The sequence below is a fragment of the Ideonella flava genome (genome assembly GCF_051857595.1).
In the GTDB taxonomy this organism is placed as follows: domain Bacteria; phylum Pseudomonadota; class Gammaproteobacteria; order Burkholderiales; family Burkholderiaceae_C; genus Ideonella.
This window is the reverse complement of sequence record NZ_JBPZHD010000010.1, coordinates 57,672-115,142: the sequence shown is the minus strand read 5'-3', so window position 1 is coordinate 115,142 and position 57,471 is coordinate 57,672. Positions and strand designations below refer to the sequence as shown.

At 68.9% G+C, this 57,471-nt stretch carries 46 protein-coding genes (2 of these 46 running past the window's edge); 18 read left to right on the top strand and 28 right to left on the bottom strand.

Annotated features, from left to right (window positions below; all coding sequences use genetic code 11):
* Positions 1-322: the 3' end of a DUF1800 domain-containing protein gene (locus ACS5PM_RS21980; RefSeq protein WP_439389839.1), read on the top strand. 1,451 nt of this gene lie to the left of the window's left edge; only the last 322 of its 1,773 coding nucleotides appear in the window; the start codon falls outside the window, past its left edge; it ends in the stop codon at positions 320-322.
* Between the two features lie 25 nt (positions 323-347).
* Positions 348-1,790 carry a DUF1501 domain-containing protein gene (locus ACS5PM_RS21975; protein WP_439389838.1) on the top strand — a complete coding sequence of 481 codons (1,443 nt, stop codon included), beginning with the start codon at positions 348-350 and terminating at the stop codon, positions 1,788-1,790.
* Between the two features lie 9 nt (positions 1,791-1,799).
* On the opposite strand, the gene ppx is transcribed toward ACS5PM_RS21975, so the two are convergent.
* Entirely contained in the window at positions 1,800-3,308 is a 1,509-nt protein-coding gene (gene ppx, locus ACS5PM_RS21970; RefSeq protein ID WP_439389837.1) for an exopolyphosphatase, read from the bottom strand.
* Between the two features lie 165 nt (positions 3,309-3,473).
* Between ppx and ACS5PM_RS21965 the strand changes: the two genes are divergently transcribed.
* Positions 3,474-5,195 (top strand): galactose oxidase early set domain-containing protein, encoded by a 1,722-nt coding sequence (locus ACS5PM_RS21965; RefSeq protein WP_439389836.1) that lies wholly within the window; start codon positions 3,474-3,476, stop codon positions 5,193-5,195.
* Positions 5,196-5,293: 98 nt separating this feature from the next.
* Entirely contained in the window at positions 5,294-6,070 is a 777-nt protein-coding gene (locus ACS5PM_RS21960; protein WP_439389835.1) for a ZIP family metal transporter, read from the top strand.
* Between the two features lie 27 nt (positions 6,071-6,097).
* Here the strand turns inward: ACS5PM_RS21960 and ACS5PM_RS21955 are convergent, their stop codons facing one another.
* From ACS5PM_RS21955 to trpS, 4 genes are all read right to left on the bottom strand, one after another.
* Positions 6,098-6,532 carry a universal stress protein gene (locus ACS5PM_RS21955; RefSeq protein ID WP_439389834.1) on the bottom strand — a complete coding sequence of 145 codons (435 nt, stop codon included), beginning with the start codon at positions 6,530-6,532 and terminating at the stop codon, positions 6,098-6,100.
* Between the two features lie 130 nt (positions 6,533-6,662).
* Positions 6,663-7,526: a sulfurtransferase gene (locus tag ACS5PM_RS21950; RefSeq protein WP_439389833.1), complete on the bottom strand. Its 864-nt coding sequence runs from the start codon at positions 7,524-7,526 to the stop codon at positions 6,663-6,665.
* A gap of 7 nt (positions 7,527-7,533) precedes the next feature.
* Positions 7,534-8,427 (bottom strand): DMT family transporter, encoded by an 894-nt coding sequence (locus ACS5PM_RS21945; protein ID WP_439389832.1) that lies wholly within the window; start codon positions 8,425-8,427, stop codon positions 7,534-7,536.
* Positions 8,428-8,429: 2 nt separating this feature from the next.
* Positions 8,430-9,431, bottom strand: coding sequence for a tryptophan--tRNA ligase (gene trpS / locus ACS5PM_RS21940; protein ID WP_439389831.1), 1,002 nt, complete (start codon positions 9,429-9,431; stop codon positions 8,430-8,432).
* Between the two features lie 39 nt (positions 9,432-9,470).
* On the opposite strand from trpS, the gene purN reads away from it, so the two are divergent.
* The gene (gene purN / locus ACS5PM_RS21935) at positions 9,471-10,100 is read left to right on the top strand and encodes a phosphoribosylglycinamide formyltransferase (RefSeq protein WP_439389830.1); all 630 of its coding nucleotides are present in this window, start codon (positions 9,471-9,473) and stop codon (positions 10,098-10,100) included.
* 6 nt (positions 10,101-10,106) lie between these two features.
* Here purN and ACS5PM_RS21930 read toward each other — a convergent pair whose 3' ends face one another.
* Positions 10,107-10,775 carry a DUF1345 domain-containing protein gene (locus ACS5PM_RS21930; RefSeq protein WP_439389829.1) on the bottom strand — a complete coding sequence of 223 codons (669 nt, stop codon included), beginning with the start codon at positions 10,773-10,775 and terminating at the stop codon, positions 10,107-10,109.
* Positions 10,776-10,797: 22 nt separating this feature from the next.
* On the opposite strand from ACS5PM_RS21930, the gene ACS5PM_RS21925 reads away from it, so the two are divergent.
* The gene (locus tag ACS5PM_RS21925) at positions 10,798-12,057 is read left to right on the top strand and encodes an RsmB/NOP family class I SAM-dependent RNA methyltransferase (RefSeq protein ID WP_439389827.1); all 1,260 of its coding nucleotides are present in this window, start codon (positions 10,798-10,800) and stop codon (positions 12,055-12,057) included.
* 177 nt (positions 12,058-12,234) lie between these two features.
* On the top strand, positions 12,235-13,458 hold the full coding sequence (locus tag ACS5PM_RS21920; protein WP_439389826.1) for a DesA family fatty acid desaturase: 1,224 nt from the start codon (positions 12,235-12,237) through the stop codon (positions 13,456-13,458).
* 243 nt (positions 13,459-13,701) lie between these two features.
* Here ACS5PM_RS21920 and rpmG read toward each other — a convergent pair whose 3' ends face one another.
* The 3 genes from rpmG to trxB form a co-directional block, all read right to left on the bottom strand.
* Positions 13,702-13,872 (bottom strand): 50S ribosomal protein L33, encoded by a 171-nt coding sequence (rpmG, locus tag ACS5PM_RS21915; protein WP_025564431.1) that lies wholly within the window; start codon positions 13,870-13,872, stop codon positions 13,702-13,704.
* Positions 13,873-13,914: 42 nt separating this feature from the next.
* The gene (rpmB, locus tag ACS5PM_RS21910) at positions 13,915-14,148 is read right to left on the bottom strand and encodes a 50S ribosomal protein L28 (protein ID WP_329716519.1); all 234 of its coding nucleotides are present in this window, start codon (positions 14,146-14,148) and stop codon (positions 13,915-13,917) included.
* A gap of 225 nt (positions 14,149-14,373) precedes the next feature.
* The gene (gene trxB / locus ACS5PM_RS21905; protein ID WP_439389825.1) at positions 14,374-15,330 is read right to left on the bottom strand and encodes a thioredoxin-disulfide reductase; all 957 of its coding nucleotides are present in this window, start codon (positions 15,328-15,330) and stop codon (positions 14,374-14,376) included.
* Between the two features lie 224 nt (positions 15,331-15,554).
* Here trxB and ACS5PM_RS21900 point away from each other — a divergent pair, with 224 nt between their 5' ends.
* Genes ACS5PM_RS21900 through lolA form a run of 3 tightly spaced genes read left to right on the top strand, consistent with a single transcriptional unit; the run spans position 15,555 to position 19,175 of the window.
* Entirely contained in the window at positions 15,555-16,220 is a 666-nt protein-coding gene (locus tag ACS5PM_RS21900) for a Crp/Fnr family transcriptional regulator (RefSeq protein ID WP_439389824.1), read from the top strand.
* A gap of 38 nt (positions 16,221-16,258) precedes the next feature.
* Entirely contained in the window at positions 16,259-18,565 is a 2,307-nt protein-coding gene (locus ACS5PM_RS21895) for a DNA translocase FtsK (RefSeq protein WP_439389823.1), read from the top strand.
* On the top strand, positions 18,558-19,175 hold the full coding sequence (gene lolA / locus ACS5PM_RS21890) for an outer membrane lipoprotein periplasmic chaperone LolA (RefSeq protein ID WP_439389822.1): 618 nt from the start codon (positions 18,558-18,560) through the stop codon (positions 19,173-19,175). The genes ACS5PM_RS21895 and lolA overlap by 8 nt, the downstream gene beginning before the upstream one ends.
* Positions 19,176-19,243: 68 nt before the next feature.
* Here the strand turns inward: lolA and ACS5PM_RS21885 are convergent, their stop codons facing one another.
* Complete coding sequence (locus ACS5PM_RS21885) at positions 19,244-19,795, bottom strand: chemotaxis protein CheW (protein WP_439389821.1); 552 nt, start codon at positions 19,793-19,795, stop codon at positions 19,244-19,246.
* A gap of 122 nt (positions 19,796-19,917) precedes the next feature.
* Here ACS5PM_RS21885 and ACS5PM_RS21880 point away from each other — a divergent pair, with 122 nt between their 5' ends.
* The 5 genes from ACS5PM_RS21880 to ACS5PM_RS21860 all read left to right on the top strand — a co-directional run bounded on the left by ACS5PM_RS21880 (position 19,918) and on the right by ACS5PM_RS21860 (position 25,041).
* Positions 19,918-21,294, top strand: a complete 1,377-nt coding sequence (locus ACS5PM_RS21880) for a replication-associated recombination protein A (protein WP_439389820.1) — start codon at positions 19,918-19,920, stop codon at positions 21,292-21,294.
* Positions 21,295-21,410: 116 nt separating this feature from the next.
* Entirely contained in the window at positions 21,411-22,340 is a 930-nt protein-coding gene (locus ACS5PM_RS21875) for a branched-chain amino acid ABC transporter permease (protein ID WP_439389819.1), read from the top strand.
* A 23-nt stretch (positions 22,341-22,363) separates the two neighbouring features.
* Complete coding sequence (locus tag ACS5PM_RS21870) at positions 22,364-23,470, top strand: ABC transporter permease subunit (protein ID WP_439389818.1); 1,107 nt, start codon at positions 22,364-22,366, stop codon at positions 23,468-23,470.
* Positions 23,471-23,486: 16 nt separating this feature from the next.
* The gene (locus tag ACS5PM_RS21865) at positions 23,487-24,263 is read left to right on the top strand and encodes an ABC transporter ATP-binding protein (RefSeq protein ID WP_439389817.1); all 777 of its coding nucleotides are present in this window, start codon (positions 23,487-23,489) and stop codon (positions 24,261-24,263) included.
* Between the two features lie 58 nt (positions 24,264-24,321).
* Positions 24,322-25,041, top strand: coding sequence for an ABC transporter ATP-binding protein (locus ACS5PM_RS21860; RefSeq protein ID WP_439389816.1), 720 nt, complete (start codon positions 24,322-24,324; stop codon positions 25,039-25,041).
* A gap of 90 nt (positions 25,042-25,131) precedes the next feature.
* Here the strand turns inward: ACS5PM_RS21860 and ACS5PM_RS21855 are convergent, their stop codons facing one another.
* Positions 25,132-26,715, bottom strand: a complete 1,584-nt coding sequence (locus tag ACS5PM_RS21855; RefSeq protein ID WP_439389815.1) for a M4 family metallopeptidase — start codon at positions 26,713-26,715, stop codon at positions 25,132-25,134.
* Positions 26,716-26,944: 229 nt separating this feature from the next.
* Here ACS5PM_RS21855 and ACS5PM_RS21850 point away from each other — a divergent pair, with 229 nt between their 5' ends.
* The 3 genes from ACS5PM_RS21850 (at position 26,945) to sixA (ending at position 30,535) form a co-directional block, all read left to right on the top strand.
* A complete protein-coding gene (locus ACS5PM_RS21850) occupies positions 26,945-27,835 on the top strand; it encodes a UDP-2,3-diacylglucosamine diphosphatase (protein ID WP_439389814.1) in 891 nt (296 codons plus the stop codon).
* 83 nt (positions 27,836-27,918) lie between these two features.
* Positions 27,919-30,042 carry a polyphosphate kinase 1 gene (gene ppk1 / locus ACS5PM_RS21845; RefSeq protein WP_439389813.1) on the top strand — a complete coding sequence of 708 codons (2,124 nt, stop codon included), beginning with the start codon at positions 27,919-27,921 and terminating at the stop codon, positions 30,040-30,042.
* A 4-nt stretch (positions 30,043-30,046) separates the two neighbouring features.
* Positions 30,047-30,535, top strand: a complete 489-nt coding sequence (gene sixA, locus ACS5PM_RS21840; protein ID WP_439389812.1) for a phosphohistidine phosphatase SixA — start codon at positions 30,047-30,049, stop codon at positions 30,533-30,535.
* Between the two features lie 126 nt (positions 30,536-30,661).
* On the opposite strand, the gene mmsB is transcribed toward sixA, so the two are convergent.
* From mmsB to ACS5PM_RS21755, 17 genes are all read right to left on the bottom strand, one after another.
* Positions 30,662-31,849 carry a multiple monosaccharide ABC transporter permease gene (mmsB, locus tag ACS5PM_RS21835; RefSeq protein ID WP_439389811.1) on the bottom strand — a complete coding sequence of 396 codons (1,188 nt, stop codon included), beginning with the start codon at positions 31,847-31,849 and terminating at the stop codon, positions 30,662-30,664.
* Between the two features lie 14 nt (positions 31,850-31,863).
* Entirely contained in the window at positions 31,864-33,396 is a 1,533-nt protein-coding gene (gene mmsA, locus ACS5PM_RS21830; RefSeq protein WP_439389810.1) for a multiple monosaccharide ABC transporter ATP-binding protein, read from the bottom strand.
* Positions 33,397-33,433: 37 nt separating this feature from the next.
* Entirely contained in the window at positions 33,434-34,501 is a 1,068-nt protein-coding gene (chvE, locus tag ACS5PM_RS21825) for a multiple monosaccharide ABC transporter substrate-binding protein (RefSeq protein WP_439389809.1), read from the bottom strand.
* A gap of 109 nt (positions 34,502-34,610) precedes the next feature.
* Positions 34,611-35,315 (bottom strand): polysaccharide deacetylase family protein, encoded by a 705-nt coding sequence (locus ACS5PM_RS21820; protein ID WP_439389808.1) that lies wholly within the window; start codon positions 35,313-35,315, stop codon positions 34,611-34,613.
* Between the two features lie 29 nt (positions 35,316-35,344).
* Positions 35,345-36,886 carry a GH39 family glycosyl hydrolase gene (locus ACS5PM_RS21815; RefSeq protein WP_439389807.1) on the bottom strand — a complete coding sequence of 514 codons (1,542 nt, stop codon included), beginning with the start codon at positions 36,884-36,886 and terminating at the stop codon, positions 35,345-35,347.
* 178 nt (positions 36,887-37,064) lie between these two features.
* Positions 37,065-38,396, bottom strand: coding sequence for an MFS transporter (locus ACS5PM_RS21810; RefSeq protein ID WP_439389806.1), 1,332 nt, complete (start codon positions 38,394-38,396; stop codon positions 37,065-37,067).
* 7 nt (positions 38,397-38,403) lie between these two features.
* Complete coding sequence (locus ACS5PM_RS21805; RefSeq protein WP_439389805.1) at positions 38,404-39,933, bottom strand: hypothetical protein; 1,530 nt, start codon at positions 39,931-39,933, stop codon at positions 38,404-38,406.
* A 19-nt stretch (positions 39,934-39,952) separates the two neighbouring features.
* The gene (locus ACS5PM_RS21800) at positions 39,953-41,638 is read right to left on the bottom strand and encodes a glycoside hydrolase family 9 protein (RefSeq protein ID WP_439389804.1); all 1,686 of its coding nucleotides are present in this window, start codon (positions 41,636-41,638) and stop codon (positions 39,953-39,955) included.
* A gap of 38 nt (positions 41,639-41,676) precedes the next feature.
* Positions 41,677-43,731, bottom strand: coding sequence for a glycoside hydrolase family 2 protein (locus tag ACS5PM_RS21795; protein WP_439389803.1), 2,055 nt, complete (start codon positions 43,729-43,731; stop codon positions 41,677-41,679).
* Positions 43,732-43,756: 25 nt separating this feature from the next.
* On the bottom strand, positions 43,757-46,036 hold the full coding sequence (yicI, locus tag ACS5PM_RS21790; protein ID WP_439389802.1) for an alpha-xylosidase: 2,280 nt from the start codon (positions 46,034-46,036) through the stop codon (positions 43,757-43,759).
* A 55-nt stretch (positions 46,037-46,091) separates the two neighbouring features.
* Positions 46,092-47,975, bottom strand: a complete 1,884-nt coding sequence (locus tag ACS5PM_RS21785; protein WP_439389801.1) for a glycoside hydrolase family 127 protein — start codon at positions 47,973-47,975, stop codon at positions 46,092-46,094.
* A 107-nt stretch (positions 47,976-48,082) separates the two neighbouring features.
* Complete coding sequence (locus ACS5PM_RS21780; RefSeq protein WP_439389800.1) at positions 48,083-49,717, bottom strand: family 43 glycosylhydrolase; 1,635 nt, start codon at positions 49,715-49,717, stop codon at positions 48,083-48,085.
* 7 nt (positions 49,718-49,724) lie between these two features.
* Complete coding sequence (locus ACS5PM_RS21775; RefSeq protein ID WP_439389799.1) at positions 49,725-51,116, bottom strand: glycoside hydrolase family 5 protein; 1,392 nt, start codon at positions 51,114-51,116, stop codon at positions 49,725-49,727.
* A gap of 98 nt (positions 51,117-51,214) precedes the next feature.
* Positions 51,215-51,496, bottom strand: a complete 282-nt coding sequence (locus ACS5PM_RS21770) for a hypothetical protein (protein WP_439389798.1) — start codon at positions 51,494-51,496, stop codon at positions 51,215-51,217.
* Between the two features lie 156 nt (positions 51,497-51,652).
* Entirely contained in the window at positions 51,653-54,109 is a 2,457-nt protein-coding gene (locus ACS5PM_RS21765; RefSeq protein WP_439389797.1) for a glycosyl hydrolase family 95 catalytic domain-containing protein, read from the bottom strand.
* Positions 54,106-56,358, bottom strand: coding sequence for a beta propeller repeat protein (locus tag ACS5PM_RS21760; RefSeq protein WP_439389796.1), 2,253 nt, complete (start codon positions 56,356-56,358; stop codon positions 54,106-54,108). The genes ACS5PM_RS21765 and ACS5PM_RS21760 overlap by 4 nt, the downstream gene beginning before the upstream one ends.
* An 89-nt stretch (positions 56,359-56,447) precedes the next feature.
* Positions 56,448-57,471: the 3' portion of an MFS transporter gene (locus tag ACS5PM_RS21755; RefSeq protein WP_439389795.1), read on the bottom strand. It continues 443 nt past the right edge of the window; 1,024 of the gene's 1,467 nt are visible here — the last part of the coding sequence; the start codon falls outside the window, past its right edge; its stop codon occupies positions 56,448-56,450.

The window sequence follows — 57,471 nt, the reverse complement described above, 5'->3', positions numbered from 1 at the left end:
CACCACGCTGAACCGCATGAACTACCTGAGCATGCTGTTCGACTGGGGCGGCTCCAAGCCGGAAGCCGACATCCCCGGCGCCATCGGCACCTTCGTCAAGTACGACGCCTGGGTGGCCGACGCCACCGACGCCGGCGTGCTCGTCGACCGCATGAGCCGCCTGGTGCTGGGCACCACGCTGCCCGAGCCGGCGCGAGGCAAGGTGATCGACGCCGTGGCGCAGTTCAACGACAAGTCCTGGCCCGACACCTGGCGCCAATGGCGTGTGCGCCGCGCCGCCTGGCTGGTGCTGGCGTCGCCGCAATACCAGATCGTCCGCTGACACCCGAAACACCGCGAGCCTCACCATGACCCGCCCTCATCCTGCTCAAATTCGTCGGCGCGACTGGCTGCGCCTGTTCGGTGGCGCGGCCGGCCTGGCCGCCCTCGGCGGCATCGGCACTCTCGCCGCGCCTCGCACCGTCCAGGCTGCGGACTACCGTGCCCTGGTCTGCATCCACCTGTTCGGCGGCAACGACAGCTTCAACATGCTGGTGCCCACCGATGGCACCCGCCATGGTCAGTACTTCGCCGCCCGTGGCGAGCTGGCCCTGCCGCAGGCGGCGCTGCTGCCGCTGGCGGGCAGCCAGTACGGTTTCCACCCGGCGATGCAGTCGCTGCTGCCGGCCTGGTCCGCCAAGCGCCTGGCGCCCGTGCTCAACGTCGGCCCGCTGGCCGCGCCGCTGACTAAGGACCAGTACCTGGCCGCGGGCGCCAATTCGCCGCTGGTGCCCGACAACCTGTTCTCCCACTCCGACCAGCAGCGCGCCTGGGAGGGTGCCAGCTCCAGCAGCCTGGCGCGCACCGGCTGGGGCGCCCGCACGGCCGAGGCGCTGGCCACGACCTATCCCGTGATCTCGCTCGGCGGCAACAGCCGCTTCAGCACGGGCGACACCGGCTTCGGCCTGGTGCTCCCGGGCCCGGGCGGCCAGTTCGCCGCCAGCGGGCTGCGCCCCGAAGACATGTCCTGGGTGGCCAACCAGAAGCGCAAGGCGGCGGTGGATGCCCTTTACGCGCCGGGTCAGGCCAGTCAGCTGGGCGAAGTGTTCGCGGCCATGCAACGCGACGCGTTCACCATGTCCGACCGCCTGGCCGGGCTCGTCGCCAGCAAACCGGGTGATCCCTCGGTCCCCGCGGCGATCGATGCCGCCTTCGCCCCGCTCATCGAAGGCACCGGCCTCGCCACCGATCTGGCAGGCCAGCTCTACCAGATCGCCAAGCTGATCGCCGGCCGCCAGCAGGTGCAGGGCGATCGCCACATCTATTTCGCCGGCATCGGCGGCTTCGACACGCACGCCGGACAGATCGACAACGGCGACAGCACGCAAGGCCTGCATGCCGGCCTGCTGGCGGAAGTGGCCGATGCCATGGCTGCCTTCGACAACGCCATGCAGGGCCTGGGCCTGGGCCAGCAGGTCACCGCTTTCACGCAGAGCGACTTCGGTCGCACCTTCGTGCCCAACAACAGCCATGGGTCCGACCACGGCTGGGGCGGCATCCAGCTCATCTGCGGCGGCGCTGTGCAGGGGGGGACGACCTACGGCACCTACCCGACGCCCGTGCTGGGCGGCCCCGACGACGTGGGCGTGCAGGCCTGGGAGATGCAGGGCCGCTGGATCCCGACGGCCAGCGTCGACCAGTACGCCTCGACGTTGCTGAGCTGGTTCGGCGCCACCGGCGCGCAGATCGACACCATCCTGCCGGGCCTCGCTGCCTTCGGCACCAAACGCTCTCTCGGCTTCATGGCCTGACGCCCGGCGTCAGCCGGCAGGCAGTTCCAGCTGCAAGGTGCCGCTGCGCGACCAGGCCTCGGCCTCCTCGCGCAGCAGATGGACCGTGCGCGGCTGGGTCGCTGCCCAGTCGGGCCGCCAGCGCAAACGGGCGTTCTGGCCGCGCCTTTCGAGATCGATGGCGTCGCTGTCGACCGGCGCGCGGGCGTGGCACTTGATGACGGCCAGCCGCAGGCACAGCAACTGCCAGGCAACGCCATGCCGCGTCAAAGCCTCGTCGATCTTGCGCAGGCCGCCGCGCTGGCCCAGCACGAGATCGGCCACGCGCCGCTGCTGGCTCTGCGAGAAGCCGGCTGCATCCACATTGGCGACGAGATACGAGCTGTGGCGGTGGTGGTCGTGGTGCGACACCATCAGCCCGACCTCGTGCAGGTCGGCGGCCCAGCGCAACTCGTTGCGCCGCTCGGTGTCAGCCTGGGGTTCGAGCTGGCGATGCCAGCGCAGCGCCTGCTCGCGGACCCGGCGGGCCTGCTCCAGGTCGACGGCGAAGCGGTGCTGCAGACGCTGGACGGAGTCGTCACGAAGGTCGTGGCCGCGTTCCTGGTGGCGGGCGAGCAGGCGGTCATGCAGGTCGATGATCACGCCTTGCCGCAGGGCTCCCTTGGCCGGCAGGAGGGTGTCGATGCGGAAGTGGGTCGCCAGCGTGTACAGGATGGCCACTCCGCCCGCCAGCACCGCCTTGCGTTCAGGCTTGAGGCCGGGCAGCGAGATCCTGTCCGCCGAGCCGGCCGCGAGGCATTCGCCGATCAGCCAGCGAAGACCTTCGGGCGTGATGCGGCCGTCGGTTCGGCCGCTGGCCGCGAGCACTTCGGAAACCGCGCCGGCCGTGCCCGAGGAGCCGAGCGCCTCGCGCCAGCGGTCGGGCGTGTAGGCGGCCAGCGCTTCTTCCAGCTCCGCCCCGGCGGCGACCTGCGCGGCGCGAAAGGCCTCGGCGGTGTAGCGGCCGTCCGGGAAATAGCGCATCGACAGGCTGACGCTGCCGACGCGGAACGATTCGGCCTGACGGGGTGTGCGGCCCTTGCCGAGGATCATTTCTGTCGATCGGCCGCCTATGTCTATCACCAGCCGCGGCTCGTTCGAGGGCTGCAGGTGCGACACGCCGGCGTAGATCAGGCGGGCCTCTTCGCGGCCGGAGATCACCTCGATCGGCAGGCCGAGCACGGCTTGTGCGCGCTCGAGGAACGCGTTGCGGTTGCGGGCCTCGCGCAGCGTCTGGGTGGCCACGGCGCGCACCTGCGCCGGCTCCAGCCCGGCCAGGCTCTCGCGGAAGCGCTTGAGGCACGCCAGGCCGCGCTGGGCGGCTTCGTCGGTGAGCATGCCCTCCTCGTCGAGCCCGGCGCCGAGGCGAACGGTTTCCTTCAGGTAGAGCTGGCGGCGGTAGCGGCCTTCGCGGATCTGGCCTATTTCCAGCCGGAAGCTGTTGGAGCCCATGTCGATGGCCGCGAGCAGGCCGGAGGGGGAGGGCAAAGTTAGGGACATGGCCACGAATTGTGCAGGCGAAGCGGAAGGCGACCCGGCAGAATTCGCCCCAAACGACCTCTCGAGCCGAATGTGGCTTCGCCACTGGCTTGAACCCCCGCGGGGGCGGGCTGCGCGCAGTCCGGCCCTGGGGCCCTCAGTGGAGCGAAGAAAGACATGTTGCGGATGACATCCCGGTTCGAGAAACCCGCGCCCCTGCTGCGCGCCAGCCGGCATGCCCTGAAGCTGGTGGCCCTGGCCGCGCTCGCCGGATGCGGCGGTTCGCTCGGGCCGGACGAGTCGTCGCAGGTCGAGGAGGATCGCCAGCGCAACCACGCCGCCGCGCCGGTCGATTACGGCGCCGGCCCTGGCGTGGCGTACGACGAACCGCAGGACCTGGGGCGAGAGTCCGCCCTGGCCCAGCAGCAGATCGCGGGCATCACCGTGCCCACCGGCCCGGCGGACGCCAATGTCAAGGGCGTCTTCGGCGCGCCCTTCACCTGGCCCATCATCCCGCTGCACACCATCCTGCTGCCCGACGGCCGGGTGCTGAGCTATGGCAGCAAGCCCAGCGGCGTCCAGGGGGCACTGCTGCAGTACGCCCTGTGGGATCCGGCACTGGGCATGGGGGCGAAGTCCAAGCTGATGCTGTCCAACACCACCGGCACCGACATCTTCTGCGCCGGTCAGGCCTTGCTGCCCGGCAGCGGCAACGTGCTGATCGTCGGTGGGGACCGCATCGTCAATGGCCAGCGCAACTACGCAAACCGCGACGTCAATCTGTTCACGCCGGCAGACAACGCGCTGACGAAGCAAAGCCAGTCGATGGCCTACCAGCGCTGGTATGCCACCTTGGTCACCACAGCCAGCGGCGAGCAGGCGGTGATAGGCGGCCGGGACGACCGGTACTACGAAGGCGACGCCCAGTACCCGCCGACCGAGGACACCTACGCCAGCACCCCAGAGGTCTACAGCGCGACCACCGGCTGGCGCACGCTCACCACCGCCAAGAGCGACTTCGCCTATGGCTCGGTGCTGCAGAGCTGGAACTACCCGCGCGCCTGGTGGAGCCCGGACGGCAAGGTCCTCATCCTGGTCACCTCCGGCAAGATCTTCTCGCTCGATGTCAGCGGCACCGGCACGGTCGTCCAGTTGCCCGGGACGCTGCCCCCGGGCAACTACAACCTGCCGGCGGCGATGTACCAGCCGGGCAAGATTCTTTCGGTGCGTGACGCCGGCCAGGCCGTGGTCGTCGACGTGAATGGAGCAACGCCCGTGGTGACGCCGACCGCCTCGCTGATGGGGGACCGGCAGTTCGGCAATGCCACCGTTCTCGCGGACGGCAAGGTCTGGGCCAATGGCGGCTCGTCGACCGCCAACGACCTGGTCGGGGCCTTCTACGACTCCGAGACCTGGGACCCGGCGACCGGCGTTTGGACACCGGCAGCCACCGCGGCCAAGGCGCGCCTGTACCACAGCATCTCGATGCTGATGCCGGACGGCACCGTGCTCACCGGCGGCGGGGGAGCGCCGGGCCCGGTGTCGAACATGAATGCCGAGATCTACTTCCCGCCGTACCTGTACAAGAAGGACGGCTCCGGTCTGCCGGCGACCCGCCCCGGCATCGTGACCGCGCCTTCGGCCGCCAACTGGGGCGATGCGATTCCGGTGACGATGAACAACAAGAACGCCGTGGCCCGCGTGACGCTGGTGCGCTTCGGTGCCGTCACCCACGCCTTCAGCAACGAGCAGCGCTTCCAGGACGTGGGCTTCACGCAAAGCGGCAAGAACCTGACGGTGACCCTGCCGGCATCGGCCCACAACGCGCCGCCGGGCTTCTACATGCTGTTCGCGATCGATGCGCAGGGCGTGCCGTCCAAGGCCAAGGTGCTGCGCCTGGGCAGCTGAGCCCAGCATGCCGGGGCGGCCCGCCGCGCCGCATGAACTAAGATCCGCTCCTGTCGCCGCGCCCCACCGGGCGCGGCTTTGCTTTCGCCTGCCGCCGAATGACCCTGCTCTACATCATCGCCGCCACGCTGATCGGCGGCGTGCTGTCGGTGGTGATCGCCGCATCGATGACCTTCGCGGTGCTGGGCTGGCTGGTCAAGCACCTGGTCAGCCTTTCCACCGGCGTGCTGCTGGCCACCGCCCTGCTGCACGTGCTGCCCGAGGCTTTCGAAAGCAGCGTCAGTCCGCATGCGCTGTTCGCCACCCTGCTCGGCGGGCTGCTTTTCTTCTTCCTGCTCGAGAAGGCCGAGCTGTACCGGCACGCCCACCACCACGAGGGCGACGGGCACGGCCACCATCATCACTTCGATGCCGAACAGGCCGGGCGCGGCGGCTTCAGCGTGCTGGTGGGCGACAGCATCCACAACTTCTGCGACGGCATCATCATCGCTGCCGCCTTCCTCGTGAGCCCGGAGTTGGGCGCCACCACCTCGCTGGCCATCATCCTGCACGAGATCCCGCAGGAGGTGGGCGACACCATCGTGCTGATCAACGCGGGCTTCAGCCGCCGCAAGGCGCTGCTGTACAACGCCTTGTCGGGCCTGACGGCCGTGGTCGGCGGAGTGCTCGGCTACTTCGTGGTCGGCGCCTGGCAGCCGGTATTTCCGTACCTGCTGGTGGTGGCCTCGAGCAGCTTCATCTACGTGGCCGTGGCCGATCTCATCCCGCAGATGCAACGCCACCTGCCCTGGCGCGAACTGCTGGCCCAGGTGGCCTGGATAGGCGCCGGCCTGGCGCTCATCCTCGTCGCCACGCACTGGTTGCACGGCGGCTGACGGAGCGCCCGTCGCCGTGCCGCGGCGTCACTTGACGACCAGGATGGGCACGGTGCAATGGGTCAGCACCTTCTGCGTCTCGCTGCCCAGCAGCAGCGCGCTCACGCCACGCCGCCCATGCGACGCCATGACGATCAGGTCGCAGCCCTGGTTCTTGGCGTGGTCGGTGATCGCTTCCCAGGGGTGCAGGGCTTCGATCGTGTGGCCGGCACAGGCCAGGCCCTCCTTCGCAGCCTCGTCGACGACGGCCTTCACGCGGGCCGAGGCGATGCGCTCCTGCGCGTCGTAGAACTCCTGCGGCGGCACCGGCTGCATCTCCGAAATGGCGCTGTAGGGGAAGGGCTCCTTCACACTGATCGTCGACAGCTTGGCTCCCAGGGTCTTGGCCAGCGTGATCGCGGTCGTGACGGCCTTGGCGGTGATGTCCGAGCCGTCGGTCGGGACGAGGATGTTGCGGTACATGCGGCAGTCCTTTCTCGTGATGGCCGGGCCGCGGCCGGGCACGAGCGAAGTGTTGCGCGTTCGCCGCCGCTTGTCTTGACCCCTGTCAAGGGCGGGTCGCGTCGTCTCTTCGGTCCTGCTCGGGCCGCCTTCAGGACCGCGCGATCGGCCGGTCCGCGTCGGCCGACCACTCGCTCCAGGATCCGGGGTACAGCGCGGAGCCCCGCAACCCTGCGGCCTCCATCGCCAACAGGTTCTGGCAGGCGGTCACGCCGGAACCGCAGTAGTGCGCGATGCGTTCCGGCGCGGCGCCGAAGCCCTCGAAGACGCGGCGCAGTTCAGTTGAAGCGCGAAAGCGACCGCTGGCTTCCAGGTTGTCCTTGAAGAAGCGGTTGCGGGCGCCCGGGATGTGGCCGGCCTGGGTGTCCAGGGGTTCGACTTCGCCGCGAAAGCGTTCCGGCGCCCGGGCGTCGATCAACAGGGTGGCACCGGGGTCGGCCAGGAGGCTGGAGGCGTCGATGGTCGGCATGCCGGAGGGGCGCAGCGGATAGCCCTGCGCCACGGACGCATGGGGCGTCGCGCCTTCCTCCAATGGCCCGCCGGCGGACTGCCAGGCGGCGAGCCCGCCATCCAGCACCGCGACTTCGGCGTGGCCCATCCAGCGCAGCAGCCACCACGCGCGAGCCGCGTACGGGCCGCCCTGCGCGTCATATGCGACGACCGGCGTGCTGGCGTGCACGCCCCAGCGCGCCAGCGTCGCCGCGAAGGCCTCCCTCGTGGGCAAGGGATGCCTGCCGCCGTCGACCGGGCCGCGCGTGGTCTTCTGTCCGCACAGGTCGCGGTCCAGGTGCGCGTAGCGTGCTTCAGGCAGATGCCGAGCGGCGAACGCGGCCTCGCCGGCGTTGACATCGGCCAGGTCGAAGCTGCAATCCAGCACCACTGGCCAGCCAGGCGTGCCGTGGCGGGCGAGAAGGTCGTCGGCGCTGATCAGTGGGGTGGCAAGCGGCTGGGCCATGTTGGTTTCAGGATTCGAAGGTGGAGGTGTCGTGGGCCGCGGCGGCGGCGCTGCGCTGACGCAGGCGCGTGGCGGCCAGTCCGGCCCCGATGATCAGCGCCATGCCGGCCAGCGCACTGGCCGTGACCGGATCGTCGAACAGCAGCACGCCGTAGACGAAGGAGAACACGATCCCCATGTACTGCAGGCTCGCGTTCGACAAGGCCTTGCCGATCGCATAGGCGCGGGTCATGAGCATCTGGGCCACGGTGGCGAGCACGCCGGTCGCCAGCAACAGGGCGATGCCCTCCCAGGCGTGGGCATGGGCGCCCGTGGCGAGCGTTAGCAGCCCGCCAGCGACCAGGCCGCCCAAGGAGAAGTAGAAGACCACGCGGTACTCCGGCTCGCCGACGCGTCCGAGGGCCGTGACCTGCATGTAGGCCATCGCCGCGCAGACTCCCGACGCGAGGCCTGCCAGCGCACCGCGGAACTGGTCTCGCTCCAGCGTGGGCTGGAGCACCAGCGCCACGCCGGCGAAACCGGTGAGCACCGTGGCGATGAGGCGCGGGTCGATGCGTGCCGAGCCGAGCAGGACGGCGCCGCCGATCAGGAACAGCGCCATCCAGACCGAACTCATGTAGTTCAGGGTGATGGCGGTGGCCAGGGGCAGCTGTCCGATGGCGTAGAACCACAGCACCAGCGAGACCACGCCGATGAGGCTGCGCCAGAAATGCATCCCCGGCACGCCGGTCCGCAGGCTGCCGCCGCGCACGCTCGTCAGGCCGGCGATGAACAGCATGCCCACCAGGCTGCGGTAGAGCACGATCTCGCCGGCGTTGTAGTGGGCCGAAGCGAGCTTCACGCACACGCCCATCGTCGAGAACAGCAACGACGCCAGCAGCATCAGGACAGGCGCGGACATGCTCAGCCGCTCAACCCCATCGCTTCGCGCACGTCCTTCATCGTCTGGCGGGCGATGGTGCGGGCCCGCTCGGTGCCCATCTCGACGATCCAGTGGACCTGCTTGGGATTGGCGAGGTAGTTCTCGGCCCGCTCGCGCCACGGCAACTGCTCGCGCTGGATGGCCTCTATCACCGGCTGCTTGCAATCCAGGCAGCCGATGCCGGCGGTGGTGCAACCTTGCTTCGCCCAGGCCTGTGTCTCCTGGCTGGAGTAGAGCTGGTGGAAGGGCCAGACCGGGCAGCGGGCCGGGTCACCCGCGTCGGTGCGCCTTACGCGCTGCGGATCCGTTGGCATGCGCCGGACCTTCTGCTCCACCACCTCGGGGGCATCGCGCATCTCGATGGCGTTGCCGGCGCTCTTGCTCATCTTCTCGCCGTCGAGCCCAGGCAGTCGCGACGTCTCGGTGAACAGCGCGGCCGGCTCCGGCAGCACAGGCTCATCGCGGTCGCGGCCGTACAGGTGATTGAAGCGGCGCGCGATCTCGCGCGTGACCTCGACGTGCGCGGCCTGGTCTTCGCCCACCGGCACGAAGTTGGCGCGGTAGATCAGGATGTCGGCCGCCTGCAGCAGCGGATAGCCCAGGAAGCCATAGGTCGACAGGTCCCGGCCGGGCTGGGTCGAGATCTGGTGCTTGTAGGTCGGCACCCGTTCCAGCCAGGACACCGGCGTGCCCATGGCCAGCAAGGCGAAGAGCTCGGCGTGCTCCGGTAGGCGGCTCTGGATGAACAGGGTGGCGCGCTTCGGGTCCACGCCCGCGGCCAGCCAGTCGACCACCATGTCGTACACCGTGTGCTCTATGACCTGGCGCTCCTGGTAGTGGGTGGTCAGGGCATGCCAGTCGGCCACGAAGAAGAAGCAGTCGTGATCCTGCTGCAGACGCACCCAGTTCTTCAGGGCGCCGTGGTAGTGGCCGAGGTGCAGGGCGCCGGTGGGGCGCATGCCGGAGACGACGCGGGCTCGCATGGGGGCCGATTCTGGCAGACGCATACACTCTCGCCCCTCATGAAAAGCATCGTCATCCTGGTGTCCGGCCGAGGCAGCAACATGCAGGCCATCGTCGAGCGTTGTGCCGCCGAAGGCTGGCCGGCGAAGGTCGTCGGCGTGGCCAGCAACCAGCCCGGGGCCCCGGCGCTCGCCTGGGCAGCCGGGCGGGGCATCGCGACGGCGGCGGTCGATCACAAGGGCTTCGTGTCGCGCGAGGCCTTCGACGCCGAATTGCGCAGGGTCATCGACCTGTGGCAGCCGGACGTGGTCGTGCTCGCCGGCTTCATGCGCATCCTGGGCGCAGCCTTCGTGCGCCACTATGAGGGGCGCCTGCTCAACATCCATCCGTCGCTGCTGCCGGCGTTCACCGGGCTGCACACCCATCGCAGGGCGATAGAGGCCGGGTGCAAGGTGGCAGGTGCGAGCGTGCACTTCGTGACCCCGGAGCTCGACCACGGTCCGATCGTGGCGCAGGCCGCCGTGCCCGTGCTGCCGGGCGACGACGAGGCCTCGCTTTCGGCCCGCGTGCTGGAGCAGGAGCACCGGCTCTATCCGATGGCCGTGCGCTGGTTCGTGCAGGATCAGCTGAAGGTGGCCGATGGCGTGGTCACGCAGCTGGCCGGCGAGCCGCAGCTGATCTGCGGCTGAACCGCCTCAGGGACTGATGGGCAGCAGGCCCGCGCCTATGTTGATCGCCAGGGCCAGGATGGCGGTGTTGAAGCCGAAGGACAACAGGGCCTGCAGCAGCACCAGCCGGCGCATCGGGCGGCTGGTGATCACCACGTCCGAGGTCTGGGCGGCCACGGCGATGGTGAACGAGAAATACAGGAAGTCGGCGTAGTTCGGCTTGAACTCGGGATCGTCGTCCGGGAACCTCAGGCCGGCCGGCGGGCGGTGACGGTAGTAGTGGCTCGCGTAGTTGAGCGTGAAGACCACCGGCAGCAGCAGCCAGGCCCCCACGACCGTGCTGACCGTCAGGGCAACGTGGCCCAACGCCAGCGGTGCGCCGGCCTGACCATGGTGCACCGAGGCCAGCTCGGCCACGATGGCCGCGAGACTGGCCACCGACGCACCCACCACCAGCCCGAGCACCACGGCTGCACCGGGCGTCTGCGCGATGGCGCTGCGTCGCAGGTGTGCATGGTCGGAACGCAGCATCAGCCACGTCATGAGCGCGAGGTAGGCCCATACGCCGACGTTCCATCCGGCCAGCACCCGGCCGATGACCGTGCTGGCCGGTGCGAGCCAGCCGCCGACCAGGCCGATCAGGACGGCCACCGACATCCTCGGCCGCACCGCGACGTGAATCCACAGCCGCTTCACGGTGCCACGGGATAATCCATCCATGCATCCTAATGCCCTGCTGGACCTGGCCACCGACCTGCTGCGCCAAGTGCTCAAACTCGACCAGCCGGCCGACTCGGTCGTCTCTTCCTTCCTCCGCCAGCATCGCAACCTCGGCCCGCGCGAGCGCCACAGCCTCGCCGAGACCGCCTATGCCGTCCTGCGCCGGCGGCTGCTGCTGGCGCACCTGGCCCAAAGCGGTTCGGGCGCGCTCGAGCGCCGGCTTGCGGCGCTCGCATGGCAGGGCAGCGACACCTTCCTGCGCGGCGCGCTGGGGCCGCAGGAGCAGAAATGGCTGGCCGAGGTCAAGGCCGTCGACACGGCCGGACTGCCCGAAAAGCTGCGCCACAACCTGCCCGACTGGCTGGCAGCGTTGCTCAAAAACGAACTGGGCGAGGACTTCTGGCCGCTGGTCCAGGCCCTCGATCAGCCGGCGCCGCTGGACCTGCGCGTGAACACGCTGAAGGCCAAGCGCGAGGAGGTCCAGGCGGCGCTCGCCGCGGCCGGCGTGCAGGCCGAGCTCACGCCGTACTCGTTGTGGGGCTTGCGCATCCACGGCAAGCCGGCCCTGCAGAAGCTGGAGCTCTTCATCCGCGGCGATGTCGAGGTGCAGGACGAGGGCAGCCAGCTGCTGGCCGCGCTGCTGGCACCCAAGCGCGGCGAGATGGTGGTCGATTTCTGCGCCGGCGCCGGCGGCAAGACCCTCGCGCTGGGCGCATGCATGCGCAACACCGGGCGGCTGTACGCCTTCGACGTGTCCGGGCATCGGCTCGACGCGCTCAAGCCTCGCCTGGCACGCAGCGGCCTGTCCAACGTCTACCCCGCCCAGATCGCCCACGAGCGGGACGACCGGGTCAAGCGTCTGGCCGGCAAGATCGACCGGGTGCTCGTCGACGCGCCTTGCTCCGGCCTCGGCACGCTGCGTCGCAATCCCGACCTGAAATGGCGCCAGTCGCCAAAGGCCCTGGAGGAGCTGAGCGTCAAGCAGCACGACATCCTGGCCAGTGCCGCGCGCCTGGTGAAGCCGGGCGGGCGGCTGGTCTACGCCACCTGCAGCCTGCTCAGGAAGGAAAACGAAGCCGTGGCCGAGGCCTTCGGCACCGAACATCCCGACTTCGAGCCCCTGGCGGCGGGCCCGGCACTCGCGTCGTCGCAGGTATCGCGTGCCGAGGAGCTGGAAAGCAGCGGGCATCTACGCCTGTGGCCTCATCGTCACGGGACCGACGGGTTCTTCGCGGCGGCGTGGCAGCGGCGCGCCTGATCGGGCGCTCGCCGCGGTCAGTTTCGTCGCTGTGAGGCACCGTGGCTTGATTTATGCCCAATGAGGTCAATCTGTCGGATTGGACGTCCGACGGCAGGTAATTTCCCCCATTCCGTGTGACCGGCCGTCACTACAATCGCCCATCTTCCCGTCATTTCCGGGGTTTCGACCAGCTTCATGAGTACTTTTCAAGCGATCTTTTCTGCCTTCATCGACTGGGCTGCGAACGGGCTGGTCGATACAACCTGGTGGCAATTGGTCGCTTTCACGCTGGTGGCGACCCACATCACGATCGCGGCGGTCACGATCTTCCTGCACCGCGCGCAGGCCCACCGCGCCCTGGAGCTGCACGCGATTCCTTCGCATTTCTTCCGCTTCTGGCTGTGGCTGACCACTGGCATGGTCACCAAGGAGTGGGTGGCCATCCACCGCAAGCACCACGCGAAGTGCGAAACCGCCGACGACCCGCACAGCCCCGTGGCCAAGGGCATCAAGACCGTCCTGCTGACGGGCAGCGAGCTCTACCGCGCCGAGGCCAAGGTCCAGGAAACGCTGGACAAGTTCGGCCACAACACGCCGAACGACTGGATCGAGCGCAACTTGTACAGCCGTTTCGCCTGGCAAGGCGTCGCACTGATGATGATCATCGACCTGCTGCTGTTCGGCGCCGTCGGTGCCACGGTGTGGGCCGTGCAGATGCTGTGGATCCCGATCACCGCGGCCGGCATCATCAACGGCCTGGGCCATTGGTGGGGCTATCGCAACTTCGAGGCCACCGACGCCTCGACCAACATCTCGCCCTGGGGAATCATCATCGGCGGCGAGGAGTTGCACAACAACCACCATACCTACCCGACGTCCGCCAAGCTGTCCGTCAAGCCGTATGAATTCGACATCGGCTGGGCCTACATCCGGGCACTCGAGGCGATGGGCCTGGCCAAGGTGCGCAAGACGCCGCCTCAGCTCGTGCTCGGGTCGGTGAAGCCGGTGGCAGACAGCCAGACGCTGGAAGCCATCATCGCCAACCGCTACGAGGTGATGGCCAACTACGCCAAGCACCTGCGCCGCACCTGTGCCATCGAGCTCGCCCGCATGAAGGCCGAGGGGGCTGCCAAGACGGGCGCCGCCTGGACGAACCTGCGCATCGCCGAGCGCTGGCTGCACCGGGATGCCGAGAAGATCCCCAGCAACCTGCGGACCCAGCTCGACAGCGCCATGGACGACTCCCCGGTGCTGAAGAAGCTGGTCACCATGCGCGAAGAACTGCGCCAGCTCTGGACTCGCACCAACGTGTCCGCGGAGCAGCTCGTGGCGGACCTGCAGGACTGGTGTCGCCGGGCCGAGGAGAGCGGTATCTCGGCGCTGCGCGAATTTTCCGTGCAGCTTCGCGCGGTCAACTAGCCCCCACGCCCCTTTCCAGGGGCTCGCGCAGCGGACCGGCAAAGCCGGATCCGCGCACGCCCTTGAATGGGTCCGGCCTTCGGCGGGCCAGTCCGTAGATGAGGAAGAAGCCCACCTTGGTGGGCTTTTCTTCGATTGGATCCGGCGTCCTCTGTACGAGGTGCAGTCCGTAGCGCAAGCCAGCCGAAAGGGCAAAGAAAAAGCCCACCGAGGTGGGCTTCCTTGCGCTGCGCAGCCGGTGGCTTACTTCAGCTTGATTTCCTTGTACAGCACATGCTTGCGCGCCTTCGGGTCGAACTTCATGAATTCGAGCTTCTCGGGCGTGGTCTTCTTGTTCTTGTTGGTGGTGTAGAAGTGGCCGGTGCCCGCGGTGGACTCCAGCTTGATCTTTTCGCGGCCGCCTTTGCTTGCCATGGTGCTTGACTCCTGTGCGTTCGGTTGAGACTACAGGGCGCCTTACAGCGTGCCCTTGGCGCGCAGGTCGGCCACGACCTGGTCGATGCCCACCTTGTCGATCAGGCGCAAGGCGGCGTTGCTGATGCGCAGGCGCACCCAACGGTTTTCGCTCTCGACCCAGAAGCGGCGGTACTGCAGGTTGGGCAGGAAGCGGCGCTTCGTTTTGTTGTTGGCGTGGGAGACGTTGTTCCCCACCATCGGGCCCTTGCCCGTGACTTGACAGACGCGTGCCATGACGCTTCTCCAGTTCTTCGTCCAGTGTTGTCGGCGCTGGTGCCTAGAGCAGGGGCCTGCGGAGGTGCTGCGGCCCCACTTCCGTGGTTCCGTGGTTCGGCAGCTTCGCGCGACGCTTGGGTGGGCACCCGTGGACCGGACTCAGGGGTTACCCGTTTCCGGCAAAGACGACGATTATAGCGGGATTCCAGCGTCTGTGGCCAGCCCGGCTGCCGGGCGGATGGCTCAGGCCTCCTGCTCGAGGAACCGCTGGGCGTCCAGCGCGGCCATGCAGCCCGTGCCGGCGGAGGTGATGGCCTGCCGGTAGACGTGGTCCTGCACGTCGCCGGCCGCAAACACGCCCGGCACACTGGTCATGGTGGCGAACCCGTTCTGGCCCGACTTGGTGAGGATGTAGCCATCCTTCATTTCCAGCTGGCCTTCGAAGATGCCGGTGTTGGGATGGTGGCCGATGGCGATGAAGCAGCCCTTCAGCGCGAGTTCGGTCTTCGGGCCGCCGTTCACGTCGGCCAGCCGCACGCCGGTGACGCCGCTCTGGTCGCCCAGCACCTCGTCCAGCGTCTTGTGCAGGTGCAGCTCGATCTTGCCGGCGGCGACCTTGTCCATCAGCTTGTCGATCATGATGGGCTCGGCGCGGAACTTGTCGCGCCGGTGGACCAGGTGCACCTTGTCGGCGATGTTGGACAGGTACAGCGCCTCCTCGACCGCGGTGTTGCCGCCGCCCACCACCGCGACCGTGTCGCCGCGGTAGAAGAAGCCGTCGCAGGTGGCGCAGCCGCTGACGCCGCGGCCCATGAAGGCCTCCTCCGACGGCAGGCCCAGGTACTTGGCCGAGGCGCCGGTGGCGATGATCAGCGCGTCGCAGGTGTAGCTGCCCGAATCGCCCTTGAGCTTGAACGGACGCGTGGACAGGTCGACCTCGTTGACGTGGTCGAACACCATCTGGGTCTGGAAGCGCTCGGCGTGCTGCAGGAAGCGCTGCATCAGCTCGGGCCCTTGCACGCCCATCACGTCGGCGGGCCAGTTGTCCACGTCGGTGGTGGTCATCAGCTGCCCGCCCTGGGCCAGGCCGGTGACGAGCATGGGCTTGAGATTGGCGCGGGCGGCGTAGAGGGCGGCGGTGTAGCCGGCCGGGCCGGAGCCGAGGATCAGGACTTGGGCGTGCGTGGTAGGCGTGCTCATGGCGTGCAGATGTGGGCGCGTCGGGCGCTTGCAAGGTCGCTCGCGAGGGGCGCGGCAGACCTGGGCAGGCGCCGGCTCCGAGGGAAACCGCTTATGCTCGCGCCTGCGCAAGAATAGGCGGTCCGCATTCTAATGAGGGCCGCTGGCCGCCCTGAAGATGCGGGCATACAACCATGCCTGACGGGCCAGTGCCGCCACAGGGCTGATAGAAGAGGGGATGACTGATGTCGATGCTGTCCAACCTGGACTTGATTCGTCGGGTGCCGCTGTTCTCGATGCTGACGAACGAGCAGGCGCGTGCCGTCGCCGACGGTGTCGTCAAACGCCGCTACCGGCGTGGCGAGATCGTGGTGGAGCAGGGCAAGAAGAGCAATGCGCTTTTCATCCTGCTCAACGGCCGGGCGCGGGTGCTGACGTCGGACTCGCGCGGGCGTGAAGTGATCCTGGCCGTGCTCGAAGCCGGCGACTACGTCGGCGAGATGAGCCTCATCGACAACCAGTCGCACTCGGCCACCGTGCGCTGCGAGGTGCAGAGCGACATGCTCATCCTCGGGCGGCCCGAGTTCGCTCGTTGCCTGCCCGAGAACTCCAGCCTGTCCTACGCCATCATGCGCGGTCTGGTGACGAGGCTGCGCAGCGCCGATCGGCAGATCGAGTCGCTCGCCCTGCTGGATGTCTATGGCCGCGTGGCCCGCACCCTGCTCGACATGGCCGAGGACGTCGACGGCGAGAAGATCATCCGGGGCAAGGTCTCGCGCCAGGACATGGCCAAGATCGTCGGCGCCTCGCGCGAGATGGTCAGCCGCGTGATGAAGGACCTGGAAGAGCGCGGAGTGATCGAGACCCAGGAGAACGGCTCGGTCGTGTTGAAGAACCGGCTGCCCGAGTGATGCCCGCGTGAGGCAGCCCCGTCGAAAGTTGTTCACTGATGTGGCGTAGCGCGCCGTTGACCCACCCCGGCGCCGGCTCTTTTGCCGCGCCGACGCCTTCCGAGCCCCCCACCCTTCGACAGCGCCTGCGCCTGTTGCTGGCTTCCGTCGCCTGGCTGGCCATGCTGCTGGCCTTGCTCAGCCGCCGTGCGGACGACCCGGGCTTCTCCACCAGCGGCGCCGGAGGGCCCGTGGCGAACTGGCTGGGCCTGCCCGGTGCCTGGGCGGCCGATGTCATGCTCGTGGCCTTCGGCTTCTCGGCCTGGTGGCTCGTGCTGGTCTGGGGCCGGCAGCTGCTGCTGGCGTGGCGTGGCACGCCGCGCCCCGAGCCCCTGCGCTTCGGTGGCGCGGCCTGGGTGGCGGGGGGCGCGCTCCTGCTGATCATGGCCAGCTGCGCGCTGGAATGGACGAGGTTGTACGGCTGGGAGGCGCGCCTGCCCGGCCATGCAGGCGGGGTGCTGGGCTGGTGGCTAGGCCCCCTGTCGATGCGCCTGGGCTTCCTGGCCTCCGGCGTCCTTTGGATCAGTGGGCTGGTCGTCGCCCTGCCGCTCGCCTTGCGCTTCTCATGGGTGCGCGTGGCTGATTCCATCGGCGCCTGGCTCGAGGGCTTCCGCGAGCGCCGCATCGAGAAGCGCGAGATCGCCGAGGACGTGCGGCTGGGCGAGCTGGCCCAGCGCGAGCGCGAGATCGAGGTCGAGGAAGAGCGCGAGGAGTTCGAGGAACACGTGCCGATCGTGATCGAGCCGCCGGTGCTCGAGGTGCCCAAGTCCGAACGCGTCGCACGCGAGCGGCAGAAGCCGCTGTTCACCGAGCTCGCCGACAACAAGCTGCCGCAGATCGACCTGCTGGACAAGGCGCCGGCCCGCGTCGAGACGGTGACGCCCGAATCGCTGGAGATGACCAGCCGGCTGATCGAGAAGAAGCTGTCGGACTTCGGCGTCGAGGTGCGCGTGGTCGCCGCCCAGCCTGGCCCGGTGATCACACGCTACGAGATCGAGCCCGCCACCGGCGTGAAGGGTTCGCAGGTCGTCAACCTGGCCAAGGACCTGGCGCGCTCGCTCTCGCTGGTGTCCATCCGCGTGGTCGAGACCATCCCGGGCAAGAACCTGATGGCCCTGGAGCTGCCGAACGCCAAGCGGCAGACCATCCGCCTGGCCGAGATCCTCGGCTCGCAGGTCTACAACGACGCGGGTTCGATGCTGACGATGGCGCTTGGCAAGGACATCATCGGCGCGCCGGTGGTGGCCGACCTGGCCAAGATGCCGCACTGCCTCGTCGCCGGCACCACCGGCTCGGGCAAGTCGGTGGGCATCAACGGCATGATCCTGAGCCTGCTCTACAAGGCCGAGCCGCGCGACGTGCGGCTGATCATGATCGACCCCAAGATGCTCGAGATGAGCGTCTACGAGGGCATAGGCCACCTGCTGTGCCCGGTGGTCACGGACATGAAGCAGGCCGGCAACGCGCTCAACTGGTGCGTCGCCGAGATGGAGCGGCGCTACAAGCTGATGAGCAAGCTGGGCGTGCGCAACCTGGCCGGCTACAACAAGAAGCTCGACGACGCCAAGGCCCGCGGCGAGCTGATCCCCAACCCCTTCAGCCTGACGCCGGAGGAGCCCGAGCCGCTCGAGCGCCTGCCCTTCATCGTCATCGTGATCGACGAGCTGGCCGACCTGATGATGGTGGTGGGCAAGAAGATCGAGGAGCTGATCGCGCGCCTGGCGCAGAAGGCGCGTGCGGCCGGCATCCACCTGATCCTCGCCACCCAGCGCCCCAGCGTCGACGTGATCACCGGCCTGATCAAGGCCAACATCCCGACGCGCCTGTCCTTCCAGGTCTCGAGCAAGATCGACAGCCGGACCATCCTCGACCAGATGGGCGCCGAAGCATTGCTGGGCATGGGCGACATGCTCTACATGGCCTCGGGCACCGGCCTGCCGGTGCGGGTGCACGGGGCCTTCGTTTCCGACGACGAGGTGCATCGCGTCGTCGAGGCGCTCAAGTCGCAAGGGCCGCCGAACTACATCGAGGGGATTCTCGAGGGCGGCACGCTCGATGGGGAGGGCGGCGAGGCGGGTGAGGGCGGCGGCGGTCCAGGTGGCGGTGAAGCCGACCCGATGTACGACCAGGCGGTGGCCATCGTGCTGCAGCATCGCAAGGCCTCCATCTCCCTGGTCCAGCGGCACCTCCGCATCGGCTACAACCGTGCGGCCCGGTTGCTGGAACAAATGGAGCAATCCGGGCTCGTAAGCTCCATGTCCACCAATGGCAACCGCGAGATCATGTTGCCCAAGCGTGATGAATAGTTTCCGGGTTGTTGCCGTGGCGGCGGTGTTGTCTGCTGCGAGCGTGAGCGCCTTCGCGGATGCGGCCGAATCGCTTCGGGCGTTCGTGAAGGACGTGAAGAGCGGGCAGTCGACGTTCACGCAGACCGTCACCTCGCCGGACGGCGCGAAGAAGAAGGTCTCCTCCGGCAGCTTCAGCTTCGCGCGCCCCAACCGCTTCCGCTTCGACTACGCCAAGCCCTACGCGCAGACCATCGTCAGCGATGGGCAGAAGGTCTGGTTCCACGACCCCGACCTGAACCAGGTGACGGTGCGCAAGATGGGCGACGCCCTGGGCAGCACGCCGGTGGCGCTGCTGACCGGCTCGTCGATCGAGAAGACCTTCGACCTGAAGGCCCAGCCCGACCAGGGCGGCCTGGAATGGGTGATGGCCACGCCCAAGGATTCGGGGGGCACGATCCAGTGGCTCAAGGCCGGCTTCAGGGGCAAGGGGCTGGTGGCGGTGGAGATCGCCGACAGCTTCGGCCAGCGCTCGCTGCTGACGTTCGACAAGCTCGCCACCGATGTGGCGCTGGCGCCGGAGGCCTTCCGATTCGCCGTGCCACCTGGCGCGGACGTATCCGAGCAGTAGGCGGCGAGGGCCGCGCAAGAGAAAGGGCGCCGTCGTGGCGCCCTTGTTCATCCAGGATGCGCGGCGGATCAGTGCATCGCCGCGTCGGTGTCCATGAGGCCCATGTCGGGCGACATCATCATCTGCTCGATGTCCATCAGGATCAGCATGCGCTCGACATCGCCGTGCTTCACGGTGCCCAGGCCGGTGATGTAGCTCGCGTCGATCTCGCCGTTGAAGTCGGGGGCGGGCTTGATCTGGCCGGGCGCGAGTTCGAGCACGTCGCTGACCGAATCCACCACCATGCCCACCGTGCGGTGGCCGATGTTCAGGATGATCACGACGGTGAAACTGTTGTACTGGACGTCCGGCAGCTGGAACCGCAGCCGCATGTCGACGATGGGCACGATCACGCCGCGCAGGTTCACCACGCCCTTGATGAAGTGCTGGGTGTTGGCGATGCGGGTCGGCGGCTCGTAGCCGCGGATCTCCTGCACACGCAGGATGTCGATGCCGTATTCCTCGTTGCCGAGCTTGAAGGACAGGTACTCGCGAGGCGCGCCGGCCATCGCTGCGGGGGCGGCGGCAGCGGCGCCAGCCGGGGCGGCGACGCGGTTGTCGGTGGTCGGTTGGGCACTCATGCGGGTGACGCTCCTGGAGTCAGGCCTTCAGTGTCCGGCCGGCCCCGACGGTGGCAACGCTCGAAAAGTGGGCGGGTCGCCGGGCAATTCGCCGCTTCCGGCACCGCTGCGACAATCCCGCGATGCCCCGGCAAGATGCACTTTTCGACGACCACGATCTGCCCGGCACCCCGCAGCCGGCTCCGGATGCCGCTGCCCCCGCGTCCTCCAATGCGCCGCTGGCCGAGCGCCTGCGCCCGCGCCGGCTCGACGAGGTGATCGGCCAGGCCCAGCTCCTGGGGTCGGGCAAGCCGCTGCGACTGGCCTTCGAGCAGGGGCGGCTGCACTCGATGATCCTGTGGGGCCCGCCCGGAGTCGGCAAGACGACGCTGGCGCGGCTGCTCGCCGGCGCCATCGATGCCCGCTTCATCGTGCTGTCGGCCGTGCTCGCCGGGGTCAAGGAGATTCGCGATGCCGTGGCCCAGGCCGAGCTCGCGCGCGCCCAGGGCAAACGCACCATCGTCTTCGTCGACGAGGTCCACCGCTTCAACAAGTCGCAGCAGGACGCCTTCCTGCCGCACGTCGAATCGGGCCTGTTCACCTTCATCGGCGCCACCACCGAGAACCCGTCGTTCGAGGTCAACTCGGCACTGCTGTCGCGCGCGACCGTGCACGTGCTCAAGCCCCTGGACGACGAGGAGCAGCAGCAACTGCTCGAGCGAGCGCGCGAAGCCCTGGCCGCGCCGCCCCTGGAGTCTGCCGCCGCCCAGCGCCTCATCGGCTATGCCGACGGAGACGCGCGCCGATTGCTCAATGCCTACGAGAACCTCGTCGCGCAGATCGACCCGGGCCTCGAGCAGATCGACGAGGCGATGCTGGAGCGCTCGCTGGGCGAGCAGCTGCGCCGCTACGACAAGGGCGGCGACCAGTTCTACGACACCATCTCTGCCCTGCACAAGTCGGTGCGCGGGTCCGACCCTGACGCCTCGCTGTACTGGTTCGCGAGAATGCTCGATGGCGGCGCCGACCCGCGCTACCTCGCGCGCCGCCTCATCCGCATGGCCAGTGAAGACATCGGCAATGCCGACCCGCGCGCGTTGCGGATGGCGCTCGACGCGGCCGAGACCTACGAGCGCCTTGGCACGCCCGAGGGTGAGCTGGCGCTGGCCCAGGCCGTGGTCTACCTCGCCGTGGCGCCCAAGTCGAATGCCGTCTACAAGGCCTGGGGCGCGGTGCGCAGCTTCGTCAAGCAGGACCAGACGAGGCCCGTGCCGGTGCACCTGCGCAATGCGCCGACCAAGCTGATGAAGGGCCTGGGCTACGGCCGCGACTATCGGTACGCCCACGACGAGCAGGGCGGCTTTGCCGCCGGCGAGCACTACTGGCCCGATGGCCTGGCCGACCCGCCGCGGTTCTACGAGCCGGTCCCGCGCGGGATGGAGCTGAAGATCGGCGACAAGCTCGCCGAGCTGCGCCGCCTCAACGACGAGGCGAGGCGCCAGGACGACGAGACCGAGTAACGGGGCTCGTGCAGGGCCCGTAGCGACCTGTGAGCCGTGGGTTATCTCGGGGGAGCGGGCTGTAAGCGCTTCCTACAATCGCCGCGAGCCGTACCACTCCCGAAAAGGCCCGCGCGATGGACATCTTCGTTCAGCAAGTCATCAACGGCCTGGTGCTTGGAAGCATGTACGCGCTGGTGGCTCTCGGCTACACCATGGTGTACGGGATCATCTCGCTGATCAACTTCGCGCACGGCGAGATCCTGATGGTGGGCGCGCTGACCAGCTGGACGGTGGTCACCGCGCTGGCCGGCACCGGCTGGCCCGGCTGGGTGCTGCTGCTGATCTCGCTGGTGGCCGCCATCGTGGCGTGCTCGGCCCTGAACTTCGCGGTCGAGAAGATCGCCTACCGGCCGCTGCGCAGTGCGCCGCGGTTGGCCCCGCTGATCACCGCCATGGGCATGAGCCTGCTGCTGCAGACGCTGGCGATGATCGTGTGGAAGCCCAATCCCAAGCCCTATCCTCCGCTGCTGCCGCAGGACCCGCTGTTCCTGTGGGACGCCGGCCCGGTGATCACCCCCACGCAGATCGTCATCCTGGTGACCACGGTGGTGGTGCTGGCCGCACTGCTATGGCTGGTGAACACGACCAAGCTGGGCCGCGCGATGCGCGCCACGGCCGAGAACCCGCGGGTGGCCGGCCTGATGGGCGTGAAGCCCGACTTCATCATCTCGGCCACCTTCGTCATCGGCGCCACGCTGGCGGCCATCGCCGGCATCATGTGGGCGATGAACTACGGCACGGTGCAGCACTCGATGGGCTTCCTGCCGGGCCTGAAGGCCTTCACTGCGGCCGTGTTCGGAGGCATCGGCAACCTGACCGGCGCGATGGTGGGTGGCGTGCTGCTCGGCCTCATCGAGGCGATAGGCGCGGGCTACCTCGGCGAGTTGACGGGCGGTGTGTTCGGCAGCCAGTACGTCGAGATCTTCGCCTTCCTGGTGCTGATCCTGGTGCTCACGTTGCGGCCCTCCGGGCTGATGGGCGAACGCGTCGCCGACAGAGCCTGACCATACCGCTGCTGGAGACATCAATGAAAGCACTGAGCCAAAACGCCAAGCTCGCGGTGTTCTTCGTCGCCGCGCTGGCATTGCTTGCCTTGCCGCTGATCGCGGCGCAGTTCGGGCAAGGGTGGGTGCGCATCATGGCGCTGGCCCTGCTGTACGTGCTGCTGGCGCTGGGCCTGAACATCGTGGTGGGCTACGCCGGGCTGCTGGACCTGGGCTACGTGGCCTTCTATGCGGTGGGCGCGTACATGTTCGCCTTGCTCGCCTCGCCCCATCTCACCGACAACTTCGAGTGGATCAAGGCGGCCTTCCCCCAGGGGTTGCACACGCCGATCTGGATCATCATTCCGCTCGCGGCCTTCCTGGCCGGCCTGTTCGGCGTGGTGCTCGGGGCGCCCACGCTCAAGCTGCGCGGCGACTACCTGGCCATCGTGACGCTGGGCTTCGGCGAAATCATCCGGGTGTTCATGAACAACCTGGAGTACCCGATCAACATCACCAACGGGCCGCGCGGCGTCAGCCAGATCGATGCGATGTCCATCGGCCCGCTGAACTTTGCCAAGACACTTCACCTCGGCGGTCTCGAGATCCCTTCGGTGGCGCTGTACTACTACCTGTTCCTGCTGCTGGTGATCGGGTCGGTGATCGTGTGCACCCACCTGGCCGACTCCCGCATCGGCCGTGCCTGGATGGCGATCCGCGAAGACGAGATCGCGGCCAAGGCGATGGGCCTGAACACCCGCAACCTGAAGCTGCTGGCCTTCGGCATGGGGGCGACCTTCGGCGGCGTGTCGGGGGCGATGTTCGCTGCCTTCCAGGGCTTCGTCTCCCCCGAGTCGTTCACGCTGGCGGAGTCGGTGATGATCGTCGCGATGGTGGTGCTCGGGGGCCTGGGTCACCTGCCCGGGGTGGTGCTCGGGGCCTTGCTGCTGTCAGCCCTGCCCGAGGTGCTGCGTTATGTCGCGGGCCCCTTGCAGCAGATGACCGATGGCCGGCTCGATGCGGCCATCCTGCGGCAACTGCTGGTGGCACTCGCCATGATCGTGATCATGCTGCTGCGCCCGCGGGGCTTGTGGCCGCAGCCCGAGCACGGCAAGGCGGCACCCGTGCCGGTGCCTGTGGGCGACAAGTGAGCCGGAGCATCCCAGCATGAGCACATCCGTCCTCAAAGTCAGCGGCGTGTCCAAGCGCTTCGGCGGCCTGCAGGCGCTGTCGGACGTGGGCATCACCATCCTGCCCGGCCAGGTCTACGGCCTGATCGGCCCCAACGGCGCGGGCAAGACCACCTTCTTCAACGTCATCACCGGCCTGTACACGCCCGACGGCGGCACCTTCGAGCTCGGCGGCGCGCCCTACACGCCCACCACCGTGCACGAGGTGGCCAAGGCCGGCATCGCGCGCACCTTCCAGAACATCCGCCTGTTCTCCGAGATGACGGCGCTGGAGAACGTGATGGTCGGGCGCCACGTGCGCACCCACTCGGGCCTGATCGGCGCGGTGTTCCGCACGCCGCGCTTCAAGAAGGAGGAGGCCGAGATCACCCAGCGCGCACAGGAGCTGCTGGATTACGTGGGCATCGGCAAGTACGCCGAGTTCAAGGCGCGCACGCTCAGCTACGGCGACCAGCGCCGGCTGGAGATCGCCCGCGCGCTGGCCACCGACCCCAAGCTGATCGCGCTGGACGAACCGGCGGCCGGCATGAACGCCACCGAGAAGATGGTGCTGCGCGAGCTGATCGACCGCATCCGCAAGGACGGCCGCACCATCCTGCTGATCGAGCACGACGTGAAGCTCGTGATGGGCCTGTGCGACCGCGTCACCGTGCTCGACTACGGCAAGCAGATCGCCGAAGGCACGCCAGCCGAAGTGCAGCGCAACGAGAAGGTGATCGAGGCCTACCTGGGCGCGGGCCACAAGGTCCATTGATGGAGCCCCCATTTGAAGGCGGCGGCGCCAGCCGCGCCGTCAACCAGGAACGATGAACATGAGCGAACAAGTAGTGCTCAAGGTGACCGGCCTGAAGGTGGCCTACGGTGGCATCCAGGCCGTCAAGGGCGTGAGCTTCGAAGTCGCCCTCGGTGAACTCGTCAGCCTCATCGGCGCGAACGGCGCGGGCAAGACCACCACGCTCAAGGCCATCACCGGCATCCAGCACGTCGCCGCCGGGCAGGTGGAGTTCCTCGGCCGGCCGATCAAGGGCCAGGGCGCGTGGGACCTGGCCCGCCAGGGCCTGGTGATGGTTCCGGAGGGCCGGGGTACCTTCACCCGCATGAGCATCACCGAGAACCTGCAGATGGGCGCCTACACGCGCTCGGACAAGGCGGGGATCGCCGAGGACATCGACAAGGTCTTCGGCATCTTCCCGCGCCTGAAGGAGCGTGCCACCCAGCTCGCCGGCACGATGAGCGGCGGCGAGCAGCAGATGCTCGCCATGGGACGCGCGCTGATGGCCAGGCCCAAGGTGCTGCTGCTCGATGAGCCGTCGATGGGCCTGAGCCCCATCATGGTGGACAAGATCTTCGAGGTCGTCGACACGATCCACAAGCAGGGCACGACGATCCTGCTGGTCGAGCAGAACGCCAGCCGCGCGCTCTCGCTGGCCAACCGCGGCTACGTGATGGACTCCGGCGAGATCACCATGAGCGGCCCGGCGCGCCAGCTGCTCGAGGATCCCAAAGTCCGCGCCGCCTACCTCGGCGAGTAGCCCCCCAAAAGAAAAGGCCACCCGAAGGTGGCCTGGGAGGAAGCCTTCCGGAGCATTGGGAGGCTTGTTGTGGCCCTTTGCCCTTCGGCCTTACTTGACGTTGACCGCGGCCCAGGCTGCGTTGACGGCGTTCCAGGTGGTCGAGCCTGCGCCGCCATAGAGATCCGCCGCGGCTGCCAGGGTGGCGACGCGTGCGCCGGCGTAGTTGGTGCTGGAGGTCATGTAGACCGACAGCGCCCGGTACCAGATCTTCTCGGCCTTGTCCCGGCCGATGCCGGTGAGCACGGCATTGCCGGTGGCCACGCGGGTATCGCTGGCCTGGCAGGTCGGCGATGCGGCGCCGCCGGCCGGCTGCGAGCCCTCGGCCAGCAGGTAGTACAGGTGGTTGCCTACGCCCGACGAGTAGTGCACGTCCAGATCGCCCACGCCGCTGAACCAGCAGTCGGCGGAAGAGCCGTCCACGCTGGGCTGGATCATGGTGCGCAGCGGGGTGCCGCTGCCGTCCTTGAGCAGGCGCTCGCCGATCAGGTAATCCGGCTTCTCGGCCGCGTTGTTCGCGTAGAACTCGACCATGGAGCCGAGGATGTCCGAGGTCGACTCGTTCAGGCCACCGGACTCGCCGGAGTAGATCAACGCGGCCGTGCGCGAGGTGACGCCGTGCGTCATCTCGTGGCCGGCCACGTCCAGCGCGACCAGGGGGTTGTAGCTCGAGTCGCCGTCGCCGTAGCTCATGCAGAAGCAGCTGTCGCTCCACGACGCGTTCACGTAGGGCAGGCCGAACAGCTTCTGGTGGACCTTGGAGCTCGCGCCCTTGCCATCGTCGGCGATGCCGTGGCGGCCGTGCACGTTGAGGTAGTAATCCCAGGTGTAGGCGTGGCCCGCAGCGGCGTCGACGGCCACCGTCTGGCGATTGGCGTTGGTGCCGTTGCCCCACAGGTTGTCGGCATCGGTGAACAGCGTGCCCTTGCCGACGAACTTGCCCTTCAGGTCGGAGACGGTGTGGCCGCCGCGCGTGAGGTCGCGCAGCACGTAGCCTCCGCCTGCCTGCGAGTCGGTGTGGATGGCGATCCGGCCGAGGAACAGGCTGCGGCCCGTGCCCACCGCGTCGGCGGTCTGGATGTCGTCGAAGCTGTCCAGCACCTGGCCGTTGCGCGCCTGCACGATGACGTGGCGCTCGGTGGGCAGGCCTTCCTTCGTCTGGCCGACGTACAGCACGTCCCAGGCCAGCGTGGGCTTGTGGTGGTGGGCGAAGACGACCAGCTCGTGGCTCACGGTGGCGCCTTCGGCCACGTTGGCGGTCTTCAGGCCGGCGCGTTCGGCGGCGCTGCCGTCGAGCGTGGGTTGCACGGACAGCGCCGGCGTCGCTGCCACGGTGCGCGAAAGACCGCGCAGCGCGCCGCTCGCATGGCCATGGACGACCACGTCGCCGCCGATCACGCGCAGGTGGTGGAAGCGACGCGCGAAACGGACGTGCTCGGTGCCGTCGGCATCGATCATCACGTCACGTGCGTCGAAGCTGTCCGCCTCGGGCAGCACGCCCTGGGAACCCTGCAGGTGCGCCAGTGCGCGCGCCACGGCCTGGGGATGGTCGGCCGGATGTGAGGCGTGGGCCGCGGCGGCGGTGAACAGGGCCGCGCAGGCCAGGACCACCTGGCGAAGAGGATTCGATGTCAACGACGTACTCCTTGTGTTCGAGGGATGTGTGGGCATGGCTCGTGGCCAGGCTGGCGCGCATGATCGCGGCGCGGCCAGGGTGCGGCAAGGCATGGAGGCAGGCCCCTGAACATCGTTGAAGAAGCGGGCCGCGAAACCCATCGCGCTGTTTGTGCGTTCAGCGTCACGTCATGGTTGCGACATTGCGGCTTCATGGCGCCGTCATGCCGAGGCGTCACGATGCCTGACCATGCAGACGCCCGCCCACACCGCGCCGCATGAGGACTCTCCGCAGCCGCTGCGCTTTCGCACGCTGTGGATCTCCGACATCCATCTCGGCACGCCGGGCTGCCAGGCACTCGCGCTGCTGGACTTCCTCAAGGCCACCGAGTGCGAGACGCTCTACCTGGTCGGCGACATCATCGACGGCTGGCAGCTCAGGCGCGGCTGGTACTGGCCGCAGGCCCACAACGACGTGGTGCAGAAGCTGTTGCGCAAGGTGCGCAAGGGCACCCGCGTGGTGTTCGTGCCCGGCAACCACGACGAGTTCGCGCGCCGCTACCTGGGCCACAGCTTCGGCGGCGTGGAAGTGGTGGAGGACTGCGTCCACCTGACGGCCGACGGGCGGCGCCTGTGGGTGACGCACGGGGACCTGTTCGACGGCGTCATCCAGTGCGCGAAGTGGCTGGCCTACGTCGGCGACTCGCTCTACGAATTCACGCTCAAGCTCAACCGCTACCTCAACCACCTGCGGGCGACGGTGGGCCTGCCGTATTGGAGCCTGTCGAAATACCTCAAGCTCAAGGTCAAGCGCGCCGTGAGCTACGTGAGCGACTTCGAGCAGGCGCTGGCGCGCGAGGCGAGAAGGCGCGGCGTGCAGGGCGTGGTCTGCGGCCACATCCACCACGCCGAGCTGCGAGACATCGACGGCATCCTGTACGCCAACGACGGCGACTGGGTCGAGAGCCTGACGGCGCTGGCCGAGCACGAGGATGGGCGGCTCGAGCTGCTCGACTGGTCGCACTGGGCGGCCGCATCCTTGCCCGAACCTGCAAGCCACGCGCCTGAAGAGACGGCCTCGGCGCCGCGGCCGGCGGCACGGCCCCCAACCTGGCCGGAACCGGCGACGCTGGCCGATTGACGGGCTGCCGAGGCCGGCTGCAGTATCTTCGGCACCGTCAAAAGGGTCATGCCCCTGTCACACCAGATTCATAAACTGGCGCCATGAGTGAACTCTTGTCCAGCGCGGAGCTCGTCGAAGCGGCGCCCCCCGAAATCAGCGTGCCGCCGGTGCTCCTGAACCGCGAACAGGCGATCCTCGAGTTCAACCGCCGCGTGCTGGCCCAGGCCCAGCGAGAGGACGTGCCGCTGCTGGAGCGCCTGCGCTACGTGACCATCGTCTCGTCCAACCTGGACGAGTTCTTCGAGGTGCGCTTCGCCGACGTGCTGGAGGCGGCCCGCGCAGCCCCCAGCGAGGCCTCCACCGCGGACCTGGCCGCGGTGGCATCGGCGGCCCACGCCCTCATCGTCGAGCAGTACGCCGTCTTCAACCACGAAGTGATGCCGGCGCTGGAGCGCCAGGGCATCCGCGTCATCAACCACGCCGACCGCAATGCCGCGCAGCGTGAATGGGTGGCGGCCTTCTTCGAGCGCGAGGTGCGGCCGCTGCTGATGCCGGTCGGCCTCGATCCGGCCCATCCCTTCCCGCTGGTGGCCAACAAGTCGCTGAACTTCATCGTGCGGCTGGGCGGGCGCGATGCCTTCGGCCGCGAGAGCCAGATCGCCATCGTCAAGGTGCCGCGCGTGTTGCCACGGGTCATCCGCCTGCCGGCCGAGGTGTGCGCGAAGGGCGAGCAGGGCTTCGTGATGCTGTCCAGCGTCATCCGGGCCCACCTGGCCGAGCTGTTCATGGGTCGCACGGTCGAGTCGTTCTCGCAGTTCCGGGTCACGCGCGATTCCGAGCTGGAGGTCGACGAGGACGACGTCACCAACCTGCGCCAGGCGCTGCGCAGCGGCCTCACCACGCGCCACTTCGGCCTGGCGATCCGGCTGGAGGTCGTCTCCAGCTGCCCGGAGGAGCTCTGGCGCTTCCTGCTCGAGCAGTTCGACCTGCCGGATGCGGCGTGCTACCGCGTGGACGGCCCCGTCAACCTGGTCCGGCTGAACGAGCTCATCGACCAGGCGGACGACGTCCGCGGCGGCGCCTCCCTGCGCTTCCCGCCGTACGAGCCCGCCTGGCCGTCCGGCCGGCTGCCACGGGCCGGCTCCGTCTTCGATGCCCTGCGCGAGCGCGACCTGCTGCTGCACCACCCGTTCGAGAGCTTCGAGCCGGTGGTCCAGTTCCTGCGGGAGGCGGTGGAGGATCCGGACGTGCTGGCCATCCGCCAGACGGTCTACCGCACGGGCGCGAAGTCAGTCCTGATGGACCTGCTGATCGAGGCCGCTCGAAGAGGCAAGGAGGTGATGGTCGTCGTCGAGCTCAAGGCGCGCTTCGACGAGGAGGCCAACATCAACTGGGCCGAGCGGCTGGAGGCGGTGGGCGCGCAGGTCGTCTACGGCATCGTCGGCCTGAAGACCCATGCCAAGCTGCTGCTGGTGACACGGCGCGAGACCGGCCCGCGCGGAGCCACCCACCTCCGGCGTTATGTGCACCTGTCCACCGGCAACTACAACCCCAAGACGGCGCGCCTGTACACCGACCTCGGCTACCTGACTGCGGACGCCGGCATCGCGGCCGATGCCGACGCGGTCTTCCAGCAGATTGCCAGCCTCACTCGCGTCAAGCCCCCGCGCCATCTGCTGACGGCGCCCTTCGTGCTTCACCGCCGGCTGGTGCGGCACATCGGCCAGGTGGCGGAGGCCGCCCGCGCCGGCCAGCCCGCGCGCATCGTCGCCAAGTTCAACGCGCTCACCGACCCTGGCCTGATCCACGCGCTGATCGAGGCCTCGCGCGCCGGAGCCCAGATCGACCTGATCGTGCGAGGGGCCTGCATGCTGCGGCCGGGCGTGCCCGGGCAGACGGACCGCATCCGCGTGCGCTCGGTGGTCGGCCGCTTCCTGGAGCATTCGCGCATCCTGTACTTCCGCTGGGGCGTGGGCGAAGAGGACGAGGTGCTCTACCTGTCCAGCGCCGACTGGATGGGCCGCAACATGTTCCGCCGCATCGAGCTGGCCTGGCCGGTGCGCGACGCCCGCCTGCGCCAGCGCGTGATCGACGAATGCCTGGTGCCCTACCTGCACGACAGCCGCGACGCCTGGGATTTGCAGCCCGATGGCAGCTACCTCCGCGCCGGCACCGAAGGCATCAGCGCCCAGCAGGCCCTGATGGCGCGCTTCTCGCCCGCCTGACGCCATGGACCTCATCCTCTGGCGCCACGCGGAAGCGGAGGAACTCTCGGCCGGTGTCGACGACCCGGCGCGCGGCCTCACGTCCAAGGGCGAACGACACGCGCGCCGCGTGGCCGAGTGGCTGAACCAGGTGCTGCCCCATTCGACCAAGATCCTGGTCAGCCCCGCGCTTCGCACGCGCCAGACGGCCGAGGCGCTGGAGCGCAAGTTCAAGGTCAGCGAGTCACTGGCGCCCGAGGGCACGGTCGACGGCCTGCTGGCCGCGGTGCGCTGGCCTGATGCGCGCGAGCCGGTGCTCGTGGTCGGCCACCAGCCGACGCTGGGCCTGGCTGCCGCCTACCTCATGACCGGCCCGCGTCTGACCCACGGCGACCCCGAGGGCCTGTTGCCCTGGTCCATCCGCAAGGGCGGCGTCTGGTGGCTGCGCCACCGGCCGCGGGAGGACAGGGGCGAGGTGGTGCTGGTCGCTGTTCGTAGTCCGGAGCTGGTGTGACGGGGGCACAGCAGCTCCGGCTGGCGCCGCTGTCCGTGAGCACCCGCTAGCCCCTCCAAGCGGAGGCTCCCGCCAGAAGGACGCGCTGCCGCGCGTCTGCCCCGGCGCGGCGGCGCGTCAAGCCGTCTAGCCTTTTCGGCGGTTGTAGACGTCGAGGAACACCGCCGCCAGCAGCACACCCCCCTTGATGACCTGCTGGTAGTCGATGCCGATGCCGAGGATGGACATGCCGTTGTTCATCACGCCCATCACGAACGCGCCGATGACGGCGCCCATCACCTTGCCGACGCCACCGGAGGCCGAAGCGCCGCCGATGAAGCAGGCGGCGATCACGTCGAGCTCGAAGCCGACGCCGGCCTTGGGCGTGGCGGTGTTGAGCCGCGCGGCGAACATCAGGCCGGCCAGCGCGGCGAGCACGCCCATGTTGACGAAGCTCAGCCACGCCAGGCGCTCGGTGCGGATGCCGGAGAGTCGCGCGGCCTTCTCGTTGCCGCCCAGCGCGTACAGGCGCCGGCCGAGCGTGGTGCGGTGGGTGACGAAATCGTAGGCCACGGTCAGCACGGCCATGATGATCAGCACGTTGGGCAGGCCCTTGTACGAGGCCATCAGCCAGGTCAGCGCGATGATGGCCGCGGACAGCGCGGCGTGGCGCAGGCCGAACAGCGCCGCCGGCTCCACCTCCATGCCGTGCTGCAGCTCGTAGCGGCGCGAGCGCCAGCCGAGGCCGGCGGCCAGCGCCGCCACCGCCACGCCGAGCACCAGCGAGGTGGTGCGCAGTTCCTCGCCGCCCAGCGGGTCCGGGATGAAGCCGGAGCTCAGGCTCTGGAAGGCTTCGGGGAAGGGGCCGACCGACTGGCCCTGCAGCAGCGCCAGCGCGAGGCCCTTGAACACCAGCATGCCGGCCAGCGTGACGATGAAGGAAGGGATCTTGAACCAGGCGACGAACCAGCCCTGCAGCGCGCCAATGGCGGCCCCGGCGGCGATGCACATCAGCGTGGCCGGCACGGCGGACCATTCGTACTGCACCATCAGCACGGCGGCCAGCGCACCGATGAAGCCGCATACCGAGCCGACCGAGAGGTCGATGTGGCCGGCCACGATCACCAGCAGCATGCCCAGCGCCATCACGACGATGTAGCTGTTCTGCAGCACGAGGTTGGTCAGGTTCAGCGGCTGCAGCAGCGTGCCATCGGTCAGGTACTGGAAGAAGGCCATGATCGCGACGAGCGACAGCAGCATGCCGTACTCGCGCAGGTGGTGCTTCAGGAAGTGGCCTAGGCCCGGGGCGGGCAGGGGAGCGGCGGTCGTGTCCATGGTGTCTTCAGTGTTCAGTGCACGGCAGCGCCGTTGACGATCGCCTTCATGATGGCTTCCTGCGTGGCCTCGGCGGCCGTCATCTCGGCGACGAAGGCGCCCTCGTTCATGACGTAGAGGCGGTCGCACATGCCGAGCAGTTCGGGCATGTCGGAAGAGATCATCAGGATGGCGCGGCCTTCGTCGGCCAGGCGGGCGACGAGGGAGTGGATTTCGAACTTGGCGCCCACGTCGATGCCGCGCGTGGGTTCGTCCAGGATCAGCAGCGAAGGCTCGGCGAAGAGCCACTTGGCCAGCACCACCTTCTGCTGGTTGCCGCCGGAGAGGTTGACGACCTGCTGCTGAACGCCGGAGCAGCGCGTGCCCAGGCGGCGGCGGTAGTCGTCGGCGACCTTGAACTCGCGCACGTCGTCGATCACCCCGCGCTGCGAGATGCCGCGAAGATGAGCGAGCGTGGTGTTGTGGGCGATGCTGTCGTTCAGCACCAGGCCGAGCGACTTGCGGTCTTCGGTGACGTAGGCCAGGCCGGCCTCGATGGCGCGCGGCACGGTGGAAAGATCCACCTCGCGCCCGTTCATGCGCGCCGTGCCGCTGATGCGCTGGCCCCAGGAGCGGCCGAAGACGCTCATCGCCAGCTCGGTGCGGCCCGCGCCCATGAGGCCGGCGATGCCGACGATCTCGCCGCGGCGCACGGTCAGGTTCACCCCCTTGACCGCCTCGCGCTCGGCATGCAACGGATGGTGCACTCGCCAGTCACGCAGCTCGAACAGGGGCTCGCCGATCTTCGGCGTGCGCTTCGGATAGCGATCGGCCATCTCGCGGCCGACCATGGCGCGGATGATGGCGTCTTCCTGGGCCGGCGCTTCGCGGCAGTCGATGCTGGTGATGGAGCGGCCGTCGCGCAGCACGGTGATCGCATCGGCCACCCGCGCCACCTCGTGCAGCTTGTGCGAGATGAGGATGCACGAGATGCCCTGCGCCTTCAGGCCGAGCAGCAGGTCCAGCAGGGCCTGGCTGTCGCTTTCGTTCAGGCTGGCGGTGGGCTCGTCGAGGATCAGCAGCTTCACGTCCTTGGCCAGCGCCTTGGCGATCTCCACCAACTGCTGCTTGCCCACGCCGAGGTCGCCCACCGGCGTGGAAGGCGACTCCTTCAGCCCGACGCGCGCGAGCAGCTCGCGTGCGCGCACATGCGCCTGGCCGCGATCGAGGACGCCGAAGCGCCCCGGCTCGTGGCCGAGGAAGAGGTTCTCGGCGATCGACATGAGCGGCACCAGCGCCAGCTCCTGGTGGATGATGACGATGCCCAGGCGCTCGCTTTCGGTGACGCCGGCAAAGCGCCGCTCCTGCCCGTCGAAGTGGATCTCGCCTTCGTACTCGGGATGCGGCAGCACGCCCGAGAGCACCTTCATCAGCGTCGACTTGCCGGCACCGTTCTCGCCGCACACGGCGTGGATCTCGCCGCGCTGCACGCTCAGGCGCACATCCTGCAGGGCCGTGACGCCATGGAAGCGCTTGGTGATGCCGCGCATCTCCAGAATCGGCGTCATTGGAACCTCCAACGATGCTGCAACGGCCGGGCGGCGCTCACTTCAGCTGGCCTTCCTTGTAGTAGCCGCTGTCCACCAGCACCGGCTTCCAGTTGGAGGCATCCACCGCCACCGGCTTGAGCAGGTAGGCGGGGACCACCTTCACGCCGTTGTTGTAGGTCTTGCTGTCGTTGATCTCGGGCTGCTTGCCGGCCACCACCGCGTCGACCAGGTTGACGGTGACGCGCGCCAGTTCGCGCGTGTCCTTGAACACGGTGGAGGTCTGCTCGCCCTTGAGGATGGACTTGATCGACGGGATCTCGGCGTCCTGGCCCGTGACCACCGGGCAAGGCTGCTGCGGGGTGCAGTAGCCCACGCCCTTGAGCGAGGACAGGATGCCGATGCTCATGCCGTCGTAGGGCGACAGCACGGCATGCACCTTGTCCTTGCCGTAGAAGGCCGACAGCAGGTTGTCCATGCGCGCCTGGGCCACGGAGCCGTCCCAGCGCAGCGTGCCCACCTTGGACAGGCCCATCTGCTTGCTGCGCACGACCAGCTTGCCGCCGTCGAGATAAGGCTTGAGCACGCTCAGCGCGCCGTCGTAGAAGAACAGCGAGTTGTTGTCGTCGGGCGAGCCGGCGAACAGCTCGATGTTGAACGGGCCCTTGCCCTGCTTCAGGCCCAGCTTGTCGACGATGGAGTTCGCCTGCAGCACGCCGACCTGGAAGTTGTCGAAGGTGGTGTAGTAGTCGACGGTCTTGCTGCCGCGCAGCAGGCGGTCGTAGGCGACGACCTTGATGCCCTTGTCGGCCGCCTTCTGCAGCACGCCGGACAGCGTGGTGCCGTCGATGGCCGCGATCACCAGCACCTTGGCGCCCTTGGTGATCATGTTCTCGATCTGCGCCAGCTGGTTGGGGATGTCGTCGTCCGCGTATTGCAGGTCGGGCTTGAAGCCCTTCTCGCGGAAGACCTTGACCATGTTCTCGCCGTCGGCGATCCAGCGGGCCGAGCTCTTGGTGGGCATCGAGATGCCGACCATGCCCTTGTCCTGGGCCAAGGCGCCAGTGGTGAAGAGCAGCGTGGTGCCGAGCGCGGCGGCCAGGCGGATGAAGCGTTGACGTTGCATGGTGGGTGGGGCCGCGGGCAGCGACCTTGTCTCAATTAGTTTGACGGTCGAATTTAATTCAGTCACGGCCGCCGCGCCTAGGGTTTTTCCCGGGTGGAGCGTGCGGAACTCAGGGTGGCGCGGACCACTGCAGGTGGACGACGCGGTAGCCACGATCCTTCAGGGCCTTCAGCATGAGGGGCAGGGCGGCGGCGGTCTGGTCCTGGGCGTCGTGCAGCAGGACGAGGCCGCGGCCATCGTTTTCGGCCAGCCTCTGCAGCAGGCGTTCGGTCAGCAGCGCGGGGCCCGGGTCGGGCAGCCAGTCCTCGATGCCGAGGTCGACCGACATCACCGTCAGGGCCCGGGTCTTCAGCGCCGCGAGCAGCGCGGGGGTTTCCTCGAGGAACGGGAAGCGGTACGCCGGTGCCGGCGAGCCGAACACCTCGAGGTGGGCCGCCTGCATGGCCTGCAGGTCGGCCAGCTGGTCGGCCTCGGGCAGGCTGGCGAAGTGCTCGTGGCGGAAGCCGTGCATCGCCACGGTGTGCCCTGCGTCGCGCACGCGCCGGGCCAGGTCCGGCGAGCGCAGCAGGGGTTCACCGTTCATGAAGAAGGTGGCCCGCACGCATTGCTGCGCGAGCGCCTGCAGCACCAGCGGCGTCGATTCGGGTCGCGGCCCGTCGTCGAAGCTGAGCACCACCTCGCCTGCCCGCAGCGGCAGCGGCGCGTGTTGTGCCCGGCCATAGGCCGCGCCCTCGCGAGGCAGCGTCAGGACGCGCGAGGTGCCCAACGCAGCGGGCCCGCAATCGGCCGCGGCGACGCTGGCGGTAGCCGTCATGAGGGCCATTCCGAGCATCGTCCGCCAGCTCATTTCGCCGGCTCCAGGGTGACCAGCACCACGTCGTTGCTGCGCATGTTCACCTTCCAGTCCAATCGCGCGCCGGCCTGCACCTGGACGACCTGGTCGACCTCGGCCTTGTCGGCCGTGAGTTCCTGCAGCTGGCGTTGCTGGGCCGCGTCCAGCGCCTTGGGCGAGCCCATCTCGAGGTAGGCCGTCTGGGCATCGTTGGCGCGGTAGCCGGTGCGGCGCAGCTGCAGGCGGTACGTGCCCGGCGGCACGTGGGCCAGGCTCAGCTGCACGGGGCGGGACTCTGTGGCGGGCACCGGCTTGCCGAAGAAGTTGCGGTTGGTCTGCTTCTGGTCGGGCTGCTGCCAGTCCCACATCAGCACCGTCGTCTTGGCGCCGTCCGCCGAAGCCAGCGTGGCGTTGTCGGCGCTCGGGATCTCCTGCCCCTTCAGCGCGTTGAGGTACTTGTAGGCGAAGAAGGCCGGCTTGCGGATGCCCTCGGGCGTGAGCAGGCCGAAGCCGCCGTGGAAGGGGCTGGGCGGCGGGCCGGCCTCCTCGAACAGGTCGCTGTAGGTCCAGTAGCTCATGGCCTGGGCCAGTCCGCGCGTGGCCTTGAGCTTGGTCAGGATCCACGGCGCGCTGATGTAGCTGTCGTGCACCAGGTCGCGCGGGTTGTAGCTGGTGCTCCACTCGGTGATGTACAGCGGCAGGCCGGGGAAGGCCGAGGCCTGGATCTGCTCGCGCACTCGGCGCACGTCGCCGACGATCGAGTCCGGCGAGGGCGAGAGCTTGCGGTCGTCCTCGCCCTTCTCGTCGAGGAAGCCGCCGTCCACGCCGTAGGTGTGGGTGGTGACGAAGTCCACCGGCAGGCCCTGCTGCTTCGCGTAGGCCAGGAAGGGCACGACCCAGTCCGCGCCGGCCGTGGAAGGGCCGCCGACGCGCAGGGCCGGGTCGACCTTCTTCAGCGTGCGCGCGGTGTTGGCATAGAGCTCGAAGTAGGCCTTCTGGTCGGCACGCTCCCAGAAGCCGTCGAGGTTGGGTTCGTTCCAGACCTCGAATGGCCAGCTGCGAACCTCTTCGGCGCCGTAGCGCTGGATCAGGTGCCGGGCGAAGGCCTCGATCAGCGCCGACCAGGCGGCCGGTTGCGGATGCGAGGTGTTGCCCTTCCAGTAGAAGATGGTCAGCTGGGACGTCGCCAACGCCTGCGGCGTGAAGCCCAGTTCGACGAAGGGCTTGATGCCACGCGCGAGCAGGCCGTCGTACAGCTTGTCGATGCCGCTGAAGTCGAAGCTCAGCTTGCCGTCGACCTTCTTCACCGTGCCCAGGGCGTCGTGGAAGATCGCGTGGAAGCGCAGGTAGCGAAAGCCCAGTTCGTCGACCGCGGTCTTGAGTTGCGCGAGGCTGTCCTCGCGGCCTGTCGTGCCCGGGAAGTCCGCGCCCACCGAAAGGTCGAAGAAGCGGTCGACCGGCGCCTGGGCCTGGGAGCGGTCGAGTTCGATGATGCGCGGCGCGGGCTCGGCGGCGGCAACGTTTGCGGCAAGCGCTAGCGCTGCGCAGGTCACCGACCAAGCCAAGGGCCTTGCGCGGATCCGGCTTTGCCGGTCCGCTGCAAGAGCCCCCTCGGGGGGGCGAGCCGGGACATGAACAGTCCAGTGGACTGTTCGTGCCTGGCTCGCGGCCGGGCCACTGGCCCGGCGCGGCCTGCAAGGCGCGGACCGGAAGGGAGCGTGGGGGCTCTGTTTATGCATGGGCAGGTGCTTTCGCCGTGTCGCGGCCGGCGTCGTGATCGTGGTGGGTCGCGTGAGGGAAAGGCGCCCACCAGGCCAGCAGGATGGGTGGCACCGAGAAGGCGAGCACGAGGGTGAAGAAGGTGCCGTAGTCGTGGCCGACCTGGTTCCAGACCCAGCCGCTCACCGTGCCGGTGGACCACTTGGTCAGCGCCATCACGCCGGTGGCCATCGCGTAGTGCGCCATGCGGAAGGGCCCGGGCGCGACCTGCTGCATCATGTAGAGCATGTGGCCCACCGAGCCCATGCCGAAGCCGAACTTCTCGAGCGAGACGATGGCGCCTATCCACAGCGTGTCCTCGGGCGTGGACTGGCTCAGGTAGAAGTAGGTCAGGTGCGGCAGGTTCAGCACCAGCGCCAGCACGAAGAAGGACTTCGGCAGCGTGCGCCGCGCGACGAGGAAGCCGCCGAGGAAGGCACCGGCGATGAAGGCGATGGTGCCCACCGTGCCGTTGATGTGCCCCAGTGCCTCGTTGCCCAGGCCCAGCCCGCCGGCGCTGCGCGGATCCAGCAGGAACAGCGGCCCGAACTTCTCGATGAAGCCTTCGCCGAAGCGGTAGAAGAAGATGACCGCCAGCATCATCCAGATCTGCGGCTTCTGGAAGAAGCTGACCCAGGCATCCCGCAGGGCGACGAAGCCGGCCGCGGCGCCTTCGCCTCGCACGGTCGAAGGCGCTCCCGGCGGCAGCACGCGCAGGTGCCACAAGCCGAACACCGCCATGGCCGCCGCCGCGGCGCCCATCACGATCATCCAGCAGTGCACCCAGGCCAGGCCGAAGCTGCCATGCAGCCAGCCGGTCATGGACACCAGCAGGCCGGAGCCTATGACCGCGCCCATGTTCCAGCACATGCCCTGCAGGCCGGCGTAGCGCGCCTGCTCGGGGATGGGCATGGTCGTCATGAAGACGCCGTCGGCGCAAGTGTCCTGCGTCGCCGAGGCGAAGCCGGTGATCCAGAAGAAGGCCAGCGAAGCCTGGAAGAAGCCCTCCAGCGGCAGGCAGAACGCGACCATGCCGAGCGAGGCCGCCATCGCGAACTGCATGCTGATGACCCACCAGCGCTTGCTGCGGTAGGCCTCCAGCAGCGGCGCCCACAAGGGCTTGAGCACCCAGGGCAGGTACAGCTGCGAGGTGTAGAGCGCGATGTCCTCGTTGGACACGCCGAGGTTCTTGTAGATGATGGCCGCGACCACGCCGACCATCACGTTGGGCAGGCCCATCGCGAGGTAGAGCGAGGGAACCCAGCTGAGGGGGTGGCGGGCCGGCGGCGGGGGCGGGTGGCTCATGGTGTTCTCAGGGCTTGGGGTTCATGGTCGACGCCAGTTCGTCCGGGGTCTTGCCGGACTGGATGGCCTCGATGGCGTGGCGCACGCGTTCGGCGCGCTCGGGTTGGTGCGGGTCCGTGGCCAGGGGGATCAGGGCGCGGACGGCGCGTTCGCGGTCACCCATCTCCAGGTCGGCGCGGGCCTCGAACAGCGCGTACTCCGGCACCGAGGGCGCCAGCAGCCGGGCGGCCTGCGCGGCATTCAAGGCGTTCTTGTCCATGCCGTTGCGGGCCACGGCCTGCGCCAGGAAGTACAGCGTCGGCGGATCGTCCTTCTTCAGGCGATAGGCCTTGAAGAGGTGGCTGCGGGCCTTGTCCAGGGCGGCGCGCTGCTCGTCACCCTTCCACTGGTCGGCCTGTCGGGTCAGCGCACGCGCCATCAGGTAGTGCGCCTCGTGCGGCGCGTCCTCGGCGCCGACGATGCCCTCCAGCCGCTTCACCGCGGCCGCAGGGTCGCCGAACAGGGCCTCGGCGCGAGCCAGCACCAGCGAGAGCTGCAGGCCGGCGGCCGGCGAGGGCTTGCTGGCCTGCGAACGCAGCCGCTCGAGGATCTCCTGCGCGACCTCCGGCTTCGGGCAGGTGCGCAGCACGCCCGAGTCCAGGGCGAGCTTCGTGGCTTCTTCCGATAGCGGCGACATCCGGATCGTGGGCACCGGGATCTCCGCGCTGCGGATCTTCACCATCGGCAGGGCGCGGCGATAGGCGTTCAGCGTCTTGATCAGGTCGGCGACCGTGATGCCGGTGGCGGACTCGAAGGCGGCCACACTGTCCTCGCCGGCCCCCACACGAGCGAAGTAGTCGGCGAGCGCCTGCGTGCGCTTGCTCTCGCTCAGCATGTAGTGGGTCAGCAGCCAGGATTGCGCGTACAGGCGGTCGACTTCGAAGCGATTGAGTTGCTTCCAGTCGCGGCTGTTCCATCGCAGGACATCCTCGAACGGCAGCCAGGGGGGCGTGGCGAGTATCGGCAGGCGATCCTGGTGCTGGCCACCGAGCGAGATCGCACCGTCCTCGTAGGCCGCGGTGCCCATGTACTCCGCGAAGCCTTCCACATACCACCCGGGGTAGGCCCTCGTCGCGTACTGGAACATCAGCTGGTGCGCGTACTCGTGCTGCAGCACCAACCGGCTGGTGTCCCATCCGTCCGGGCCCAGGGTCCGCGCCTGCGTGGCGTACATCAGCGAGCCTTCGGCGCAGAAGTAGTACGCGCCGGCCACGTTGTAGGGCAGCGTGGGGCGCAGCTCGTGCAGGGCGCTCTGGCCTTCCAGCAGCTGGATCTCGGACCGTCCCTGGGTGCGCACGTTCTTGTCGTCGGCGCCGAGAAGCTTCAAGCCTAGCCAGCGGAAGGCCTCCAGCTGTTTCAGGTAGTCGCGGGTGACGGATTCCTGGGCGCTGCTGTAGAGCGTGAAGTGCTCGCTTTCGGCGAGCAGCCAGCCACCGGCCAGGGTAGGAGCAGCGGCCAGGCAGCCGGCGAGGGCCAGCGCGAGAGACCGCAGCTTCATGAGAGGGTAGGACATCGGTTCAGGGGGACGGGGTCAGCGCCTGCAGGGCCGCCGACACATACACCAGCGGCGCGTTCCAGTTGATCGCCACCTCGTTGCTGGCGTAGCTGCACATGTGGTCGAGCCAGGCCTTGGCCGGCACCTTGGAGGGGTAGGGCACCTGGCAGTCCTTGGCGTCGTTCAGGCCGGCGTTGGGGCCGCCGACGATGAAGCCGGGCACCGGGGCGTCCACGCCGTCGGCTTCGGAGGGCCGGTGGTGCGGATGCTGCGGCGAGCGGATGCCGAAGCCGGTGACCATCGAGGTGCCGAGCGGGTTGCGGCCCATGACGTAGTCGAGCGCCGATTGCGCTGCATCCAGCTGCCGCCTGTCGCCCGAAAGCCGGTAGCCCTGGATCAGCATCACGGCCTGGTTGAGCAGGCCGGAGTTGCTGCCCCAGTTGAAGTCCGCGGTCTGCATGCCGACGCGGTAGGGCGAGGAGGACCAGACAGCGGCGAGGCTGGCCGCCAGGCCGTTGATGCGATCCGCGATCAGGCGCTGGTCGGCCGCGGCGGTGAGCCGCGCGCGATGGTGGGCCAGCGACATCCACGCCAGCCCGTTCACGGTGTTCCAGCCGGGCACGACGGCGGGAACGCGATCGGCCTTGATCGCCTTGTAGAAGGCGTCGTCCCGCGTCGTGATGTAGAGCTCGGCGGCGGCCCAGGCGAACTCGTCTTCGAGCTGCTGGTCGTCGTAGCCGCCGGTGTGGATGTCGGGCGGCTGCTTGTAGAGCACGTTGGGATGCTGGCCGGCCCAGGCCCAGGCGGCCAGCGCCGCGGTGCGCATGCGCGCGGCCAGGCCAGGTCGTTGCGCCTCGAAGCCGGAGAAGATGCGGCTCGCGGTGGCCATCACCGCGGCGAAGTCGAGCGCGGCGGCCGTGGTCTTCTGCACCACGTAGCGCTCGGCCGTCGCCTGCTGGGGCATGACGATGCCGTCGAAGCCCTTGTTGGTCAGCTTGGAGTAGACGCCGCCATCGGCCGGGTCCTGCATGGTCAGCATCCATTCGAGGTTCCACAGGGCCTCGTTCAGGATGTCGGGCAGGCCGTCGCCGCTCTCGGGGAGGTTGAGGTTCTGGCGCTTGAAGAAGTCGGGGAAGTGCTCGTAGGCGGCGAGCAGGGTGTAGACGGTGATGCCGGAGTTGACGATGTACTTGTTGTAGTCGCCGGCGTCGTACCAGCCCTTGGGACTGGAGATCACCGTGCCTTCGGGCCGGCCCGGGCCGGCGGCCGAGGCATGCACCAGCACCTTCGTGTCAGAGTGGCCGGCCGGCCGCGCCCAGGCACCGGCGTACTTCGGCTCCAGCTCGATGCTGGCGCGGTTGAAGTAGTAGGCCCGCAAGGCGCCGGCGTTGAGCGCGCTGTAGGCATCGGCCGCGATGCTGAAGACGGGCGAGTCGGCTGCGCCGTCGACGTGCAGCCGGTAGCTGCCCGGCAGCTTCAGTGCCGAGAAGTCGGCGAGGCGGAAGGACTCCTGCGCCGGCTCCCACGGCTTCGCCGGCCCCAGCGTGCCCCGATAGGCCTCGCGGCCGGTGCTGGCGTCGACGACCGTGAATGCGGCGGCTTCGGTGGCGGCGGGCACGGCCGCCCACTTGGCGGCGGCCGGCGGGAAGCCCACCTGGTTGACCTGGATGGCGGAGGCGCCCTCGGCGAACGAGGGCGACGAGGCCATCAGCGCGACGGCAAGGGCGCAAGAAGCGTGATGTTGGATCAAGGGGAAGCTTCCCAGACGACGGTATCGGTGAGGCCGCCTTCGGTGCTGACGCGCAGCACGTTGCGGCCGGTGGCGAGCGCGACCTGGGGCCAGACGGCGATGCGGTCGGACGGCTCCTTCGAGCCGACCGCCTTGCCGTTGACCTCGAGCGTCACGCGCGCGGCGTTGGTGTAGACCTTGACGGCGGTCGGGCCGGCGGCGCGCAGGGTGTGGCGGCGGCTGGTGATGTAGACGACGGGCTCGCGGCTCCATTGCGCGCGGTACCAGAAGAAGGCGTCCTTGCGCACCTGGCGGTCGTAGGTGACCAGGCCCTTGTCGTTGATGCCCGGACGATCGCCCTCGTCGCGGCCGGCGGAGGCCAGGTCGAAGCCGACCCAGACGAAGCTGCCCCACAGCCAGGGCCGCTCGCGGATCTGGCGCCACCAGGCCTCGTGGAACAGGGCCTGGTATTGCTCGGGATGCCAGCCGCTCTTGGGCACCGGGCGCTTCGGCGGATCCTCCTGCTGCAGCACGCTGCCGCCCGCCCCGTATTCGCTCAGGCCGACCGCGCGACCCGGCATCTGGCGATGCAGGGCATCGGCCCAGGGCCCGACGTCGGCGAACTCGTGGTCGTACCAGCCGTAGTAGCGGTTGTAGCCGGTGATGTCGGTCTGCAGGGCCAGGCCGTCGTTGTCGGCGGCGCAGCAATGGGCATACGCGGTGGGGCGCCGCGGGTCGTCCCGCCGGGCCTGCAACTGCAGCTCGGCGAGCAGGCCGCGGCTCACGGCATCGGCCTGGTAGACCTCGTTGCCCAGGCCCCAGATGGCCACCGAAGGATGGTTGCCGGTCTGGCGCATCAGCTCGCGCAGCTGGCGCGACAGGTTGCCGCGGAAGGCCGGGCTGTCCTGCATCGCGCTGTTCAGGGGGATCTCGGTCCACAGCACGAAGCCGAGCCGATCGGCTGCTTCGTAGACACGTTGCGGATGCTGGAAGTGCACCAGGCGCAGGCCGGTGACGCCCAGCTGCTGCAGGATCTCCATGTCGAGGTCGATGTCGGCATCGCCCACGGCCAGGCCGCGCCCCGGCCGGCCGGGGTGGAAGTAGTTGACGCCATGCAGCGGGTAGGGCTGGCCGTTGAGCAGGAAGCCCCGCTGCGGGTCGATGGCGACCTGGCGGATGCCGACCGGTTGCTCCAGCTCGTCGACCACCTCGCCGTGCTCCAGCACCTGGGCCGTCAGGCGGTACAGGTAGGGATCGCGTACGCCCTGCCAGAGATGCGGCTGCGGCAGCGTGAGCGCATGGCGGCTCAGCTCGTTGAAGCCGCCGGCACGGGCGTCGATGGCCTGCTCGTCCCGCAGCACCACCCGGCCTTGCGCATCGCGCAGGATGAGCCGCACGGCGACCGCCCGTGTCTCGGCCCCGTCGTTGCGCACGCGCACGGTCACGCGCAGGCGGGCGGCCGCACGAGCGAGCTCCTCGACGGCGACCTCGACACCTGGGCCGCCGTCGTCCAGCAGGTCGATGTGCCGCCGGTGGGTCTCGACCAGCCGCACCTGGCGGTACAGGCCGCCGAAGACGGTGAAGTCGCCGCCCAGCGGAGCGACGCTCGGCAGGTTGGAGTTGTCCACCCGGACGGCCAGCGTGTTGCGGCCCGGCCTGAGCAGCCCGCTGACATCGAAGCGGAAGCGCGCGTAGCCGCCTTCGTGGCGGCCGGCATGGTGCCCGTTGACCCACACGTCGGCCGCCAGCGCGGCGCCGTCGAACTCGAGGAAGCGGCGTTGCGCCGACGGCGAAGTCGACAGCTCCAGCGTGTGCCGGTACCAGGCCGGGCCGCGGTAGTAGGCGCCGCCGGCCTCGCCGTCGACGGCGTTCCAGGTGTGGGGCAGCGTCACCGCGGCCCAGCCGCCGTCGTCGAAGGCCGGGGCTTGCGCACCGGCCATGTCCGCACGCTGGAAGCGCCAGCCCGCCTCCAGCGGCACGACGCTGCGCACCGAGGCTTGCGCGCCAGCGAAGAGCAGCAACCCCAGCATCGCCAGGGCGGCACGCCATGCCATCACGGGCCGTTGGAGCATGGGCGTGCCGGCCTCGGGACCTGCGTCAGGCCGCGGCCCAGTCCAGCGAGGAGCCGCTGTCCTGCACCGGGCTGCGCTGGCCGTCGGCCTCCAGGCACCACTGCTTCAGCGAACCTTCGCTGACCTGCGCGGTGTAGCGCCCGCCTCGGCGGCTCACGGTGCCGCGGGCCGCAATCCGGCCGTCGGGCGAAGGCACCACGAAGGGCGCGCTCGCGCCGTCGGCCAAGGCGAACACGCGCAGCGTCACGCCGCTGGCGTAGTCGTAGTCCGCCCGCTCGGTCTCGCTGCCCCAGGGCAGCACGGTGTTGGGCGCCACGTACAGCGGCAGGCTCAGGAAGCCGTGCTGCTCGCGCTGCCACCGGCCGCCGGGCTTGCGTTCGCCGCTCAGCAGATGCGTCCACTCGCCACCCTGGTCGGGCAGGTACACATCGACTTCGCCGCTCTCGGTGAACACCGGCGCCACCAGCAGCGACTCGCCCAGCTGGTACTGGCGATCGAGCGCGGTGCAGGCGGGATCGTGCGGATGCTCCATCACCATCGAGCGCATCACCGGCACGCCCGTCTCGCTGGCCTCGATGGCCTTGGCGTAGAGGTAGGGCATGAGCCGGTGCTTCAGCCGCGTGAACTCGCGCAGCACGTCGCAGCTTTCCTCGTCGACGAGCCAGGGCACCCGGTAAGAGCTGCTGCCGTGCAGGCGGCTGTGCGAGGACAGCAGGCCGAACTGGATCCAGCGCTTGTAGACGGCCGGCGGCGGGTTGCCCTCGAAGCCGCCGATGTCGTGGCTCCAGAAGGCGAAGCCGCACGAGGTGAGCGACAGGCCCCCGCGCAGGCTCTCGGCCATCGACTCGAAGTTGGACCAGCAATCGCCGCCCCAGTGCACCGGGAAGCGCTGGCCCGAGGCGTAGGTGGAGCGGGCGAAGACCATGGCGTCCTCGCCCTTGACTTCACGCAGCAGGTTGAAGACGACCTCGTTGTACTGCAGCGCGTAGAGGTTGTGCATCTCGACCGGGTCGGAGCCGTCGTGGTAGACGACCCCTTCGGTGGGGATGCGCTCGCCGAAGTCGGTCTTGAAGCAATCCACGCCCTGCGCCAGCAGCCGGCGCAGGTGGCCCTGGTACCAGGTGACCGCGCCCGGGTTGGTGAAGTCGACGATGGCCATGCCCGGTTGCCACAGGTCGGTCTGCCAGACCAGGCCGTTCGGCCGCTTCAGGAAGTAGCCGTGCTTCGCGCCTTCGGCGAAGAGCGGCGACTTCTGGGCCACGTAGGGGTTGATCCAGAGGCTGATCTTCAGGCCCTTGGCCTTCAGGCGCGCGAGCATGGCCTCGGGCTCGGGGAAGCCGCGCGGATCCCACTGGAAGTTCACCCACTCGAACTCGCGCATCCAGAAGCAGTCGAAGTGGAAGACCGCCAGCGGCAGGTCGCGCCGCTTCATCTCGTCGATGAAGTGCGTCGCGGTGGCCTCGTCGTACTGGGTGGTGAACGAGGTCGTCATCCACAGGCCGAAGCTCCAGGCCGGCGGCAGCGGCGCGCGGCCGGTGAGCGCGGTCAGGCGCGTCATCACGTCCTTCTGCGTCGGGCCGGCGATGACGCAGTAGTCCAGGCTCTCGCCTTCGCGGCTGAACTGCACGCGGGTGGTCTTCTCGGAGGCGACCTCGAACGACACCGGGCCCGCCTCGTTGACCAGCACGCCGTAGCCGCGGTTGGTGAGGTAGAAGGGCACGCTCTTGTAGGCCTGCTCGCAGGCGGTGCCGCCGTCCTTGTTGACGTTCTCGACGACCTGGCCGTTCTTGACCCAGGGCGTGAAGCGCTCGCCCAGGCCGTAGACGCTCTCGCCCACCTGCAGCGTGAGCTGCTCGTGCACGAAGCTGCCCTTGCCGGCGTACTGGATGTAGCCGAGGCTGCGCCAGTCGCTCTTCGTGAGCACGCGGCTGCCCTCGCGGAAGACGAGGCTCCAGCCTTCGCCCTTCTTCACGTCGACCGACAGCACGCCGGAGGTCAGCGTGACGTGGGTGGCCGTCTCCTCGACCTGCACGGCCGGCGTGCCGGCGCCGGGCATGGGCACGTGAAGCCGCGGCGCCTCGGACGCCGCGAAATGCTCGACGCTGACGCGGATCACGCCGGCCAGGGGCGAGCTCAGCGTGACGGTGAGCGTCGGGCCCTGCAGCGTGTCGCCTCGGTGCTTGATGGGCCGGGTCGTGGCGAGCACGACGATGCGGTCGGCGTGCGCCTCGACGGCATAGGCCTCGGCTGCGTAGTGGGCGGCGACGCCCGGCTGCAGCAGCCACTGTCCATCGGTGAATTTCATCGGGTGGGGTTCCTCATGACCATGATCGATTCGGGGAAGAAGGGATGGGCGGCCGTCATGCTTTCAGTTGCCAGTACAGGTTGTAGCGCTCGTGGGCGATGCGATGGAAGGGGACGAGCTCCAGCTCGGCGTCCGGCTGCGCGGCACGGAGCCGGAAGGACAGCGGGCCGGCCTGCCGGCGCACGGCGCCGGCCGGAATGTCGCCGTCCCAGGCCAGGGCGGGCAAGGGCATCGGGCGGTTCAGCACGTCGCCGTAGGTGCGCTCGTTGACGATCAGGTCGGCGCCCGGCTCCATGCCCTCGGTGCCCAGGCGCGCAGCCAGCACGACCGGGCCGAACATCAGGGCCGCGACGTCTGGCGCGCCCGGCAGCGGCTGCAGGTGCAGGTGCATGGGCAGGACGACGTCGACGACGTCGCCCGGATGCCATCGCCTTTCGACGTCCAGGTAGCGGCCGGGCTGGTGGCTCTCGACGACGACCTTGCCGTTGACCTTGACGATCGCCTGCCGGCACCAGGCGGGATGGCGGATGCGCATCGTGAAGCGCGTCGGCCGGGCGGCCTGCACGGTCAGCCGCGTGCCGGCCTCGTCGGGGAACCTGGTGACCTGGCGCACGCGCACCTGCTTGTCCGCCCAGTTCAGCTCCGAGGCGATGAAGAGGTTGACGACCAGCGTGTCGTCGCCCTGGAAGTAGATCGAGTCGCCGTACTTGGCGTGGTTCTCCATGCCGGTGCCGGTGCAGCACCAGAAGGAGTGCTCGGGCTTGCAGTACAGCTTGGGATAGCCCGGCCGCGTGGCCTGGAAGTAGGTGAACATGCCGCTGGCCGGGTCCTGCGAGGCGAGGATGCCGTTCAGCAGCGCGCGCTCGTAGAAGTCGGCCTGGGCGGCTTGCGGCTCCTGCAGGAAGAGCTCGCGCGTCAGCCGCAGCATGTTGTGCGTGGAGCAGGTCTCCATCGTCTTGGCCGACGACAGGTGCTGCCGCATCTCTCCGGGCGGGAAGAAGAACTCGCCGTCGCCGTTGCCGCCGGTGGCGAAGGAACGATGGTCGACCACCCGGCCCCAGAAGTAGCTTGCGGCCTGGCGATAGCGGGGCTGCCCCGTCAGCGCATGCAGCCGTGCGAAGCCGATGACCTTGGGGATCTGGGTGTTGGAGTGCCAGCCGTCCAGCGGGTCCCTTCCTTCGGCCAGGGGACCCAGCAGGGCCTCGTGGTTGAAACGCTCGGCCAGGGCGAGGTAGCGGGCCTCGCCGGTGAGGCTGTGCAGGTCGGCCAGCACCTCGTTCATGCCGCCGTGCTCCACGCCGAGCATCTGCTGCATGCGCTCGCGATCGCAGCCCTTGGCGGTGTCGTCTATCCAGTCCGCCAGCCGGCACAGCACGGGCAGCGCGCTCGCGTTCCCGGCGTGCACGTGCGCGTCGCGCAAGCCAGCCATGACCTTGTGCAGGGTGTACCAGGGCACGCCCGTGACGGGCCGGCCGCGCAGGCTGTTCATCAGCTGCGCATCGTTGTCGGGGAAGGCGCAGACCAGCCCTCGCCCGCTGGCGGCCTGGCAGGCCGCGAGCTCGTCGACGCTGTAGCCGACCCGCTGCCGGTAGGCGGCATCGCCGGTGGAGGCCCACATCAGCGCGCAGGCGCTGAGGTAGTGCCCCAGCGTGTGGCCGTGGCATCGGATGTCGACCCAGGGCTCCTGCGACTCCCAGCCGCCGTACACCGGGGCCTTGGGAGGCAGCCCGGCGTTGACGCGGAAGTTGTGCAGCATCCGGTCGGGCTGCAACGACAGCAGGTACTCGCCGTCGCGCTCCTGCGCCGCCTTGAATTCGCCGGGCAGCAGACGGACTTCGGACAGGCCGAAGGGCCGCAGCGCGGGCGGTGGTGCCGAACGCTCCTGGCCCGCGGCGGCAGGCAAGGGCAGGCCGGCCGCCAGCCAGGGCCACACGGCCATGGCCTGAACGACGTTGCGCCGCCGGCTGACATTCACTGGTGCCCCCTCGGGCCTGCGTCCCGGTCCCTCCAAGAGGGAATGAGCCCCTGCGGGCGGCCGGGCGGGGCTCATGCCGCGAGCCCTCGATACACGAAGTCGCGCAGCTTCACTTCGCCGCGGCCGGCGGCGAACAGCGCGATCTTCAGGCTCAGGAAGCCGCCGAAGACGTTGTGGTGGAAGCCGGACATCTCCATCTGCCACGGGTGGCGCTTCCAGGTCTTGCCGTCGGTGGAGTACTGCCAGCTCGCCACCTGTTCGCGGCAGCTGAGCTTCAGGTGCACCGTGCGTGCGTCCATCGCCTCGCGCATCCAGCTGTGCTCCTGGCCGTAGTGGTGGGTCAGCATCTGCGTGCGGCTGAATCCCACGCCGGCGAAGCCGCGCTGGTCGTAGAACAAGGCCATGCCTCCGTGCGCCTCCCCCTCGATCTCGAGCACCACGGAGGCCTCGTAGTGGCGGTCGCCCACCAGGCAGGTCAGCGGCGAGCAGTCGGCGAGCGTCGCGCCCTTGCCCTGCAGCACCAGGCCGGGCCGGGCGAATCGAAGGCGCTGCATCTCCTGCGGGCCGGGGGAGAAGAAGCTCCACTGCAGGCCGAGCTTGTCGGCCGAGAAATCATCGGACAGCGCCGCGCCGGCCGGGCTGGGCTTGCCGCCGCGGGGCTTGGGCAGCGGCTTGTCCAGCGTGCCGCCCTTGGCGCGGAACCAGCCGTCGCGAGTCCACTCGATGGGCTCCAGCAGCGTCTGCCGGCCGAGGGTGCGGTAGCCGCTCTCGTAGCCGTGGTAGACCATCCACCAGTCGCCCGCCGGTCCTTCGACGAGGCTGGCGTGGCCGCGCGACCACCAGGGTTCGTCGGCGCTGGTGGTGCGCACGATCGGGTTGTGCGGGCATTGCTCCCACGGGCCGTGGATGGACTTCGAGCGGGCGGCGGTCACCATGTGGCTGGTGGCCGGGCCGGAGGTGCCGCCCACGGCGGAGACGAGGTAGAACCATTCGCCGCGGCGCAGGAGCTTGGGGCCCTCGGGCGCGAACATCTCCACCACCCAGTCCTCGGGGTACTGCCAGGGCGTGTAGGCGTGCTGCAACTCGCCGACGGTCGACAGGCCGTCGTCGGCCAGCCGGATGCGTCGCACGCCGTTGACGAAGAGGTAGCGCTTGCCATCCTCGCCGACCACGTGGCCGGGGTCTATGCAGCCCGGCAGCTTCAGGTCGATCGGTTCGCTCCAGGGGCCGCGGATGTCGTCCGCATGCACCACGTGGATGGCGGTGCCTTCGTCCTGCAGCGAGGGGATGTAAAGGTAGTAGCGGCCCTGGTGCCTGACCAGGTCCATGGCCCACACCGAGCCTATGGGCCGGTGCAGGGCGGCGCCGATCGGCGCCCAGTTCAGCAGGTCGGTCGAGTGCCAGATCACCGCGCCGGGATAGGACTGGAACGACGAGAACGTCATGTAGTAGTCCGACCCGTCCTTCAGGATGGTGGGGTCGGGGTGGTCGCCCGGCACGATCGGGTTGCGATACGTGCCGTTGCCCAGATCGGCCTTGCGCTGGCCCTCGATGCCCTGGCCGAAGCGGGGCTCCGCGGCCCCGCATGAAGGCGCGGCCGAGGGGCGCGGAGAGGCGGCGACCGCCGCGCCCTGCAAAGGCAGGGAGCCGGCGGCCGCGGTGGCCTGCAGAAGACGCCGCCGCGTCAGCGACGGCGTCTCGTTCAAGGAGCGATCATTTCGCGGCATTGACGATGGTGCTGACCAGGCTGGAATAGACCTGGGCGCCGGTGGAGCGGTTGAACAGTCCGGAGGTGTGGTTGCCGGTGGCGCCCGCATCCCAGTAGACCGGCACGATGCCGCGGCTGAAGGCGGCCTTGGTGATGTACTGGTCCCAGTAGGTGCGGTACTTCTGAGCGCTGTCGACGTTCAGGCGGGCGGTGGCCGCGTACTCGCCCATGATCACGCCCATGCCGAGGCTGTCGATGAAGCGCGACTTCATCTTGGCCATCTGCGCGTCGACGTAGCTCTCGTTGGCCCAGGTCTCGGTGTTGGCGGCGCTGTTCGCGATGCTGCCCCATTGCCAGATGGTGTCGCTGTCGTTCAGCGTGAAGTTGTACGGGTCGTAGTAGTGGATCTCGACCATCAGCTTCTTCGTGGCCGAATCGCTCGGCACGGTGAAGTAGTTGTAGGTGTGGTCGATGTTGGTGTTGAAGCCCTGCACGACCAGATGGCGCGAGGCGTTGTAGCCGCCGGTGGCGCGTACGGCATTCACGAAGGTCTGGTTGAAGCTGTTCTGGACGGTGTAGTACTCGACGGTGGGCGTGCCGTAGTCGCCGTCGACCATCACCTCGTTCGTGCCGGCGAACAGCAGGTAGTCGTCGTAGGTCTTGAAGTTGTTGGCGATCTGGGTCCAGAACTTGGTGATGCGGGCGTTCACCGTGGCCTGCTGGGCGTAGGTGGGCTGCATCCAGCCGCCGTCCCAGTGGATGTTGATGATGGTGTAGAGGCCGGCGCTGCGCGCGTAGTTCACGACATCGGTCACGCGGGCCATCCAGCTGGCGCTGATGTTGTCGTTGGCGTCGGCGTACTGCTTCCACGAAACGGGGATGCGGATCGACTTGAAGCCGGCCGACTTGATGCCGTTCATGATGGCCTGGTTGACCAGTGGGTTGCCCCAGTTGGTCTCGCCGCCTATGGCCTCCAGCGAGTTGCCCATGTTGGTGCCCGGCGACATGTTGGCCGAGATCTGCAGGCTGGTCAGGTTGCGCATGCCCGCACGCGCGGTGGCGGCGGGGTTGGAGTTGAAGCTGCCGCTGGCGGTGGTGAACTTGATCCAGTACCAGTAGGGCGTCCCCGAGACCGCGCTCGAGTCGGTGTAGCTTCGGGCCGAGGCGCTGAGGACGGCCAGGCGGTTGCGCCCTTGCGGGTCGCTGTCGGTGTCACGGTAGACCTGCAGGCCGGTGACGGTGCCGCTGACCGTCCAGGTCAGGCCGACGTTGCTGGAAGTGCCGGTGGCAGTCAGGCAGACGGTAGCGCCGCCGCCGGTGACGCAGCCCTGGGCCTGCGCCGCCGACGCGGCGCACAGCGCCAGGCAGAAGAACACCAGCGATAAGAAGGACTTCATGATGGACCTTTCGTGGTTGACGGGCTCGGCACGGTTGTCTCCGCTGTGGTCGAGCCTCGGGGGGGGAACTCAGTCGTTGGCGTTCGTTCGGCGTGCCGTCATCTCGCGGCATTCACCATGGCATTGATCACGTCGGCGTGGAGCTGGGCGCCGGTGGCGCGGTCGAAAGATGCCGAGGCTCGGTGGGCGAGGGAAGCGCTGTCCCGGTACGTGACCGGCACGCCCTCGTCGAAGAAGCCCGACTTCATCTTCAGCCACGGCGAGTCGGCATGGGATTCGCCGGCCCGGGTCTCGGTGGCGGACCCGGGGGACCCGCGCGCTCCCGCGCAGCCGGAGCGCGCGCCCAGCAGGCACAGGCGCAGCCAGGCGCCTGGCGGCATGCAGGTGGGGCCTCAGCGCGGCCCGGGTCTCGGCAGGCAAGTCATGTCTCCATCGTTCGATGTCGCGTGCATCGATGGGGGCAAATATTAGTTCGGCCGTCGAACGAAATAAAGCGCGTGGAAACACCTAGCCCGCGGGAGTGACTGATCGGGTGCTCAGGACGGGCGCGGCGCGAGTTGCGCGACGGGCACGTCCAGCCGCCCGGCGGGCCCGAGCGCGACGGAAGTCAAGTGGCCCTCGTGGCGCAGCTTCACCGGGGTTCGCGGCGGGCCGCGCAGCACCAGGCGCGTGAGCCGTCCATCGGCCCAGTCGATGTCGAGCTCGATGCCACCGCGGGCTCTCACGCCGTGCAGCGAACCTTGTGCCCAGGCGCGCGGCAGGGCGGGCAGCAGGAGCAACTCACCCCCCCAGGACTGCACGATCAGCTCGAGGATGCCCGCCGCGCCGCCGAAGTTGCCGTCGATCTGGAACGGCGGGTGCGCATCGAACATGTTGGGGTAAGTGCGCACCGGCCCCAGCAGGCCCAGCAGGATGGCGTGCGCTCGCTCGCCATCGGCCAGCCGCGCCCACAGCGCCAGCCGCCAGGCCGTGGCCCAGCCGGTGGACTGGTCCCCGCGGGTGTCCAGCGTCCGCCGGGCCGCCTCGGCCAGCGCCGGTGTGTCGCGGCGGTTGATCTGGCCGCTGGGGTAGACGGCGTAGAGGTGCGAGACATGGCGGTGCTTCTGATCGGCCGCCATGGCATCCCAGTCCTCCAGCCACTCCTGCAGCTGCCCTTGGGCGCCGACGCGATCGGCCGGCAGGCGGGCGCGCGCCGCCGCCAGGGCCTTCGCGAATCCCGAGTCACCGTCTTCGAGCAAGGCATGGGCCTTCAACGTCCGGTCGAAGAGATCGCGAACGATCTGCCGGTCCATGGCCGGGCCGGCGCACAGCGCCACGCCGGGGTGGTGCTCGTTCTCCGGCGAGATCGAGGGCGAGGTGACCAGGCCGCGGCCCTTGGGGTCCTCGACCAGGGTGTCGAGAAAGAACAGCGACGCGCCCTTGAGCAGCGGATAGATGCGCCGCAGCAAGGCCTCGTCGGGGTGGTACTCGTAGTGGTCCCAGAGCGTCTGGCACAGCCACGCGCCGCCGCAGGGCCACAGGCCCCACAGCGGGCCGTCTATCGGTGCGGTGGCGCGCCACAGGTCGGTGTTGTGGTGCGCGACCCAGCCGCGCGCGCCATAGCAGGTGCGCGCGGTACGGGCACCGGTGATGGCGAGGTCTTCGACCATGCGCAGCACCGGCTCGACGCACTCGCCCAGGTTGCCCGGCCCGGCGGGCCAGTAGTTCATCTGGGTGTTGATGTTGATCGTGTACTTCGAGCCCCAGGGCGGGTTGTTGACCGCGTTCCACAGGCCCTGCAGGTTGGCCGGCTGGCTGCCCGGCCGCGACGAGGACAGCAGCAGGTAGCGGGCGTACTGCACGTACAACGCGGCCAGCGCGGGGTCGGGTTGCGTGGCGACGCTGGCGATGCGTTGGTTCGTCGGACGCGCGTCGGCCTGGCCCGATCCCAGCCGGATGGACAGGCGACCGAAGAGGGCCCGATGGGCCGCGACGTGATCGGCCCGCAGCCGCGCATAGGGCTTGCGTGCGGCCGCCTCGCTGCGCTGGCGAACCTCACCCGTCGGATCGCCGCTCACGTCGTCGAAGCGCCGGTAGCTGGTGGCGCCGGCCACGATCAGCGTGATGCTGCGGGCGCCACGCACTTCGAGCCGGTCGTCCACGGCCCGCACGCGGCCATCGCTCACGGCCTTGACTCGCAGCGCGTAGCGCAGCGCGGCCGGGATGCCCGCCACCTCGATGTTGTGGCCTTCGACCAGCAGGGCGTCGCGGTCGTCCGGGCCAAGCGCCAGCGTCGAGGGCCGTTGGTCGGCGCGCAGCGGTTCGCGGTGATCCCAGGCCGCGCCGACCAGCGACACCGCGCCGGTCGAACCGTCGAAGGTGGCGGCGCTGTACTGCGCCTCGCCCCCGTGGCGGTAGCCGAGGTCGACGTCCAGCCGGCCGCTGCCTTCGGCCTCGAGGCGGATCACGAGAACCTGGTCCGGCGCGCTGCAGAAGACCTCGCGGCGATGCCGTTGCCGTGCGCTCGTGAAGCGGCTGCTCGCGATGGCCGTGTCGAGCTCCAGCGCGCGGTGGTAGCGAGCGGCGCCGGCGAGGCCATGGAAATCGAGGAACAGGTCGCCGGCCGAGCCGAAGGGCATCTGCCACAGGGGCTGCGCCATCATCGTCTTGCTGGCGAGGTCGGAGGCTTCCTTGAAGCGGCCCTCGTCGATCATCTGGCGCACGCGCGGCAAGGCCTCGAGCGCGGCCGGGTTGTCCGGCTGGTAGGGGCCGCCGGCGAAGAGCGTGTCGAGGTTGAGCTGCACGCGCTCCTGCGCCGCGCGGCCGAAGACCATCGCGCCGAGCCGGCCATTGCCGACCGGCAGCGCTTCTATCCACGGACCGGCGGGCTGGTCGTACCAGAGCGCGAGGGTTTCGCGACCGGCGCGTTCCGTCACTGCCAGGCGGGCCTGCGCCCAGCCCGGAAGGGCGAGCGCGAGGCCGGCCGTGGCCACGAAGCGGCGGCGCGTGGTCACTTGGCTTCGCCGACCATCACGCCGCGGCAGCCCGTGCCCAGGTACACCCGGCCGGGGACGCGCGGATCGCCGGCCAGCGAGTTGACGCCGCCGAACTGGTGCGCATCGTCGTTCACGCGGGTCCAGGTCGCGCCCTGGTCGTCCGAGCGCCACACGCCGAGCACCCAGCCGACGCGGCCGGAGATGAAGATCGACGGGTAGGCCTGGCCTGTCGCAGAGGCTCCGTAGCCGACGGCATAGGCCGACTGCACGTTGCTCAGCTGGACAGGCGAGGCGCCCACGCCGTCGATGTGCCACAGGCCGTTGGGCGTGCCCAGCCAGAGGTCGCGCGCCTTGGCGCCGGGGATGGAGAGCAGCGTGTTCTGCGAAGCCCACGAAGGCAGCACGTCCAGGCCGCTCAGGCTGACGCTGAAGCTCTGGCCGCCGTCGGCGCTTTCCAGCAGGTTGCCGAGGTTGAAGTCATAGGCGTAGTAGCGGCCATCGACGGCACGGTCGGCCACCGGCCGCACGAAGGTGCCGGACGAGAAGCTGCCTACGGTGGGATAGCCGGTGGAGGCGGTCCAGCTCGCGCCGCCGTCGGTGGAGTAGTAGGCCGACTGCGAGCCCGGCACCCAGACCATCGAGCTGCCCTGCGCCGACAACGCGATCGAGCCGCCGTCGCCGCTGGTGACCGGCGTGGCCGGCATGTGGGCCCACGTCACGCCGTTGTCGCGCGAGAGATAGCCGCCGAAGGACGCGGTGGCCGTGCGCGCGACGAGCTTGGGATTGAGCTGCGCGCTGTCGATGTCCAGGTTGGTGATGTTGGGCTCGGAGAAGAAGCCGCCGGGGTCCTTGAAGCTCTTGGCGTAGCGAACGCCGCCCACGTCGCCCTGGACCGCCAGCAGGTGCGCGCCGTCGCTCGGCGAGTGCACCTTCTGCATGCAGGTCTCCTCCAGGCCCGAGACGCCGAAGTTCCACACCACCGGCGTGTCGCTGGTGACGTTCGCGCTTTCCCACAGGCCGTAGCCGGTGTTGTAGATGGCGTGGCCGGCATTGAACGGATCGATGTCGATGTCCGTCATCCAGTGGCCCATGTGGCCCTGCAGCTCGCCACCCGAGTAGGCGTTCAGCCAGCCGAAGCCGTTGGCGTTCATCGAGCTCTTGGCGGACAGGGTCGTCCAGGTGCTGCCGCCGTCGGTGGAGCGGTAGACCTCGTCGCCCGGCCACCAGCGGTCCAGCGTGGTGGTGACGATGACCTTCGGATCGGTCGCGCTGACGCTGACCCCGCCGTAGCCGAAGTAGGTACCGGCCTCGGGCGTGATGTCGGTCCACGACAGCGTCGGCGTGGCGAGCTTCCACACGCCGCCGGCCGAGACGCCGTTGGGGCCGACCGCGTTGGCGTAGGTCAGCAGCAGGTTGCGGTTGGCGTCTAGCGCCCCTTGCAGCGGCATGAGGCCGCTCGGGCCGCCGGACACGGGTGCCCAGGTGGCGCCGCCGTCGGTGGAGCGGTACAGGCTGGATTCGCTCGTGCTGGCCACGCCCGCATACAGCGTCTGCGTCGCCTGGCCCTTCTTGCCGGTGGCCGGATCGAAGAGCACGAAGTTGACGTTGCTCGGGCCGAAGGCATCGACCTTGGCCCAGGTCGCGCCGCCGTCGACGGACTTGTACAGGCCGTCCTGGTTGGTGCCGAGGAAGAGCACCGAGCCCTGGTTCGGGTCGACCACCAGGCGCTCGCCCGTGCCTCGGCCGTCGGAGTTGCCGCCGAGGTTGATCGGGAGGTCGGTGCGCGACCAGGTCCTGCCGCGGTCGGACGAGCGGAAGATTGCGGCCGCATGGCCCCACCACGGCAGGTACTGGCCGGTGGCGATGTAGAGCTTGCCCGCGTCGCGCGGATCCACGGCCACGGACAGCACGCCCAGCAGCTGGGAGTCGTCGCGCGTGAGGCTGTCATTCAGCGCCACCCACTTCGACGAGCCCGGGTCGCGGCGGTAGAGGCCGCCCACGTCGGTGCGGGCGTAGACCAGGCCAGCGACCTTGGGGTGGAACAGGGTGCCGGTCACGAAGCCGCCGCCGCCCCAGGCCGCGTTCTGCCAGGTGTAGCTCCCGGTGGCGGTGATGGCGGTGGCGCTGGTGGTCCCGGCTGCCTCGGCGGTGCGCCGCGGGGTCGATGACGCGGCCTGGTCGGCCCCTTCGCTGCTGCCGTTGCCGCTGCAGGCGGCCAGGCCGGCCACGAGCGCGCCGACCACGGACATGCGGTGGATGGATGGCATGTCTTTTGTCTCCTCGTTGTCGTTTTTCGCGGGGCGCACGGCGCCCCTTGGTGAGAGGCCGCCGCGGTCGTGGCCGCGGCGGCTCGCGGTCACACCTGTCCGCGCCGTGCCTCGAGCTTCTTGCGGATCTCGTGCATGCGGTCTTCGGTGAGCGGGAAGCGCAGGACCGCGATGAGCGCGATCACCAGGCCGACCACCGGCACGCTGGACAGCAGGATTCGGATCATGAAGATGGCGTCGTCGGTCTGGACCGGCAGCTTGGCGTCGAAGCCGGTGAACTGCAGGATCCAGCCGGAAGCGCCCACGCCCAGCGCGATGCCGACCTTGCTGATCCACGACTGGCAGGCCGAGAACGAGCCCTCGCGGCGCTGGCCGGTTTCCAGCTCGTCGTAGTCGACCACGTCGCCTATCGTGGAGCCGTAGAGGATCCAGAAGCCGGCGCCGGTGAAGGCGACGAAGCCGCAGGCGAACAGCTGCAGCCACGGCAGCGCCGGGTCGTACAGCCACCAGTCGCCGATGAAGGCGGCGATGGCGAACATGAACACCGTGGCCATCGCGCGGCGCTTGCCGATCCGCCGCGCCAGCATGGTGAAGAACGGGATCCCCAGCAGGCCGAACACCATGCCGGCGGCGCCCATGGCGGTGTTCCACTTCGCGGCCAGGGTGACGTCGCCCTTGCAGACGTAGTAGATGGTGTTGTACCAGCCCAGGGCGCTCACCATCGCGGTGCCGATGCCGTAGGCCAGCACCATGCACAGTACGTGGCGGAAGGGCTTGCAGCGCAGGGTGCGGCCGAGGGTGTCCCTGAAGGGAATGCGCTCCTGCTTGTTGGCGACGACGACGGCCTCGTAGTAGCGCTCGCGGGTCAGCGCGAAGATGGCCACGGCGGCCGCCACCATGATCGCGCCCAGGATGGCGCAGTAGGTCTGCGCACCCAGCAGGATGTCGGGCTTGCCGTTTTCGTCGTGGAAGATCGCGAGCGTGGTGAACTGCGCGGCGGAGAACATCGCCAGCTCGGGCAGCTTCTGGATCAGGTTGCGGATCGCCTGCACGCTGGTGCGCTCGTGGTAGTCGGGCGTCATCTCCGCGCCCAGGCTCACCCACGGCATGTTG

Bases quoted from the DNA above. Each gene is read 5' to 3' on its own strand.
- ACS5PM_RS21975 (WP_439389838.1), top strand. From the start codon at position 348: ATGACCCGCCCTCATCCTGCTCAAATTCGTCGGCGCGACTGGCTGCGC.
- ppx (WP_439389837.1), bottom strand. From the start codon at position 3,308: ATGTCCCTAACTTTGCCCTCCCCCTCCGGCCTGCTCGCGGCCATCGAC.
- ACS5PM_RS21965 (WP_439389836.1), top strand. From the start codon at position 3,474: ATGACATCCCGGTTCGAGAAACCCGCGCCCCTGCTGCGCGCCAGCCGG.
- ACS5PM_RS21960 (WP_439389835.1), top strand. From the start codon at position 5,294: ATGACCCTGCTCTACATCATCGCCGCCACGCTGATCGGCGGCGTGCTG.
- ACS5PM_RS21955 (WP_439389834.1), bottom strand. From the start codon at position 6,532: ATGTACCGCAACATCCTCGTCCCGACCGACGGCTCGGACATCACCGCC.
- ACS5PM_RS21950 (WP_439389833.1), bottom strand. From the start codon at position 7,526: ATGGCCCAGCCGCTTGCCACCCCACTGATCAGCGCCGACGACCTTCTC.
- ACS5PM_RS21945 (WP_439389832.1), bottom strand. From the start codon at position 8,427: ATGTCCGCGCCTGTCCTGATGCTGCTGGCGTCGTTGCTGTTCTCGACG.
- trpS (WP_439389831.1), bottom strand. From the start codon at position 9,431: ATGCGAGCCCGCGTCGTCTCCGGCATGCGCCCCACCGGCGCCCTGCAC.
- purN (WP_439389830.1), top strand. From the start codon at position 9,471: ATGAAAAGCATCGTCATCCTGGTGTCCGGCCGAGGCAGCAACATGCAG.
- ACS5PM_RS21925 (WP_439389827.1), top strand. From the start codon at position 10,798: ATGCATCCTAATGCCCTGCTGGACCTGGCCACCGACCTGCTGCGCCAA.
- ACS5PM_RS21920 (WP_439389826.1), top strand. From the start codon at position 12,235: ATGAGTACTTTTCAAGCGATCTTTTCTGCCTTCATCGACTGGGCTGCG.
- rpmG (WP_025564431.1), bottom strand. From the start codon at position 13,872: ATGGCAAGCAAAGGCGGCCGCGAAAAGATCAAGCTGGAGTCCACCGCG.
- rpmB (WP_329716519.1), bottom strand. From the start codon at position 14,148: ATGGCACGCGTCTGTCAAGTCACGGGCAAGGGCCCGATGGTGGGGAAC.
- trxB (WP_439389825.1), bottom strand. From the start codon at position 15,330: ATGAGCACGCCTACCACGCACGCCCAAGTCCTGATCCTCGGCTCCGGC.
- ACS5PM_RS21900 (WP_439389824.1), top strand. From the start codon at position 15,555: ATGTCGATGCTGTCCAACCTGGACTTGATTCGTCGGGTGCCGCTGTTC.
- ACS5PM_RS21895 (WP_439389823.1), top strand. From the start codon at position 16,259: ATGTGGCGTAGCGCGCCGTTGACCCACCCCGGCGCCGGCTCTTTTGCC.
- lolA (WP_439389822.1), top strand. From the start codon at position 18,558: ATGAATAGTTTCCGGGTTGTTGCCGTGGCGGCGGTGTTGTCTGCTGCG.
- ACS5PM_RS21885 (WP_439389821.1), bottom strand. From the start codon at position 19,795: ATGAGTGCCCAACCGACCACCGACAACCGCGTCGCCGCCCCGGCTGGC.
- ACS5PM_RS21880 (WP_439389820.1), top strand. From the start codon at position 19,918: ATGCCCCGGCAAGATGCACTTTTCGACGACCACGATCTGCCCGGCACC.
- ACS5PM_RS21875 (WP_439389819.1), top strand. From the start codon at position 21,411: ATGGACATCTTCGTTCAGCAAGTCATCAACGGCCTGGTGCTTGGAAGC.
- ACS5PM_RS21870 (WP_439389818.1), top strand. From the start codon at position 22,364: ATGAAAGCACTGAGCCAAAACGCCAAGCTCGCGGTGTTCTTCGTCGCC.
- ACS5PM_RS21865 (WP_439389817.1), top strand. From the start codon at position 23,487: ATGAGCACATCCGTCCTCAAAGTCAGCGGCGTGTCCAAGCGCTTCGGC.
- ACS5PM_RS21860 (WP_439389816.1), top strand. From the start codon at position 24,322: ATGAGCGAACAAGTAGTGCTCAAGGTGACCGGCCTGAAGGTGGCCTAC.
- ACS5PM_RS21850 (WP_439389814.1), top strand. From the start codon at position 26,945: ATGCAGACGCCCGCCCACACCGCGCCGCATGAGGACTCTCCGCAGCCG.
- ppk1 (WP_439389813.1), top strand. From the start codon at position 27,919: ATGAGTGAACTCTTGTCCAGCGCGGAGCTCGTCGAAGCGGCGCCCCCC.
- sixA (WP_439389812.1), top strand. From the start codon at position 30,047: ATGGACCTCATCCTCTGGCGCCACGCGGAAGCGGAGGAACTCTCGGCC.
- mmsB (WP_439389811.1), bottom strand. From the start codon at position 31,849: ATGGACACGACCGCCGCTCCCCTGCCCGCCCCGGGCCTAGGCCACTTC.
- mmsA (WP_439389810.1), bottom strand. From the start codon at position 33,396: ATGACGCCGATTCTGGAGATGCGCGGCATCACCAAGCGCTTCCATGGC.
- chvE (WP_439389809.1), bottom strand. From the start codon at position 34,501: ATGCAACGTCAACGCTTCATCCGCCTGGCCGCCGCGCTCGGCACCACG.
- ACS5PM_RS21820 (WP_439389808.1), bottom strand. From the start codon at position 35,315: ATGACGGCTACCGCCAGCGTCGCCGCGGCCGATTGCGGGCCCGCTGCG.
- ACS5PM_RS21810 (WP_439389806.1), bottom strand. From the start codon at position 38,396: ATGAGCCACCCGCCCCCGCCGCCGGCCCGCCACCCCCTCAGCTGGGTT.
- ACS5PM_RS21805 (WP_439389805.1), bottom strand. From the start codon at position 39,933: ATGAAGCTGCGGTCTCTCGCGCTGGCCCTCGCCGGCTGCCTGGCCGCT.
- ACS5PM_RS21800 (WP_439389804.1), bottom strand. From the start codon at position 41,638: ATGGCCTCGTCGCCCTCGTTCGCCGAGGGCGCCTCCGCCATCCAGGTC.
- ACS5PM_RS21795 (WP_439389803.1), bottom strand. From the start codon at position 43,731: ATGCTCCAACGGCCCGTGATGGCATGGCGTGCCGCCCTGGCGATGCTG.
- yicI (WP_439389802.1), bottom strand. From the start codon at position 46,036: ATGAAATTCACCGATGGACAGTGGCTGCTGCAGCCGGGCGTCGCCGCC.
- ACS5PM_RS21785 (WP_439389801.1), bottom strand. From the start codon at position 47,975: ATGGCCGTGTGGCCCTGGCTGGCGGCCGGCCTGCCCTTGCCTGCCGCC.
- ACS5PM_RS21775 (WP_439389799.1), bottom strand. From the start codon at position 51,116: ATGAAGTCCTTCTTATCGCTGGTGTTCTTCTGCCTGGCGCTGTGCGCC.
- ACS5PM_RS21770 (WP_439389798.1), bottom strand. From the start codon at position 51,496: ATGCCGCCAGGCGCCTGGCTGCGCCTGTGCCTGCTGGGCGCGCGCTCC.
- ACS5PM_RS21760 (WP_439389796.1), bottom strand. From the start codon at position 56,358: ATGCCATCCATCCACCGCATGTCCGTGGTCGGCGCGCTCGTGGCCGGC.